At 47.0% G+C, this 57671-nt stretch carries 50 protein-coding genes (2 of these 50 only partly in view); 15 read left to right on the forward strand and 35 right to left on the reverse strand.

The window, feature by feature from the left end:
• The 5 genes from MHH86_RS29750 to MHH86_RS29770 form a co-directional block, all read right to left on the reverse strand.
• Nucleotides 1-433, reverse strand: the 5' portion of a protein-coding gene (locus MHH86_RS29750; RefSeq protein WP_036682051.1) for a TVP38/TMEM64 family protein. Its footprint begins 185 nt before the window's first position; the window shows 433 of its 618 coding nt (coding positions 1-433); it begins with the start codon at nt 431-433; its stop codon lies off the left edge, out of view.
• Between the two features lie 933 nt (nt 434-1366).
• Nucleotides 1367-1618: a hypothetical protein gene (locus MHH86_RS29755; protein WP_051491218.1), complete on the reverse strand. Its 252-nt coding sequence runs from the start codon at nt 1616-1618 to the stop codon at nt 1367-1369.
• Nucleotides 1618-3045 carry a dihydropyrimidinase gene (hydA, locus tag MHH86_RS29760; RefSeq protein WP_076222359.1) on the reverse strand — a complete coding sequence of 476 codons (1428 nt, stop codon included), beginning with the start codon at nt 3043-3045 and terminating at the stop codon, nt 1618-1620. The genes MHH86_RS29755 and hydA overlap by 1 nt, the downstream gene beginning before the upstream one ends.
• A 2-nt stretch (nt 3046-3047) precedes the next feature.
• Nucleotides 3048-4337: an NAD-dependent dihydropyrimidine dehydrogenase subunit PreA gene (preA, locus tag MHH86_RS29765; protein ID WP_076099706.1), complete on the reverse strand. Its 1290-nt coding sequence runs from the start codon at nt 4335-4337 to the stop codon at nt 3048-3050.
• Between the two features lie 45 nt (nt 4338-4382).
• Nucleotides 4383-5774 (reverse strand): NAD(P)-dependent oxidoreductase, encoded by a 1392-nt coding sequence (locus MHH86_RS29770; RefSeq protein ID WP_051491219.1) that lies wholly within the window; start codon nt 5772-5774, stop codon nt 4383-4385.
• A 318-nt stretch (nt 5775-6092) separates the two neighbouring features.
• Here MHH86_RS29770 and MHH86_RS29775 point away from each other — a divergent pair, with 318 nt between their 5' ends.
• Nucleotides 6093-7781, forward strand: coding sequence for a PucR family transcriptional regulator (locus MHH86_RS29775; protein WP_076316143.1), 1689 nt, complete (start codon nt 6093-6095; stop codon nt 7779-7781).
• On the opposite strand, the gene MHH86_RS29780 is transcribed toward MHH86_RS29775, so the two are convergent.
• From MHH86_RS29780 to MHH86_RS29805, 6 genes are all read right to left on the reverse strand, one after another.
• Nucleotides 7756-9114 (reverse strand): aspartate aminotransferase family protein, encoded by a 1359-nt coding sequence (locus tag MHH86_RS29780; protein WP_076105053.1) that lies wholly within the window; start codon nt 9112-9114, stop codon nt 7756-7758. The genes MHH86_RS29775 and MHH86_RS29780 overlap by 26 nt on opposite strands.
• A gap of 31 nt (nt 9115-9145) precedes the next feature.
• Complete coding sequence (locus tag MHH86_RS29785; RefSeq protein ID WP_036682059.1) at nt 9146-10609, reverse strand: CoA-acylating methylmalonate-semialdehyde dehydrogenase; 1464 nt, start codon at nt 10607-10609, stop codon at nt 9146-9148.
• A 105-nt stretch (nt 10610-10714) separates the two neighbouring features.
• Entirely contained in the window at nt 10715-11815 is a 1101-nt protein-coding gene (locus MHH86_RS29790) for an ABC transporter substrate-binding protein (RefSeq protein ID WP_076105055.1), read from the reverse strand.
• Between the two features lie 136 nt (nt 11816-11951).
• Nucleotides 11952-12869: an ABC transporter permease gene (locus MHH86_RS29795; protein ID WP_081384300.1), complete on the reverse strand. Its 918-nt coding sequence runs from the start codon at nt 12867-12869 to the stop codon at nt 11952-11954.
• Nucleotides 12869-13681: an ABC transporter permease gene (locus tag MHH86_RS29800; protein WP_051491222.1), complete on the reverse strand. Its 813-nt coding sequence runs from the start codon at nt 13679-13681 to the stop codon at nt 12869-12871. The genes MHH86_RS29795 and MHH86_RS29800 overlap by 1 nt, the downstream gene beginning before the upstream one ends.
• A gap of 2 nt (nt 13682-13683) precedes the next feature.
• A complete protein-coding gene (locus MHH86_RS29805) occupies nt 13684-14466 on the reverse strand; it encodes an ABC transporter ATP-binding protein (protein ID WP_076099708.1) in 783 nt (260 codons plus the stop codon).
• Between the two features lie 281 nt (nt 14467-14747).
• On the opposite strand from MHH86_RS29805, the gene MHH86_RS29810 reads away from it, so the two are divergent.
• Together MHH86_RS29810 and MHH86_RS29815 are read left to right on the forward strand one after the other, a co-directional pair.
• Nucleotides 14748-16340, forward strand: coding sequence for a histidine kinase N-terminal 7TM domain-containing protein (locus MHH86_RS29810; RefSeq protein ID WP_036682063.1), 1593 nt, complete (start codon nt 14748-14750; stop codon nt 16338-16340).
• Between the two features lie 141 nt (nt 16341-16481).
• Nucleotides 16482-17954, forward strand: coding sequence for an alpha-amylase (locus MHH86_RS29815; RefSeq protein WP_036682065.1), 1473 nt, complete (start codon nt 16482-16484; stop codon nt 17952-17954).
• A 56-nt stretch (nt 17955-18010) separates the two neighbouring features.
• Here the strand turns inward: MHH86_RS29815 and mprF are convergent, their stop codons facing one another.
• The 8 genes from mprF to MHH86_RS29855 form a co-directional block, all read right to left on the reverse strand.
• The gene (gene mprF / locus MHH86_RS29820; RefSeq protein WP_076316142.1) at nt 18011-20677 is read right to left on the reverse strand and encodes a bifunctional lysylphosphatidylglycerol flippase/synthetase MprF; all 2667 of its coding nucleotides are present in this window, start codon (nt 20675-20677) and stop codon (nt 18011-18013) included.
• 367 nt (nt 20678-21044) lie between these two features.
• Nucleotides 21045-21395: a FlxA-like family protein gene (locus MHH86_RS29825; RefSeq protein ID WP_076316141.1), complete on the reverse strand. Its 351-nt coding sequence runs from the start codon at nt 21393-21395 to the stop codon at nt 21045-21047.
• 115 nt (nt 21396-21510) lie between these two features.
• A complete protein-coding gene (locus MHH86_RS29830; protein ID WP_076316182.1) occupies nt 21511-22734 on the reverse strand; it encodes a multidrug effflux MFS transporter in 1224 nt (407 codons plus the stop codon).
• Nucleotides 22735-22898: 164 nt separating this feature from the next.
• Nucleotides 22899-23519: an alpha/beta hydrolase gene (locus tag MHH86_RS29835; protein WP_076124044.1), complete on the reverse strand. Its 621-nt coding sequence runs from the start codon at nt 23517-23519 to the stop codon at nt 22899-22901.
• Nucleotides 23516-24466 carry a ring-cleaving dioxygenase gene (locus MHH86_RS29840; RefSeq protein WP_038573722.1) on the reverse strand — a complete coding sequence of 317 codons (951 nt, stop codon included), beginning with the start codon at nt 24464-24466 and terminating at the stop codon, nt 23516-23518. Before MHH86_RS29840 ends, MHH86_RS29835 begins: the two co-directional genes overlap by 4 nt.
• A gap of 17 nt (nt 24467-24483) precedes the next feature.
• Nucleotides 24484-24885 (reverse strand): DoxX family protein, encoded by a 402-nt coding sequence (locus MHH86_RS29845; RefSeq protein ID WP_036682076.1) that lies wholly within the window; start codon nt 24883-24885, stop codon nt 24484-24486.
• Nucleotides 24886-24999: 114 nt separating this feature from the next.
• Nucleotides 25000-25848: a neutral zinc metallopeptidase gene (locus MHH86_RS29850; protein WP_076316140.1), complete on the reverse strand. Its 849-nt coding sequence runs from the start codon at nt 25846-25848 to the stop codon at nt 25000-25002.
• A gap of 196 nt (nt 25849-26044) precedes the next feature.
• Nucleotides 26045-26518, reverse strand: a complete 474-nt coding sequence (locus tag MHH86_RS29855) for a MarR family transcriptional regulator (RefSeq protein WP_081384299.1) — start codon at nt 26516-26518, stop codon at nt 26045-26047.
• 280 nt (nt 26519-26798) lie between these two features.
• On the opposite strand from MHH86_RS29855, the gene MHH86_RS29860 reads away from it, so the two are divergent.
• From MHH86_RS29860 to MHH86_RS29870, 3 genes are all read left to right on the forward strand, one after another.
• Complete coding sequence (locus MHH86_RS29860) at nt 26799-27494, forward strand: futalosine hydrolase (protein ID WP_081384298.1); 696 nt, start codon at nt 26799-26801, stop codon at nt 27492-27494.
• Entirely contained in the window at nt 27494-28345 is an 852-nt protein-coding gene (locus MHH86_RS29865; protein WP_076132680.1) for a 1,4-dihydroxy-6-naphthoate synthase, read from the forward strand. The genes MHH86_RS29860 and MHH86_RS29865 overlap by 1 nt, the downstream gene beginning before the upstream one ends.
• A 158-nt stretch (nt 28346-28503) precedes the next feature.
• Nucleotides 28504-29325 (forward strand): class I SAM-dependent methyltransferase, encoded by an 822-nt coding sequence (locus MHH86_RS29870; protein ID WP_076316139.1) that lies wholly within the window; start codon nt 28504-28506, stop codon nt 29323-29325.
• A 66-nt stretch (nt 29326-29391) separates the two neighbouring features.
• Here MHH86_RS29870 and MHH86_RS29875 read toward each other — a convergent pair whose 3' ends face one another.
• The 7 genes from MHH86_RS29875 to MHH86_RS29905 form a co-directional block, all read right to left on the reverse strand.
• The gene (locus MHH86_RS29875) at nt 29392-30372 is read right to left on the reverse strand and encodes an alpha/beta hydrolase (RefSeq protein ID WP_076316138.1); all 981 of its coding nucleotides are present in this window, start codon (nt 30370-30372) and stop codon (nt 29392-29394) included.
• A 226-nt stretch (nt 30373-30598) separates the two neighbouring features.
• Entirely contained in the window at nt 30599-31966 is a 1368-nt protein-coding gene (locus MHH86_RS29880) for a HAMP domain-containing sensor histidine kinase (RefSeq protein WP_076316137.1), read from the reverse strand.
• On the reverse strand, nt 31963-32637 hold the full coding sequence (locus MHH86_RS29885; protein WP_076132684.1) for a response regulator transcription factor: 675 nt from the start codon (nt 32635-32637) through the stop codon (nt 31963-31965). Before MHH86_RS29885 ends, MHH86_RS29880 begins: the two co-directional genes overlap by 4 nt.
• A gap of 175 nt (nt 32638-32812) precedes the next feature.
• Nucleotides 32813-33886 carry an ABC transporter substrate-binding protein gene (locus MHH86_RS29890; protein WP_076272935.1) on the reverse strand — a complete coding sequence of 358 codons (1074 nt, stop codon included), beginning with the start codon at nt 33884-33886 and terminating at the stop codon, nt 32813-32815.
• Nucleotides 33883-34716: an ABC transporter permease gene (locus tag MHH86_RS29895; protein ID WP_076316136.1), complete on the reverse strand. Its 834-nt coding sequence runs from the start codon at nt 34714-34716 to the stop codon at nt 33883-33885. Before MHH86_RS29895 ends, MHH86_RS29890 begins: the two co-directional genes overlap by 4 nt.
• A complete protein-coding gene (locus tag MHH86_RS29900; RefSeq protein WP_036682096.1) occupies nt 34706-35518 on the reverse strand; it encodes an ABC transporter permease in 813 nt (270 codons plus the stop codon). The genes MHH86_RS29895 and MHH86_RS29900 overlap by 11 nt, the downstream gene beginning before the upstream one ends.
• A complete protein-coding gene (locus tag MHH86_RS29905; RefSeq protein ID WP_036682445.1) occupies nt 35508-36617 on the reverse strand; it encodes an ABC transporter ATP-binding protein in 1110 nt (369 codons plus the stop codon). The genes MHH86_RS29900 and MHH86_RS29905 overlap by 11 nt, the downstream gene beginning before the upstream one ends.
• Before the next feature lie 309 nt (nt 36618-36926).
• Here MHH86_RS29905 and MHH86_RS29910 point away from each other — a divergent pair, with 309 nt between their 5' ends.
• On the forward strand, nt 36927-38027 hold the full coding sequence (locus MHH86_RS29910; RefSeq protein WP_342479573.1) for an FUSC family protein: 1101 nt from the start codon (nt 36927-36929) through the stop codon (nt 38025-38027).
• 87 nt (nt 38028-38114) lie between these two features.
• Here MHH86_RS29910 and MHH86_RS29915 read toward each other — a convergent pair whose 3' ends face one another.
• A complete protein-coding gene (locus MHH86_RS29915; RefSeq protein ID WP_036682097.1) occupies nt 38115-39005 on the reverse strand; it encodes a DMT family transporter in 891 nt (296 codons plus the stop codon).
• 97 nt (nt 39006-39102) lie between these two features.
• On the opposite strand from MHH86_RS29915, the gene MHH86_RS29920 reads away from it, so the two are divergent.
• The 3 genes from MHH86_RS29920 to MHH86_RS29930 are packed head-to-tail and all read left to right on the forward strand — an operon-like array spanning nt 39103 to nt 42419.
• Nucleotides 39103-39975, forward strand: a complete 873-nt coding sequence (locus MHH86_RS29920; protein WP_036682448.1) for a LysR family transcriptional regulator — start codon at nt 39103-39105, stop codon at nt 39973-39975.
• A 35-nt stretch (nt 39976-40010) separates the two neighbouring features.
• Nucleotides 40011-40985, forward strand: coding sequence for an aldo/keto reductase (locus MHH86_RS29925; protein WP_076316135.1), 975 nt, complete (start codon nt 40011-40013; stop codon nt 40983-40985).
• A gap of 42 nt (nt 40986-41027) precedes the next feature.
• Nucleotides 41028-42419: an aldehyde dehydrogenase gene (locus MHH86_RS29930; RefSeq protein WP_076316134.1), complete on the forward strand. Its 1392-nt coding sequence runs from the start codon at nt 41028-41030 to the stop codon at nt 42417-42419.
• A gap of 51 nt (nt 42420-42470) precedes the next feature.
• On the opposite strand, the gene pgmB is transcribed toward MHH86_RS29930, so the two are convergent.
• From pgmB to MHH86_RS29955, 5 genes are all read right to left on the reverse strand, one after another.
• Complete coding sequence (pgmB, locus tag MHH86_RS29935) at nt 42471-45476, reverse strand: beta-phosphoglucomutase (protein ID WP_081384296.1); 3006 nt, start codon at nt 45474-45476, stop codon at nt 42471-42473.
• 46 nt (nt 45477-45522) lie between these two features.
• On the reverse strand, nt 45523-46614 hold the full coding sequence (locus MHH86_RS29940; RefSeq protein WP_038573741.1) for a carbohydrate ABC transporter permease: 1092 nt from the start codon (nt 46612-46614) through the stop codon (nt 45523-45525).
• On the reverse strand, nt 46614-47702 hold the full coding sequence (locus tag MHH86_RS29945) for a sugar ABC transporter permease (RefSeq protein WP_036682450.1): 1089 nt from the start codon (nt 47700-47702) through the stop codon (nt 46614-46616). Before MHH86_RS29945 ends, MHH86_RS29940 begins: the two co-directional genes overlap by 1 nt.
• A gap of 173 nt (nt 47703-47875) precedes the next feature.
• Complete coding sequence (locus MHH86_RS29950; protein ID WP_038574978.1) at nt 47876-49297, reverse strand: ABC transporter substrate-binding protein; 1422 nt, start codon at nt 49295-49297, stop codon at nt 47876-47878.
• A 335-nt stretch (nt 49298-49632) separates the two neighbouring features.
• Complete coding sequence (locus MHH86_RS29955; protein WP_076316133.1) at nt 49633-50637, reverse strand: LacI family DNA-binding transcriptional regulator; 1005 nt, start codon at nt 50635-50637, stop codon at nt 49633-49635.
• Between the two features lie 258 nt (nt 50638-50895).
• On the opposite strand from MHH86_RS29955, the gene MHH86_RS29960 reads away from it, so the two are divergent.
• The 4 genes from MHH86_RS29960 to pepT all read left to right on the forward strand — a co-directional run bounded on the left by MHH86_RS29960 (nt 50896) and on the right by pepT (nt 55436).
• Entirely contained in the window at nt 50896-51909 is a 1014-nt protein-coding gene (locus MHH86_RS29960; protein WP_080742657.1) for an LLM class flavin-dependent oxidoreductase, read from the forward strand.
• A 477-nt stretch (nt 51910-52386) separates the two neighbouring features.
• The gene (locus MHH86_RS29965; protein WP_038573745.1) at nt 52387-53418 is read left to right on the forward strand and encodes a hypothetical protein; all 1032 of its coding nucleotides are present in this window, start codon (nt 52387-52389) and stop codon (nt 53416-53418) included.
• A 36-nt stretch (nt 53419-53454) separates the two neighbouring features.
• Nucleotides 53455-54108, forward strand: a complete 654-nt coding sequence (locus MHH86_RS29970) for a sortase (protein ID WP_051491225.1) — start codon at nt 53455-53457, stop codon at nt 54106-54108.
• Between the two features lie 95 nt (nt 54109-54203).
• Entirely contained in the window at nt 54204-55436 is a 1233-nt protein-coding gene (pepT, locus tag MHH86_RS29975) for a peptidase T (RefSeq protein WP_076099720.1), read from the forward strand.
• A gap of 94 nt (nt 55437-55530) precedes the next feature.
• Here the strand turns inward: pepT and MHH86_RS29980 are convergent, their stop codons facing one another.
• The 3 genes from MHH86_RS29980 to hxlA form a co-directional block, all read right to left on the reverse strand.
• Complete coding sequence (locus tag MHH86_RS29980; protein ID WP_076212601.1) at nt 55531-55908, reverse strand: helix-turn-helix domain-containing protein; 378 nt, start codon at nt 55906-55908, stop codon at nt 55531-55533.
• A gap of 84 nt (nt 55909-55992) precedes the next feature.
• The gene (hxlB, locus tag MHH86_RS29985) at nt 55993-56550 is read right to left on the reverse strand and encodes a 6-phospho-3-hexuloisomerase (RefSeq protein ID WP_038573747.1); all 558 of its coding nucleotides are present in this window, start codon (nt 56548-56550) and stop codon (nt 55993-55995) included.
• A 7-nt stretch (nt 56551-56557) separates the two neighbouring features.
• A complete protein-coding gene (hxlA, locus tag MHH86_RS29990) occupies nt 56558-57190 on the reverse strand; it encodes a 3-hexulose-6-phosphate synthase (RefSeq protein ID WP_036682127.1) in 633 nt (210 codons plus the stop codon).
• 263 nt (nt 57191-57453) lie between these two features.
• Here hxlA and MHH86_RS29995 point away from each other — a divergent pair, with 263 nt between their 5' ends.
• Nucleotides 57454-57671 carry the beginning of an MATE family efflux transporter gene (locus MHH86_RS29995; RefSeq protein WP_038573751.1) on the forward strand. The gene runs 1174 nt beyond the window's last position, so 218 of the gene's 1392 nt are visible here — the first part of the coding sequence; it begins with the start codon at nt 57454-57456; its stop codon lies beyond the right edge, outside the window.

Below are 57671 nucleotides of genomic sequence, written 5' to 3' on the forward strand. Positions count from 1 at the left end.
GCGCAAGAAGATACGAACGGAACCTCATCCCGGCAAGCCCTGCTGCCATATTAATCACAACAAAAGGTCCTACCGGAAATATACTAAGCAGAAAAACATAGCTGAATCCGCTTTGCCGCACCCATGTCATGCTTTTGGCTACTTTGGGCCGTGCTGCCCATTTTCGCAAATAACGATGGGAGGCTACTTTGCGGATAATCCAAAAGGTAGTCACACAGCCTGCAACCAGACCGATCCAAGAATACAAAAAACCTAACCATAAACCATATACTGCCCCATTTAGCCCTACGATCGCAATAGTTGGTAGCGGTGGTATAAATGATTTCATAAACGTTAACGCAATGCCCGGGAAGGGTCCAAACGAACGATATTGTTCCAGCAGATGCCGCAGATTATCCTCTGTCAGCCAAGACATAATATCAAGAAAATACATAACCAGCTGATCTCCTCATCCGATTGGAATTCTTAACACTTGGTCTCAATTATACACGAAGTTGCGTTCATTCCTACAGTGCATAAGGTTATGATCATTCATTCAGAAACGTTGGATCTATAAACTACCACCGAGCAGGACTTAGCGTTCGTTCTAGCCATTGAACAAAGTGAGCTTAATCGTGCCTATATCGGACAATGGAGTAAAGCGGAGCACTCTACGGCTATCCATGATTCAGATATCCTGCACCTTACAATTTGGGAGAGCTCCGGGAAAAGAGTCGGCTATATCATCGTAACAGGACTTCAAGATACTCATCTTACCGTTCGTATCGAAAGAATCGTGATCCATTCCAAGGGCTTTGGTTATAGCAAACTGTCGCTTCATCTCGTGAGCGACTGGATCTTCCAGCACACGAGACGCATCGGCTATGGTTGGATGTTAGGGATCACAACCACAGGGCTCGCCATGACTATGAAAGCTGCGGCTTTACACTGGAAGGCACTCTACGTGATTGTATAAAGGTTGAGGGACATTTTGAATCTCTGCATATCATGTCCTTATTACGGCATGAGTATATAGAGCGTGAGCAGCAGCAGAAGAAGAAATAGATTAGGGAAATCCTCCCTGATTGTTGGTCTTTCAGGTGCCTATAACTGCAAATCAGGGAAAACTTCCCTAATATTCAGCGAATTTGCGCAAAATCGGCATATTTCAGTGATTTTTAGGGAGGTTTTCCCTAAAACGTCTATTTCGGGGCCCTAATCAGCTACTTTTTAGGGAGGATTTCCCCAAAAAGTGTATACCGCGATGATAATCGGCTATTTTCAGAGAAGTTATCTCCACGCACCCTTTCAGGAGCACAATAAAAAGCCGAGCGGCAAGCTCCCTATCCTACGTGGGCTCACTACTCAGCTTTCAATTCCATTCCCTTCAAACCTCTCCACTGTAACAACCCGCCTGCTCACCTTCCGCCCTCAACCCCGCAACCACAAGGGTTGTCACGTACTTACGGGCATCCGCTGTGAGCAGTAACAGCTCTACCGAGCTTTTAGCCGGCTCCCCTCTGACAAACTTTATTCGGGCACCGTCCAAATCCTCTTGGATGCCGGCAATCGTATACCCTTTAAAAAGCAGCCCATCAATCTCCTGCTGTTCTTTGGCATATTCCGCAAAAGCAGACATTAGACTACACCTCCGCTGATTTCTGCCTTAGAAGGAAGAGGAGCCTCCGCTGCAAAACGTTTGCGTTTCAAATATTTTCCCGAACCTGCTTTGCCGACAAATTGTTTGTCACGAATAACAAATTCACCTCGACTGAGAACAGAAACAGGCTCTCCCTTCACTTCAAAGCCCTCAAACGCATTATAATCTACGTTCATATGGTGCGTGTCCGCAGAAAGGGTTCTTTCTACAGAAGGATCAAAAATGACCAGATCAGCGTCACTACCTACTGCGACCGTGCCTTTTTGCGGATACAAGCCAAACAGCTTGGCGCTAGAGGTAGCAATAATGTCTACGAATTTGTTCAATGAGATCCGGCCTTTCTGCACACCTTCCGAATATAGAATCGTAAACCGGTCCTCGATGGTCGGCCCACCGTTCGGGATTTTGGAGAAATCGCCAAGCCCCAGATCCTTTTGTCCTTTGAAATCAAACGAGCACTGGTCAGAGCCAATCGTCTGCAAGCTGCCGCTCCATAGCGCATCCCACAGAACATCCTGATTCCACTGCTCACGCAGGGGCGGAGACCACACGTATTTGGCACCTTCGAAATTAGGCTTTTCCAGCGCCGTCTGATCCAGCACTAAATACTGTGGACAAGTCTCACCGTATACGCGCAGTCCCTTTTTACGCGCTTCAGCAATCTTCCAAGCGGCTTCCGCACAGGTCACGTGTACAACATACAGCTGAGAATCTGTCAGTTCGGTTAGATAAGCTGCGCGTCCCGTAGCTTCACCCTCCAGCTCCGGCGGGCGGGTCAGCGCATGAAAGATCGGATCAGTGTTGCCTGCGGCCAAGGCCTGCTCAACAAGATATTCAATGACATCTCCATTCTCCGCATGCACCATAACGAGCGCACCTTCTTTTTTCGCGGCTTGAAGGGTCTTAAAAAGTGTGCCGTCATCCGCCTGAAAAGTATTCTTATAAGCCATAAATACTTTGAGCGAGGTAATGCCTTCTTTCTCAATTATCTCCGGAAGCTCACCCAGTACTTTATCGTTTAATTCTGAGACCATCAGGTGGAAGCTGTAATCAATCACCGCTTTATCCTGCGACTTATGATGCCATGTATCTACGGCTTGCTGTAGCGGTTGTCCTTTGGTGGTTAAGCAAAAATCAATGACAGTGGTCGTTCCGCCATATGCAGCTGCAATGGTTCCCGTCTCAAAATCATCAGCTGTAACCGTGCCGCCAAAAGGCATATCCAGATGCGTATGAGGATCAATGCCTCCAGGAAAAACATAACACCCCGAGGCATCTATAATTTCCGCACCAGGGACATCCAAATGAAGGCCAATCTCCGTAATAACCCCGTTTTCAATCATCACATCGCCTGTATAAGTATCTGCTGCGGTAACGATGATGCCATTTTTAATAATCTTTTTCATCCTTACACCACCTCCACTTCCGAATAGGTGCCATTCAAACTCCCGATCACTTTCTGCCGCTGGTTCCAGGTCAGTGGGGCTGCCCCGGTATCGACTGGAACCATATCGATCGCGCCGTCTGCTGGACAGACAATAGAACAAAGATTACAACCTACACAATCTTCCTCGCGGACCTGTAGAATAGCTTTCCCATCTGCATTAGTTAACATATCAATACACTGATGTGAAGCATCTTCGCAGGCAATATGGCATTTATTACAGTTAATGCAGTTGTTCTCATTAATACGGGCAACGACCTTATAGTTGAGATCCAGATCACCCCAGTTGGAGTACCGGGATACCGATTTACCGATTAACTCTGTTACGGAAGCCAAACCTTTGTCATCCAAATAGTTGTTCAGGCCATCGATCATTTCCTCCACAATCCGGAAGCCATGATGCATGACCGCTGTACATACTTGAATGCCCGTTGCACCCATCAACATGAATTCAACAACATCCTGCCAGGTCGAAATCCCTCCAATACCGGAGATAGGAATGCCGACTCCCCGGTCACGGGCACACTCGGCCACCATACTAAGCGCAATTGGTTTCACAGCCGGCCCGCAGTAACCGCCATGCGCACCCTGACCCCCAACATTCGGAATGGTGTTCCAGCTATGAATATCTACACCAGCAAGACTGTTGATCGTGTTGATCATACTAATCGCGTCCGCTCCACCCTTAACCGCATGGCGGGCAACGACGGTGATATCCGTAATATTAGGCGTCAGCTTCACAATCACCGGGGTCGTCGCAACTTCTTTTACCCAGGTGGTCTGTGCCTGCACCAGATCAGGCTGCTGCCCCGAAGCAGCGCCCATTCCACGCTCAGCCATCCCGTGCGGACAGCCAAAGTTAAGCTCCAGACCGTCTACACCCACATCCTCTACCCGCTTAACAATCTCATGCCATTTATGCTGCGTTGGTTCTACCATCAGGGAGGCTATAATCGCATGATTCGGGAATCTTTTTTTCGTTTCATAGATTTCCTTCAGATTAACTTCAAGCGGACGGTCGGTGATCAGTTCAATATTGTTAAAGCCCGCAACCCGTTGCCCATTGAAATTTACTGCCGCAAAACGCGATGAGGTATTAATGATCGGATCGCCGAGCGTCTTCCACACCGCCCCGCCCCAACCTGCTTCAAAGGCCCGCTGCACTTGATAACCTGTATTCGTAGGCGGCGCGGAGGCCAGCCAGAACGGATTCGGTGATTTGATTCCTGCGAGATTAATACTTAAATCTGCCATTGATGTTCCCTCCCTGTCATGTAAAATCCAATATGATTTCTACGCTCAGCCCGCAGATCTAACAACGACCTCCTGCTGGCCTGAGAATTGTTTAACAATCGCATGGGCTGCATCTTTTCCCTGCTGTGCCGCTGATACAACCATGGCCTCGCCTTTACCTGAACCAAATATGATGTCCCCAGCGGCATAAATCTGCGGATCGGAGGTTTGGCAGGTGACCTCATTCACCCTCACAACCCCACGGTCATGCATAAGACCTAAGGAATCTATTAGATCCAGACGACGCTTTTGACCAATAGCTATTACAACTGCATCTACAGGAATCAAGAACTCAGAACCCTCGATCGGCATAGGTATTGGACGCCCATCTTTGCCCAGCTCCTCCGTCAGCTTCATCTGCACACATTCCAGTGCAGTTACATTCCCAAGCCCATCACCCACGATACGTTTCGGTAAGGTAAGCCAGTTGAACTCCACACCTTCCTGCTTCGCAAATTCATATTCAAAGTCATAAGCCGTCATCTCTTCGCGGGTCCGGCGGTAGACCATTTTCACATTGGTGGCTCCCAGCCGCACTGAGCAAGTCGCTGCATCAATAGCCGTATTCCCTGCACCAATGACAGCGACCCGCTGACCCATCAGCTCTAGTAGAGGAATGCCCGTCTTAGTGGATTCTACGAGCGCAATAGCATCATAAACTCCAGCCATTTTTTCACCCTCAATCCCTATTGGAGGCACATAACCCATACCCGCTGCCAAAACGATGGCATCATAATTCGACTTCAGCTCATCTACAGAAACATCTACTCCGACTTTCACACCTGTACGTATTTCCACACCCAGCTTCTCTACCTGCTCTACTTCCCAAAGAGATACAGACTGCGGGAGCCGAAACGATACAATCCCATGTGTATCCAGCCCACCCGCTAACGCCTTCGCTTCGTAGATCACAACAGCAAAACCTTCACGGGCGAGTTCCCTAGCCGCTGACAATCCCGCAGGACCACCGCCGATAACGGCTACCTTTTTCCCATTAGGAATGCCAGCCTTAAATAATTGAACTCCGCTGTTCATCGCCCAATCTGTCGCATAACGCTGCAGCAGTCCGATTTGGATCGGCGCCGAGGCATCATTTAACACACAGGCGCCTTCACACAGCTCATCTGTAGGACAAACACGAGCACAGCTGGCACCCACAGGATTGGAATCCATAATCGTCTGTGCCGAGCCTTTCAGATTGTCAGTGGCGATCCGTTTGATAAAGGAGGGAATATTAATGCTGGTCGGACATGCTTTTATACATGGGGCATCATAGCAATATAGACAGCGATTGGACTCATCCATGGCACCTTTATGGGTCAGAGGCGGCTCAGCCTCGGCGAAATTACGCATGAACATATCAGGTGTAAATGCTGTTAACGGAGAAGAATGCTCCATCACTAGTCCCTCCTTATGGGTAATTTTTCATATTTGTGTTATATAATATAACATTATTTCAAGTTTTGTCTGAATATTTTGCTTACATCTTTTAATTATTGTAGTAATATAAGCTTTAACAGAAATTATCTCTCAACGTTCTCCCTGATTAGGTTATATATACTGACATCCGTTAATCAAACTATAGTCATTTCGAATTTTCGTTGCATTAGACACTTTGTCTAATTTCAAAACTGTATTTTTTACGTGTGAGAATAGGCTGAGAATAACAGGGCATTAACCGAAGGCCAGAGCGCAGAAGATCGAGGGGGAGTAACTATGGACTGGGAGCTTGTATTAACCATTCGTGACGCTTTAAAAAGACCACTATTCGCAGAAGCCGAGGTGATCGGCGGGAAAAGCGGCCTAAGCCGTGCCATTCGCTGGGTGCATGTGCTGGAAAGTGCCAACTTCGAGACTCTGATTCATGGCGAAGAAATGATTTTGACTACGGGGATTGGTGCAAGTGTCGATCTCCCTTCCTCCTTGGAGTTTATGCAGAACCTGATCGACAAAAATGCAGCTTGCCTATGTATTGAGTTAGGTACGTATTTCAGCACCATCCCGCAAGAGATGATCGAATTAGCCGATAGGCATGACTTTCCGCTAATCATCTTCACCCGCACGGTTCGTTTCGTAGATATCACGTTGGATCTTCATTCGATTATCATCAACCGGCATCACCGGATGCTCCAAGAACTTGAAAAAATCTCACGTGAATTCCACCGTCTGACCTTAACTTCACAAGGAACGCTGAAAGTGCTGCAATTATTGTGCAAAAGCACCCGCACACAAATTGTCTATATGCAGCTGCAAGGCAAACCCTTATTTTTCCCGGCCCTTTCGCCGGAAGAGCAGGCTCCATTGCTGAATTTTTTCACCGCCTTCGGCGACGAGCTGGAAGGAATTCAACCTGACGCTGCCCCCTATATCCGGGAATATGGACAGAAGACCATCGCGCTCAAGCCTGTAGGTGCGCTGGATCAGACCTGGGCTTACATTCTGATGGTATGCAATCACAAACCACAGGAATTCGACTGTCTGCTGCTGGATTCCGCCTCTTTGTCCATTGCTCAGGAGCTGCTGCGAACCCGGTATATGGAGGAGCGCAAGCTTTTTTCAGAAAATCTATGGGTCGACGAGCTGATCAATGGCCGCATCGAAGATGATAACCGCTTAAAGGGCCTGATAGGCTCTAATTTCAACGTGGTCAACGAGCTCCCTTACCGTGTATGCCTTATAGAGATCAAGAACCCCAGAGATGTAAAATGGAACAGCTCGGAGAACGAATGGGAGTCCATCACCTTCCACCTTTCGCTCATCCTGCGTTCCATCTTTGAGAAATATTCTTTACGTCCGCTGATCACCCTTAAGAACAATCGCCTCACCGTCATCGCCCTCGACATCCAATCAAAAACGCCTGGCAAAATGCGACTTCAACAAGCACTTGAGGCCCTGCAGAACATCCGCTCCGATGAGAAACTCAAGGATTTGCAGCTCGTCATTGGAGTCAGTAAATCACATAAGCGCCTAAAACGAGCCTATTCCGGTTATCAGGAAGCCCTACAGGCATTGTCGTTATACTCCTGTTACCAGAAGTCACTGCTCTTCTATGAAGAGCTGGGTGTATTCCAGTTGCTGTTGAGCTTAAATGACGGAAAAACGTTGCAGAACTTCATTCGCAGTTATCTCGGCCCGCTAATCGACCACGACCAAACCAAAGGCAGCGAGCTGCTGCTTACCCTTCGTGTTTATCTGGATCATGATGGCTCCAAACAAATTGCCGCTCGAAACTTATTCATTGTCAGACAGTCACTTTATTATCGCCTGGACAAAATAACAGAGCTACTGGGTGAAGACTTCATGCAGCCAGAGAATCGGATCTCCATTCAAGTCGCCCTGCGCGCTTACCAATTTCTATATCCAGACAAAATCACTTTACCTAGCCCCCGTTCAGCACAGATTTAAAGGTATCGATAATAAATTCTATATCTTCATCCGTGGAGGATAACGGCGGGGCGAAGGTAAGCACATTGTTGAACCCAGCTACGGTATCGCCATTTTTGCCGATGATAAGCCCCTTGGACTTACATTCGGCAATAATTCCTTTCACAATATTCAGATCAACCGGCTTCTTACTGACCTTGTCTTCAACCAGCTCAACCCCTGTCACCAAACCAAAGCTGCGGACATCACCTACAAGCTTGTGATCAAGCAGCTCGGTAAATTCTGTATTTATTCTTTTACCTAAAAGATCCGCACGTTCCACCAGCTTCTCCTGCTCGATAATCTCCAGATTACGCAGCGCCAGCGCACAGGAGGCAGGGTTGCCACCAAAAGTATTCACATGGCGAAAATGGCCATAGTCATCGCTATTGTCCTTAAATACCTCATAGATATCCTTACGAACAGCAGTCGCGGATAAAGGAAGATAAGCGCTAGTCAGTCCCTTAGCCATCGTTACGATGTCAGGCTTCACATTAAAGTTGTGATGACCAAACTTACGTCCAGAACGTCCGAATCCACAAATCACCTCATCCATAATGAGCAACACACCGTGCTTACGGCAGATTTCCTGCACCCGATCCAAATAAACCTGATGCGGTACAATGACGCCACCACCCGTAATTACAGGCTCCATAATCACCGCAGCTACCGTCTCCACGCCTTCCCAGATGATCATATCCTCTATGGACTGTGCACACTGGAGGTTGAATTCTTCCACAGTCATCCCGGCCGGGCGGCGATAGCTGTCCGGGGGAGCTACATGCAGAAACCCACCCGCCAGCGGTTCATATTTATATTTGCGCTGGGCCTGGCCTGTTGCAGATAATGCACCAAGCGAACTGCCGTGATATCCACGATAACGGGCAATGAATTTATGGCGATAATGCTGGCCGATTTGCTGCTGGTACTGGCGTGCCATTTTGAAAGCAGCCTCATTGGCTTCCGATCCACTATTGGAAAAGAAGATCACGTAGTCGTCTCCGAGCCATTCATTCAGCTTCTCCGCCAGCGCAATCGCCGGGAGATGACTTTGTGTCAGAGGAAAATAAGGCAGGGTCAGCAACTGATTGTAAGCAGCTTCCGCCAGCTCCTTGCGCCCGTATCCCACATTTACACACCATAAGCCAGACATCCCATCCAAAAATCGATTGCCCTGTATATCCGTAATCCACGACCCACTCGCCGAGGCGGCAATCATAGGCGGATTCTTTTCACTATAAGGCGTAATGTTGTGCCATAAATATTCCTGATCCTTCTTCACCGCAAGCTCGCTATCGTTCCCCAGACTCTGCATAACATTTTCTCCTCTCAGCAGCTCATTTTCTCTAATAACGGGCAGTGATCATCTTTTTACGCGTATAGAACTCCACCCCATCACGCCCATTGGCATGCAGGTCTCCATAGAACGATTTCTTATAACCCGAGAAGGGGAAAAATGCCATGGGCGCAGGCACGCCCAGATTCACACCCAACATCCCTGCATCAATTTCTTCCCGAAATTCACGAACCGCCTTTGCGCTGTCTGTATAAATACAAGCCCCATTCGCGAATGGGGACTGATTCGTTACCCCAATCGCTTCACTCAGACTTTTCACACGAATCACTGACAATACCGGTGCAAAAATCTCATCCTTCCAGATGGTCATTCCCGGCTGTACATGATCAAATATCGTCGGCCCGATAAAATAACCCGCACCACCCGTAGCAGCATCCTTCCGCCCGTCTCTCACAAGCTTGGCTGCCTCAGCTTCACCAGTCTCAATGTAATAAAGCGTCCGCTCCTTATTCGACTGGCGAATTACCGGACCCAAAAACACCCCGTCATCGGCGCCATTACCAATCTTAAGCTCATCCGCAGCCGCAGCCAGACGGTTCACTAGCTCGTCAGCGATATCCTCATGAACCACTACGACCGAGCAAGCCATACACCGCTCACCTGCCGAGCCAAAGGAGGCCGCAATGATATTTTTGACCGCATTGTCCAGCTCCGCATCAGGCAGCACAATCGAGTGATTCTTAGCGCCTGCCAATGCCTGAACCCGCTTCCCTTGCGCCGTCCCTGCCTTATATACATATTCCGCAACCGGCTGCGAACCCACGAACGAAATCGCCTTCACTTCATCATGCTCCAGCAGCCCATTCACAACCTCGTGTGCCCCATGTACCACATTCAGCACGCCAGGCGGGAAACCCGCTTCGGCAAATAGCTCGGCTAACCGATTAACCAGTAACGGCGTACGCTCGGAAGGCTTTAGCACAAAGGTATTTCCACAAGCAATGGCAAGCGGAAACATCCAGCAAGGAACCATCATCGGAAAGTTAAAAGGGGCAATTCCCCCGATAACACCCAATGGATAGCGGTACATCCCGGATTCAATTCCGGTAGCAATGTCCGGGAGCTGGCTGCCCATCATCAACGTGGGGATGCCTGCGGCAAATTCCACACACTCAATTCCACGCTGCACCTCACCTTGCGCCTCTTCCAGACTTTTGCCATTCTCCAGCGTGATCAGCTCGGCCAGCTCATGCCAATGCTTCACCAGCAGCTGTTGATATTGGAAAAAGTAGCGGGCACGACGCGGCACAGCGACCCTTTTCCACACTTGAAATGCCACTGCAGCCGCATCTACCGCCGCACCCAGCTCTTCCCTACTGGAAATAGGCACATAGGCAATCACTTCACCCGTCGCCGGATTATATACCTCTTCATCTCGCCCGGACGACGATTCTACCCAAGCTCCATTCACATAATTCTTAACTCTTTCAGCCTGCGTTACTAGGAGAGACATAGCTCGCACCTCTTTCTCTGTTTCAGATGCACTGATGGACTGCTGATTATAATAGATGACCGCCAGATCAGGCGGCCATCCACTGTAACATTTGAGCTCAACTGGTTATTTTGCCGCCATTTCTACGATTTCGTTCGTGTAAGCCTCATCTACCTTAACCGGTTCTTTAATGACACCAAATTTAAGCGAAATATCAGCAGTTTGCTGGAACGCCGCCGCATCGGTATATCCCATCTTGGCACTGTCAAAGCCTTCAGGCAGAATCAGCTTGGCAACCTCAGTCATCATTGTCAGCTGATGTTCCTTCGTTGTACTGCCGTCTTCCGCTTGTTTCATCACACTGTCCACTGCGGCTGCAGGATCAGCAATTGCATCTTTCCAGCCTTTCAGGGAGGCACGTACAAACTTTGCCGCAGTCTCTTTGTTCTCCGCAAGCCATTCCTTATTGGCGAACAAGTTATCCTCAAGCATCGCAACGCCTTCCGTATTCATGTCGATGACATTCAGATCCTCAGCCTTAATGCCTGACTCCAACACTACTTGGTACTCGTTATAGGTCATCGCTGAGGCCGCATCGATCTGATCGCCCAAGAACTGATCCATCGTGAACCCTTGCTTCGTAAAGCTCAGATCCTTATTCGGATCGAACTTATATTTATCGAATAACGCTAATAGTTCAAACTCGTTGCCGCCCATCCAGTTGCCTACTTTTTTACCCTTAAGATCAGCGGCTGAGTTGATGCCCGCCGATTTTTTGGAAACCAGGACCAATCCGCTCTTTTGATAGATTTGCGCGATCTGCACCAGCGGCATTCCCTCTTCAAGACTCGGCAGCAAGCTGGCTACCCAACCCACACCGATATCTGCAGAGCCGCCTGCCACTTGCTGTTCCGGAACGATATCAGGCCCACCCGGCAGAATTTCTACATCCAAGCCTTCTTCCTTGTAATATCCTTTATCCTGCGCCACAAAATACCCAGCGAATTGTGCCTGCGGCACCCATTTCAGCTGTAGCTTCACTGTAACCGGATCAGCAGCCGGTTCAGTAGCAGCACTTGCGTCAGGAGCTGCTGATGCTTCAGGGGCAGTCGTAGCTTCAGCTGCCGAGTTATTATTGTTGCCACCGCAACCCGCCATTAAAGAAACACTCAACATCATCACGATTGCCAACAAACCACCACGAAATTTGCGTTTTTTCCCGTTCATCAACCGAACTCCCCCTATCGTAATTTAAGTTTGTAACAAGCACAGTATGGACAAGCATCGTGGTGCGTTTATGCATACAGCCGCGGGCGGTTTCTCTTTTCCATTCCCACTATGGCCGGATGTAATGAGGGTGAGATTAAGTACGCTGCGAAGGATGCCACTTAATGAATACTTTCTCCAGCCGCTCAACCACTAAATAGAAGAGCACGCCTGCAATTGCAGCCAGCACAATACAGGACCAGCCCAGTGGCATTTTGGCAACTTTAATGGAATTGGAGAGCAGATATCCAAGCCCCTTTGAGGAGAAAAAGAATTCCCCAACAATGGCGCCAATCATACTGGCAGTAGCATTAATCTTCAGTGCTGTAAATACATAGGGCAGACTGCTCTGAATCCGCAGATAACGGAACACTGCCGGTTTACCTGCCGCATAAGAATGCATCAGATCCAGCGCCAATGGATCAATCGCCGCCATGCCCTTATAGGCGTTGATCGCCATCGCTGCCATTGTAGTTGCTGTTACTATGGCAATTCGTGAGCCTACCCCATCTCCAAACCACAGATTCATGATGGGCGCGAGGGCGACGATGGGCACAGCATTTAGGGCGGCAACCAGCGTCAAGCTTCCACTCCCCCAGCGCGGCCAAGCCGTAGCGACTAAAGCGATCAGGAAGCCGATAGCAGAACCAACCAACATTCCCAGCACAGCTTCAGCAAGCGTGTATCCGGTATAGGACAACAACAAGCTGAAATTATCTCGCATAGTTTCGGCGATGGCTGTAGGCAGCGGGAGTTGATATTTTTTCAGATCAAAGATCTTATGAAAGAATTGAAATTCCCATAGTGCAAGAAATAACAGACCTGCCAGTACAGGCAGCAGCACCCCTGCACTAAATATCCTCTTCAGCATTCGTGAGCCGCCTCGACTCGCCGTAGCTTCCGCAGGTTTCGGAACGGCTACAGCATTCTTTTGTGTAGCCGTTAGCGCCGGCTGAGCCATTTCTTTACCAGTAGAGCCTATAAACGTGGTCTCCCGAACGGAGTTAGTTTCCATTAGCGGCTGCCTCCTTTCGGACGATATTCAGGCTGCCAAGGCGTTACCAGACGTTCTATCAGACTGATTAACCAGTAGCTTACGATCCCCAGCAAGGCACCCACAATCACCGTAGACCAGAACATATAGGTGTGAGAGCTTCCATAATAGAGATTGCGCAGCATAATTACACCAATGCCATGCTGGGCACCCATAAGCTCCACCAGAATAGCTCCAGTCACAGCAAGTGGGGCAGCTATCTTAAGTCCACCGAACAAACCCGGCAAAGCCGCTGGGAATCTGAGCTTCCAATAGACCGCCCAAGGTTTAGCCGCGTAAGAATGCATCAATTCGAGCGCTGATGGATCTACACTCCGCAAGCCGCGCAGCATGTTCAGAGCCACCGGGAAAAAGGTGATATATCCCGAAATAATAATCCGCGAGGTCTGCTCATCGCGCACAATCCCGTAGATGATGGGTGCCAACCCCAGAATCGGAATCATCTGCGAGGCAATAGCATAAGGAAAAGTTAATTGCTCTATTGTCTTCGACAAGCTCATCAGCACCGCCAATGAGGCACCTGCTACCGCTCCAATCAGGAAGCCAACGCCAGCATTACCGAAGGTCGCAGCCCCCTCCTTCAAGAGCGTGCCTCCATACTGCCATAAGGTAGCTAACACCTCATGAACATATGGCAGCTTGGACTGTGCTAACGGCGTCTCCACCACATGGAGCAACATCCAGGAAGTCCCTTCCCAGACTAGCAGCAGGCCAAAAATCCAGACGAACAACGGCAGCAGACGACCTCGCACAAAGATACTGCCCCCTTTCATCACTACACCCCTTCGAAGCTGTCGCGAATACGTGCGATCAGTTCGAAAAACTCTGGGTTATTTCTCATTTCCGCCGTTCGCGGACGTGGCAGAGGAATTTCGACCACAGCGGACAAGCGACCTGGATGCGGGGAAAGAACAAACACCCGGTCAGAGAGGAATATAGATTCAGGAATACTATGAGTTACAAAAACAATTGTGTTCTGCACTTTACTCCAGACAGACAATAGCTCTTCATTCAATCGCTCACGCGTAAATTCATCCAGCGCTGAGAACGGCTCATCCATGAGCAGAATTTCCGGCTCCATCGATAGCGCTCTGGCAATCGCTACACGCTGCTGCATCCCGCCGCTGAGCTGCCACGGATATTTATCCGCAAAGCTCTGCAACCCCACCAGATCAAGAAGCTCCATCGCCTTTTCCTCACGGATTGACTTCTTTACCCCCATCAGCTCCAGCGGCAATGTGATGTTATGCTTCACTTTCCGCCAGTCGTATAACACTGGACTTTGAAAAACAATGCCATATTTTTGCGCCAGCCTGGCTTCTCTGGCACTTTTCCCAGCTACCACAATGTTCCCGCCTGTTGGTGCTATGAGATCGGCCATCAGTCTAAGCAGCGTCGTTTTTCCACATCCGGAAGGTCCGAGCAGGGAGACGAACTCCCCTTTAGCAATATCAAGACTCACCTGATGCAGGGCAAGCACTTCCGCAGCTTCTGTCCGATAACGCATTTCAACATTCTCCAGCTGAATCTCAGGAATATTTGTCGCTAGTGATGACATCCTCAGCCCCCCTTTTCAAAATAAGTCATGTTTATAATGTTATATAAACTGACGTGATATAGATAAGATCAAGAAAACTTCTACCGCATGTAGTATTAACTAACATGTTACACGCTGCTCACTGGACTCTCACTAGACAATTAGTAAAATAGCTCCTGTTAAATTGCGTCATTTTGTCTAGGAGACATTTTTTTGACTACAAACCCGAAGTATTTTTTTTATATCCGTAGATATGTGGTAATATTTATCCATATCTTTCCTCGGCAGGTGACAATAGACCCATGGGATCTATAATCTCGAACTATATTGTAATTGTTGCTATATCAGGTGTGCTGAGCGTCTTATTAGCCCTTTTCGCCTATTATAAAAAAACTGATTTCTTAGGAATCAGGGCTTTTGTTATAAGCTCCTTTACCTCTGCTATTTACACCTTCGGCTTCGCATTAGAGTTATCGGGGAAAACCCTGGAGGAAATCAGCTTCTGGATTAAGTTAGAATATCTGGGGATGCCCTTCATTGCGCCAGCTAGTCTAATCATGGTGATCCATTTCGTTGGGCTGGAGACGCTGTTTAAAAAAGGCATACGGGCGGCGTTATTTATCATTCCGTTCATTACAACGCTGCTGGTTTGGACCAATGATTACCATCATCTCTTCTATAAATCCATTTATTTACGGGAAAATACGCCCACCCCACTCGTTGATGTTGTGATGGGACCTTGGTATATCGTTCACGGCAGCTTTACTTTTGGCTGTCTGCTGGCAGCCATTTGCCTCATGATATGGCAGTGGAACCGGATGAAGCGGGTATACCGCAGGCAGATCATCACAATAATAATCGGGTTAAGTCTTCCAACACTTGGCTCTTTTTTGTATCTGATGGGCTTGACTCCTTACGGAATGGATCCCGTCCCGATCATTATGAGCCTGACCTCCTCCCTATATATTTGGGCTATTTTATCCCGGGGCATGTTAACGGCTGCGCCTATTGCTCGTGAGAATCTCTTCGAGAGCATGCGGGAGGGAGTGCTTGTCACCGACCGCTCGGACATGCTCGTCGATTACAATCGTGCAGCCGCGGATATGATAGAGGGGCTCAACTCCTCATCGATTGGCAAACCGCTAGCGCAATTGTTTCTTAACGCAGGCAAAGACGCCTTGTCCTATGTGATGGACGCCGAGCCGCTGTTGCGCGAAGAACGGGAAGTGGCTTGGAACAAAGCAGAGGAGGTCTGCTATTATCAAATCCGTTCCTCTCCGGTACAAAAACAAGAGGGGCACATAGCAGGACAGATGATCATGCTGATTGACGTGACTGAACGAATACTGCTTCAGGAGAAGCTGCGCCAATTGGCTACGATGGACAGCCTAACCGGTATCTATAACCGCTCCTATTTTTTGGAGCTGAGTCGAGCTCTCCTTGCCCGGTCCGCCAGCCTGCGAAGTTCATTATCTATGATTTTGCTGGATGTGGACTTCTTCAAGAGCATTAATGACCGCTATGGACATCAATACGGAGATCAAGCTCTCCAGCATATTGTCCAAGTGTGCAGCAGACATCTGCGGGAGGGAGATCTCTTTGGCCGTTATGGTGGCGAGGAATTTGTGATCTGTCTGCCAGAGACGTCGCTGAAGCAAGCTGCATTGCTCTGCGAAACTATCCGCGCGGATATTGAACAAAGCACCTTATATACCGTCATCGGGCCCATTAATGTGACCGCCAGCTTTGGAGTTGTGGAGGCCCTAAATCCAGAGGCCACTCTAGAAGAGCTGCTATCTGAAGCCGACCATGCTCTGTATAGCTCTAAACGGAATGGACGCAACGCTGTGCATCTCTCCCAAAGGTCAGAAATCATTCTTTTCAAACCTGTTTAATGACAATCATGTCCCTTCCTGCGCATTCAACAACTGGCCTTATTTTTCATAGTCTGTTTTTAAGTTTAATAAGAGTTATCTGAAAAACTAATCAGAGTGTTGAGAGTAAAATTTGCTTGATGGGATATGGAGGCGTAAGAAATAATGAGGAACCATACAATGATGCAGTTTTTTGAATGGCATGTTGCTGCGGACGGGAAACACTGGGATCGCTTAAAAGAAACTGCACCCGCGCTAAAAGCCGTAGGCATTGATTCTGTTTGGGTACCTCCTGTGACAAAGGCCGTCTCCGCAGAAGATACAGGCTATGGCGTGTATGATCTATATGATCTGGGCGAATATGACCAAAAAGGTACGGTACGCACCAAATATGGCACCAAACAAGCACTGATCAACGCAATTTCGGAATGCCAAAAGAATGGCATCGCCGTTTACGTTGATTTGGTCATGAATCATAAGGCAGGCGCGGATGAAAAGGAAGTATTCCAAGTCATCGAGGTCGACCCCAATGATCGGATGAAAGAAATTTCGAAACCTTTCGAGATTGAGGGCTGGACAAAATTCACCTTCCCTGGCCGCGGAAATGAACACTCTGCCTTTAAGTGGAATCACAATCATTTTAACGGCACTGACTTTGACGCCAAAGAAGAGCGAACCGGCGTATTCCGTATAGTAGGCGAGAATAAAGCGTGGAATCAGAATGTTGACGACGAGTTCGGAAACTATGATTATCTAATGTTCGCTAATATTGATTACAGCCATCCCGAAGTCAAAAAAGAAATGATCCAATGGGGAAAATGGCTGGTGGACACCCTCCACTGCAGCGGCTTCCGCTTGGACGCCATCAAACATATCAACCATGAGTTTGTTAAAGAATTCGCGGTAGAGATGTTTAATAAATGCGAGAAGGACTTCTATATCGTCGGTGAATTCTGGAATTCCGACTTAGAGTCCTGCCGACAATTTCTGAATACCGTCGATTATAAAATTGACCTCTTCGATGTATCCCTTCACTACAAGCTGCATTCAGCTTCTTTGGAGGGCAGAAACTATGATCTGACTAAAATTCTTGATGACACACTGGTGCAGACCCATCCCACCAATGCTGTAACCTTCGTTGACAATCATGATTCTCAGCCTCACGAAGCCCTGGAATCCTGGGTAGATGATTGGTTCAAGCAAAGTGCTTACGCGCTTATCCTGCTGCGACGGGATGGATATCCTGTGGTCTTTTACGGGGATTATTATGGGATCGAAGGACCAACACCTGTAGCAGGTAAAAAAGATGCGATTGACCCTCTGCTGTATACCCGCTATCACAAAGCTTATGGTGAACAGAAGGATTATTTCGATCATCCTAACACGATTGGCTGGACACGGCTCGGCGTGGAGGATATTGAACACTCCGGTTGTGCGGTGGTGATCAGTAATGGTGAGAATGGCCAGAAGAGAATGTTCGTAGGAGAACATCGCGCCGGTGAAGCATGGGTGGATTTCACCCATAACCATAAAGCCACCATAACCATTGAAAAAGATGGTTGGGCGACCTTCCCGGTCAATGGCGGCAGCGTCTCCGTCTGGGCTCTGCCGGATGCAGAAGCTGACAAGAAGTAAATCACTTGTACCTGATTAAAAAGGTGCCCAACGCCGTTTGGCGTTGGGCACCTTTTTTAGTTATTCGCTTTATGCTCCGGATGTCGGGATACAAGCCTCACCAGATCCAGCGTTAAGACGGGTAATGTTAGGGACGCTGGATAAGCCAAGTAACGCGGCTCCCACTCTGGATTGAACTTTTCCTTGTAACGACGCAATCTGGCAAAACCGTAACCATGCCCATGCCCACCTCTATTAAACACTTGATGAGCCAGCTTCTCCTCCTTCAGAGCTCCGGGGTCCTGCCCCCCACTGGATGATAGAGGAGTGTTGCCTAGATTAAATCGCCGATACCCCTTGGACTTCGCCCATTCCAACATACAAACCAATAAATAATCTACCGTCCCGTTTGGGACATTCTTCCGCTGGCGCAACAAATCTACAGACAGAGTCAATCCTTGATCATACCCCGGGGCAATAGAAGCAAATGCCAGTATTGTACCTTTGGCGTTCCGCAGCACCGCAATGGGAGCCAGTTGCAGATAGTCGACCTTAAACCAGCCTAACGAATAACCCTTTTCCGCTCGGCCATTCAACCACTCGTCCGAAATCGCTCGCAGTTCTCTCAGCAAACTATCAGCAAGCGGCGCTTCTGTAATTTCAACAAACATGCCTTCCCGTTCAAAACGATCGCTTACACTTTGCAGATCACCTTTCTTCAGACCACTGAGTGCAATGTTATCAAGGCTTATCACTGCCTCTTCACCCAGCTTAAAAAAGCGATAGCCCTGCTCCTGATAGACCGATAAAAAAGCAGGTGAAGCTTGATAGAAAACTACAACCAGACCATACTGATCTGCAGCTTGTCTAAATTCACTGATGGCTTCATTTATTAAGCTTCTCTCTCCCAGCGGATCACCCAGCACAACGAGCTTATCCCTAACTCTGGCGAAAGCGAGCAGCACTTTATCGTTCTGAGCCCAGAAGAAGCCCTTATCACCCAAAAATAACGTATGCGTTAAGGTATTGCCTTGAACTCCATCTAGAAAATGTTTCAGCTTAGCTACATCCAAGGTCCCGAACAGCTCGTTCTCCTTATGATGGGGCCTGAGGTTTACCCACATTATGAGCAGTACCCAAGACAAGACCAATCCCCCCACTGCCGTAAATGCAACATGACTATACCGCTGCAACCATTCAGGCTGCACACCCGGAGGCAGATGCTTCAGAAATCCACGATGTACATAACAGCCCATCAGATAGTAGCTTAGTGCAATCACTGAAGTGAGGACAAACCACCGGATCGCGCTCTGCCTGCTGATTGGCGCACTAATCCGATAAAACCGCGATCTGGATATCCAAAGAATAAGCGCTACTATAAGTAGCAACAGTGCCTCTTCATAATCAAAACCCTTAGTGACTGCAAACAACGATCCAATAAACAGAAGTATGCTAGTCCATACATATGCACTATGAACCCGCAATGTAATGCCCCGCGACAATAAAATCAGCATAAAACCAATAAGGACAGACAGATGATGAGATAGCTGCATTACCGGAAACGGCAATATTTCCTCCGTAATCTTCAACCTATACAGCAATCCGGGTACTGCTGCAGATAGTAAGAGAATAAGCCCGCTAGCTAGTACCAGCTTGCCAAGAGCCCACATTCCAAGATCGCTCAGAAAGGTATACTGACCCGGCCAGCCCCAGATCTTCTGCCATTTGTTAAGAGAGGGTTCGAACCCTGGAACTGAACGATCTTGATCCTTTTTTCCTTGCAGACCAATTTCCAGTGCAGCCAGCACCAATCCGATCAACCAAGGAATGACATAATAAAACAATCGAAAGATGACAAGCACCGCCATCGCCTTATCGGTCTGGTAGCCAAGCTGTGTCAGCCCGAGCAAGGCAATAAGGTCAAATGCACCGATACCGCCGGGTGCCATACTCAAGATGCCGGCAATGGCAGCAATCGTAAATATACCAAAGATAGCTATAAAATGGACCTCATCCAAGAGATGGCTGCTGATGGTCCAAAACGTCACGCCAGCAAAGCTCCATTCCAGAAAGGAAGCACCGACGGAATTAACGACTGTAAGCCATGGTGTTCTACCTTTTCCCCGGTTAATCCATTTCGCATAAAGCGATGAGCGCTGTACAAACACAAAAACCGGCAAATAAAGCGCCATTCCCCATACTGCAAACACCAGCCAGCGATGCTCTTCCATCAAAGCCGTTGCCGGGAGTAAACCAAAGATATTCGCCCACGAAAGTAACGATAACCCGGTAATCATAAGCGGCGACAGAAATACAATGGCGGGTGTTAGCACGGAGGTCGGCACCCCGCTTTTTTTATACAGCAGCGTCCTTAAACCAACTCCAGCCAGACCCGCAAACCCAATCAAGTTATTAAATGTATTAGCAATCCATGCATACCGAAAGGTACTCCACAGCCCTACTTTTAAACGAAAATGTGCCCGAATCAAATAATCATAAGCACTCATCACAGCTACGGAAAGAAGTGCAAAACCAATCATTTGTAAAATAGCAGACGTAGGTACTCGCCTTAGTTCACGCATTATAAGTCCTAAATGAACCTGCTTCAGCTCATGTTGCCCCTCCCAGTATACGAACGCTATGATAGCCACTGGAAAAAGAGCTCTGACCGCCCGGATCCGATAGATAGATAAGATCAGTCTTACAATTTTGAATCTTTCTAGTGTCTGTTGCTTTGAATACATGAGCCCACCTGCCTTTACCGCTGACACACGTTGTGCTAGACAATTTTTACAACTAGTCCATTATAACAATTCTTGGAATAGAAGACCCGTGATAATCAACACCTACTCTATTAGACTGCCAGCAAATCCCTAACCCCTGCAACAGTTAAAGATTTTATGGAAAATGAGGATAAGCATAGTTAATATATTACGAAGCTGGACTGATCAATATGACGGAACTTTATTTTAGCGGTATCTTTCTAGTATTGGCCAACAATGTGATAAAAGAACATTTAAATTGTAGTCTAAACTTAAAAATACATAACAAAAAGGACATCCCTCACGGCAAAGGATGCCCTTTTTGTTATGTAATACGATTTAGTATGGTTTATACACGGATATCAAATCTGCCTTGGCTATTCGTTGTTGCGGTAGCGATCTCTTGCGGGCTTGCCGCAGCAAGCGCGTTGTTTACAGGTTTGGCAGGTGCTTCTGCACTACTGCTTGCTGCGGAAGCGCTGCTCTGCGACTTCTGGGAAATCTGTGCCTCGATCTGCTTGATCTGCTGCTCAATCTGTTTCGTTTTCGTTTCTTTGGTCTTCGCGTCATCCGAGCTGGCATCAATCTTGTCCAATTCGGCTTCCAGCTTCGCTTTTTGTTTCTCGAGCGCGCTGGTATCTGTAGTACTAGACGTCGAGGTAGTATACGATGTAGAACCTGAGACTGCGGATATACTCATAATCATCCCTCCCTTCCTTACCTCCAATATAATCCTTTTGCAGATAAGGAACGTTAAAACCCGCTGAAAGTTTGCTGAAAGTATTGCTCTCTTTCAAGGTTATAAGGATAAACTGTTAGGAATTGGAATTTCGCCGTCTGACCAACAGAAAATAAGACAGAATAGAGAGAACACCCGTACAGGCAATCACAATTGCCATCGGAAGGGCTGAGTCTACGCCCCCAAGACCCACAAGCGGTGCTACACAGCTACCAAGCAGCAACGGTAACAGTCCGATTAAAGCCGAAGCACTGCCTGCGGCTTCTCCTTGGTCCTGCATTGCAAGTGAGAAGCTGGTCGCTCCGACAATCCCCACACTGGAGACAACGGCGAACAGACAGATTAGAATAGGGATCAGCCCTCCCCCTACCAAGATCGTAAGCAGCAGCAAGACGCCCCCCGTTGTACAGAGCAGCAACCCGCTAAGCAGCAGCTTCGTTTCACTCACCTTGCCAGCTAGTCTGCCGGCAATTTGACCTGTAATAATAATCCCAATCCCGTTCACAGCAAAGATCAAACTGTATACCTGCGGAGTAACTGCAAAAATATTTTGCAAAACAAAAGATGACCCTGAGATATAAGCGAACATAGACGCTGTAACAAAACCTTGGGACAAGGCATAACCCATAAACTTGCGGTTGCCAAGTAACACCTTAAAAGTAAGCAGAGTACCCTTCAACCCACTCTTGGAGCGCCGCTCCTTCGGCAATGTCTCAGGCAAGCGCAGGAGAATCGTCAAGCAGAAGATAATTCCGGCAGCAAATAATACGAGGAATATCCCCTGCCATGTAGTCACTCTTAAGAGCTGTCCTCCAATGACTGGAGCCAAAATCGGACCCAGACCATTAACAATCATCAATAAAGAGAAAAATTTCGTTAGTTCAGAGCCACTGTACAGATCACGCACAGCCGCCCTAGAGACAACTACACCCACTGAACCAGCAAGACCTTGAATAAACCGCAAAACAATTAAAAGTCCAATCGAAGGGCTAAAAGCACATAGCACTGAGGAAACGGCATAGATGAACATCCCTATAAGCAGTGGACGGCGACGTCCATATACATCACTCAGTGGTCCAGCTACTAACTGACCTGAGGCCAGTCCCAATAAAAAGAAGGTGAGACTTAGCTGCACCAAAGCAGCCGTCGTACCGAAATCGTCGACAAGTGTAGGCAGCGCCGGCAAATACATGTCAATCGACAACGGCCCAATGGTTGTAATGGAGCCCAGAATAACAGCAAGTTGCAATCTCTGCTTCCTTGAGGGTCCATCTGCAGCAAGTTTATTAGCATTTTGCATTCCAATCATGATCCTTACGTCAACCTTTCTAAAGCAACCCGGGGGCCTTTTTTTGTATTCTTCATACTAACGTAAAGGAACTCAAATGATCAATCCTTTTATAAGGCCTCATTCGGGGCTAATAACTTAAAAATAACCGCCAAAAGGCGGTTATCCTAATTGTTTTATGCATTTTGAGATGTGCTAAATCCCTGCAGCCAATCTTTGGCGGCTTCGGCTTCCGCCATACTCAAGCGGTGACCTTGGTTGCCCCAATGGGTTGTAACCTCGGCGCCTGCTTTCTGCAGAATCCCCTCTAGCTCCTGAGTTTCCGTAGATGTTATTAGCGGATCATTCGTACCTGCCCCAATAAAGATAGACACCCCTTCAAGAGAAGGAAGCTCCACATTGCGTAATGGCACCATCGGATGCAACAGCACTGCCGCGCGGAAAATGTCCTTATAATGAAACAGAAGGCTACCAGCAATGTTTGCACCGTTAGAGTAGCCAACCGCTACCAGATTGTTGGCATCAAACCCGTATTTCTCTGCCGCTTCATCCAGAAACTGCTTAATCTCATGGGTACGGAAAACTAAGTCCGCTTCATCGAACACTCCTTCTGCCAGCCGACGGAAGAATCGTGGCATGCCATTCTCCAGCACATTACCCCGTATACCTAGCACCGATGAATCTGGGGATAACATCTCAGCCAGCGGCAGCAAATCCTGCTCATTACCACCTGTACCATGAAACAACACTAACGTAGGTTTAGTTATATCTTTACCTTTACGGAATACATGAATCATCCCTGCTTCACCTCAATTTCTCTTACTTGAATAGGCGTTAAGTTTTCTTCGATGGCCGCGCGATGCGGCTCAAACCAGGACGGCAGCATCAACTTTTCACCCAACGCATCTGGGGCTTCATCACGGGCAAAACCTGGAGGATCTGTAGCGATCTCGAACAGGATTCCTCCTCTTTCACGGAAATAGATCGCATTAAAATACTGACGGTCTTGAACGGGTGTAGGTCTATGCCCATGACTCTGTACATGGCGCGACCATTCCAGTTGCTCTGCATCATCCTTTGCCCGCCACGCGATGTGATGAACTGTCCCTGCACCTCCCGCTCCGAGCGGAACGGGTGATGTCTTCAAATCAATAATATTACCTAGCTCCCCATTGGTTCTATAGCGAGTATATCCATCTCCGTCAGCAATATGTTCCATACCCAGCGTATGAACAAGTGTCTCAGCTGTTTGCAACGGATTGCTGCTATACAGCACAGCCCCGCCAAAACCTTTGATCGCGTATTTAGTAGGAATCCCACCAAAGGACCACTTACTGAGCGGGCCTTCCTCACGTTCCACCAGTTCAATCCGCAGACCGTCGTAATCGGCAAAAGCTAAATAGGGTTCCGAGATCCGACTTCCTTTTGTAACCGAAATTCCGTATTCAGCAAGGCGTTGTTCCCAGAATTGCAGAGCACCAACCGGCACTGCGTAGATCGTTACGCCAACTTGACCACTGCCGATTCTGCCTCTACGCCCTACAGGTGAAGGGAAAAATGTAATAATCGTTCCCGGAGCACCCTGCTCATTCCCAAAGTATAAATGATAGACCTCTGGAGCATCAAAATTAATCGTTTTTTTCACGAGCCGTAGGCCCAGAATCCCGGCGTAGAAATCAACATTGCGCTGAGCGTCTCCGACAAAAGCTGTAATATGGTGTATTCCTGCAGTTTGAAGTGTCATTATTATAAACTCCCTTCTTAGTTAAAAAACAATGCATCTAAAGAAATCGAACCTGGTCCCGTAAGCGCCACACCTACCGCAAATACCAGAACCGTGAGCGGAAACTCAATCCCGTTCGAAGTGGACCAGAAACCATTTGGAGCATGAACCTTAACGATTGCCCCCAGCATCGTGGCAGCGATCAACACCGCTGCAACAGGCGTTAACAGTCCTGCCGCGAACATAAATCCGCCCACCAGCTCCATAATCCCTGCTAAAATCGCCATAGTCACACCCGGTTTGATTCCGATGGACTCCATCCAGCCTCCCGTACCCTTCGGACCGTAACCTCCGAACCATCCAAATAGCTTTTGTGCACCATGTCCTATAAACGCAAGTCCAATCACCAATCTCATTAATAACAGTCCTACACTTATCATTTTTACATTCCCCTATTCCTTTGATTTAATTATCTTAACATTAAGATATTGGATAAAAAAGAGCGCCCGGCGAACCGGAATAACCTATGGGCTGCTCTCTCTTCCCTCTTCTACCTACAGCTCGGTGGCGTTAAACGTATCGCCACCCTTAATCGTACCCGAGTTAAAACCTTTGTAGAACCAGCGTTTTCTCTGCTCTGAGGTACCGTGAGTGAAACTATCCGGCACTGCATAGCCCTGAGCCTGCTTCTGAATCGTATCATCGCCGACGGCGCTTGCAGCTGCCAGAGCTTCCTCTAAGTCGCCTTCCTCCAACAGATTCATGCCTTGAGCATGATTGGCCCAGACGCCGGCGAGATAATCAGCCTGCAGCTCAAAACGAACCTGATATTTGTTGTACTCCTTCTCACTCAACGTCTGACGAAGGGAATCGAGCTGTTTCGAGGTGCCTAGTAATGTCTGTACATGATGTCCAACCTCATGGGCAATAACATAAGCCATGGCGAAGTCGCCCGGCGCATGGAAGCGTTGCTGCAACTCATCATAAAAGCTCAGATCAATATATAGTTTGGTGTCACCCGGACAGTAGAACGGACCGACTGCCGAGGTCGCTGTTCCGCAAGCAGAGTCTACACTCCCACTGTATAGCACTAAGGTGGGGTCCGTATAGGTCATTCCCTGCTGCTGAAAAATCTCACCCCAAACCTCCTCTGTGTCGGCAAGAACTACCGATACAAACTCCGCAAGCTCTTGCTCCTCTGCGGTCTGTTCATAAGGGGCCGTTGAACTGGAGCCTGTGGAAGTCAAACTTCCCAGGATATCCCCGGCATTGCCTCCACTGAGTAAGGTGATGACCAGGACAAGGATAATTCCTCCGATCCCGCCACCAATCATCTTGCCGCCGCCGCTCATGCCTCTGCGGTCCTCCACGTTCGAACTCCCTCTTCTTCCCTGCCATTTCATGGCCAAGCCCCCAGTCGAAATATCAGGTAATCTTAAGTAAATGGCTACCTGGCTTCGTTAAGTTAAATATCTTATAAGTGATATACCCAAAAAAGCAGGGTTTCACTTATACTTACTGGAGTTGGGAGAATGAGGATAGAGCCGAACTACTTCCAACCTTATAGAGGCGCCTAGTTATTCGTCATGTTCGCAGCGCCTATACACCTTTGCCAAGCTTTTTCATTAATTCGATAGCCTGGACTTTCTCTTCCTTATCTAATCCACCCATCAAATCATGAATTGAGGCTACATGACGAGGGAAAATCTCATCAAACAGTTCACGGCCTGCATCCGTAATCTCCGCATAAGTAACGCGGCGATCCTCGCTACAGGGTACACGTTTCAGCAGTCCCTTTTTCTCCAACTTGTCGATATTATAGGTAATGCTTCCGCTCGTAACGAGAATTTTCTCCCCGATCTGTTGCAGCGGAATCCGCGTTCTATGGTAAAGTACTTCAAGCACCATGAATTCAGCCGAAGCCAAGCCATAACTCTTCATATCCTTCACCGCATGATCCATTAGGCTCTTATAAGCCTTAGATAAGACTACGAACAATTTCAGTGAGGCGGCTTGTTCTTCGTCAGGTGCTGCACTCTCTGTATTACGCAGATTTACTTGTTTATCACTCATCAATTCCACCTCCACTTCAATCAAACTTGTATTCAATCCATTTATTTGTCTTTACATTAAATATCTTTAAGTTAAGATAACTATACGACTTCCCATCCTCCTTGTCAACCTCATCGCTAAAAAAGTCACTTCCGTCTAGAGACCGGTAAGTTTCCTTTGACACTTTACAGGGAGTGATAAAAATCACCCCAAGTTTGACCTGACCTATAAAAGGGCGTATTCTTGTCTTTACGAATGACTCTTTAGTAAGCGATTTCAATACCCTAAAGGAGGCGACCTGATGAGTTCGTTCAATCCAACCCCTACCGAAGACGCTATGGAAGGGCAGGCTGGAGCACGACGCGTGCTGATCGTGACAGCCGTAGACGCGGAGCGTGACGCGGTCCTGCGCGGCCTGCAAGGCAGCGACAGGTTCCATGTTATCGCTGCCGGCGCAGGGCCGGCAGCGGCGGCGGCGGGAACCGCCGCGGCACTCGCAGCCGGTTCTTACGGCTGCGTATTGAGCGTCGGGATCGGCGGCGGATTCCCGGGGCTGGCACCTTTAGGCTCGCTGGTTGTAGCCAGCGAGATGATTGCCGCCGACCTCGGGGCCGAGACGCCGGAGGGCTTCCGCAGCGCTGCCGAGCTCGGCTTCGGCAGTGTGTCCGTGCCGGCTGACCGCGGCACGGTGCAAGCGGTTTCGGCCGCGCTGACAGCGGCCGGGTTACCCGTAAGCACGGGCACCGTGCTTACGGTCTCGACGGCGACCGGCACCGCGGAGACGGCCGCCGCCCATCTCGCGCGGCATCCCCATGCCGTCGCGGAAGCGATGGAAGGCCACGGAGTCGCCGTGGCCGCCCAGGCGCTGGGGCTCCCGGTACTGGAGCTCCGCGCCATCTCGAACCCGGTCGGTCCCCGCGACCGGGCCGCATGGAAGATCGGTGATGCAATGGAAGCATTAACGGCGGCAGCCGCTATATTACTGGAGGTGCTGTAATGACAACTGAGCTTAATATCGCTTTTTCCCCTTGCCCTAACGATACCTTTGTATTTCATGCCTGGGCGCACGGGCTTGTCCCGAATGCACCTAAGCTGAATGTAACCTATGCCGACATTGATATTACCAATACGCTGGCCGCTGACGGAGAAGGACCAGAAGTCCTCAAAATCTCCTACGCTGCTCTGCCTTGGGTTCTGGAGCGGTACAAACTGCTGCCATGCGGCGGCGCTTTAGGTCGCGGCTGCGGCCCGCTGCTGCTTACAGCAAGTGGACCCCATGCGATCAAACGCCCAGAAAAGCTAGCCGGACGCCGGATTGCTGTGCCTAGCGAACGCTCTACGGCTTATTTGCTTTTCCGATTATGGGCAGCACAAAATGTAACTGGAGGCATCGGCGAAATAGTCGTAATGCCTTTCGATGAGATTATGCCTGCCGTACGGGATGGCCATATCGATGCAGGGCTGGTAATTCACGAAGCCCGCTTCACTTACGCCTCGTATGGTCTTAATATGCTGACTGATTTAGGCAGCTGGTGGGAAAGCGATACCGGACTGCCCATTCCTCTCGGCGCTATCATTGCCCGCCGTGATTTAGATGCCGATGCTATCACCGGCTGGATTCGCAGCTCTCTTCAGTATGCGTGGGATCATCCAACGGATTCCAGAGACTATGTGCTTAGCCATGCTCAAGAGTTGGCTCCTGAAGTGGCTAAATCCCACATCGATCTCTACGTGAATGACTTCTCGATGAATCTGGGTGATGACGGCTATGCCGCAATCTCTGCCCTGCTTGATCGTGCTGCGGCAGAAGGACTTGTGCCTGCAATTGATCCAGCACTGCTTCGTTAACATTTACTAGATAGTTTAACAATCCCCGGCTACACCTAAAAGGTGTTCTCCGGGGATTTTATTTATTCTACGTAACATTCCCAGCCAGCCATTATTTGGCTTATCGAACCAGTGATTATACAATAGACCTATAAACATGATCTATGAGGGAGGATCACATGATACCTGAAAAAAACAGCAAACAAAACATCGACCGCTTTCTGGGGTTTCAAGATGAATATGACCGCTACCGCCCCGAAGCCCCTGTGATGATTATCAAATTGCTAACAGATTACTTGGGTACCACCCCTTCACTCGTCGCAGATATAGGCTGCGGTACGGGTTTGTCTACTTTTCTCTGGAACGATGCCGCAGACCGCGTAATCGGTATCGAACCCAATCCAGATATGTTGGGAAAAGCAATCGATAAACTTAGCAGATTAGAAGCACCCCAATCAATTACTTTTGTACAAGGCTACTCTAACCAGCTTCCGCTTGCATCAGATAGTGTAGACATAGTTACCTGCTCACAATCATTCCACTGGATGGACCCTGAGAGTACACTGCAAGAAATCTCCCGGGTCTTAAAAAAAGGCGGTGTCTTTGCCGCCTACGATTGCGATTGGCCTTTATCTCTTCAGCAAAATGTAGAAGAACGATACAACCAGCTAATCTCCAAAACAGAAGAATTACTGGCCTCGCTCTTACCTAATGAGGAGAGAGCACATAAATGGGACAAAGAAGGCCATTTGTCACGGATCAAAGCTAGTGGGGCCTTCTCTTTTGCCAGAGAAATCGTATTCCACAACCTAGAGTCCTGCGATGCCCAGCGATATATCGGTTTAACCCTAAGTCAAGGGGGAGTGCAAACCGTAATGAAACTAGATGCCACCTTGCTTGAGCAAGATATCGCCGATTACACCGCCGCAGTTGAACAGCATTTTAAAGGCAGAACATTAGAGGTTCTGATCAGCTACCGAATGAGAATCGGCATCAAATAATCTTCGATCGCAACCAAAAAAACGCCCCGCCCCCTCATATGAGGAGTTCGGAGCGTTTTCTTCTTTTTATTTAACTTCTTCCATGAATACCCTTAGGTTCTCCACGATTTCTTTGGATTTTGAATGATGTAAGTAATGTCCGCCTTCAAATGTCATTACTTTTCCATGCACAGAATCCTTGACTTGCCCTTCATGCAGAGGGATCCAGTCTTTCACAGTAGTATTATTTGCTTGTATAAAGAAGATAATGGGAAGATTCTTGTCGAATATTAAGCCTCTGGAGGCAACAAAGTTAGGATAAATATGTTCCATTTCATTTAAGGTAGTGGAATTGTTCATATTTTTAAGCGAAATCAATTTCATTTGTTTTTTGGTTTCATCATCAAATGGCAGTCCATCATAAGGGTCACCGCTTAATTGCAAGCCCAATCTTATAATCCCTGAATCTTTAAGAAGCTTTAATTTTTTAATTGGGAATTTAACATCCATACCGCCTTGCTCCGGAACACTACTATCAATACCCACAAAAGCACTCACTTCGTTTGGATATTTCTTCGCATATTCCAATCCATAAATACCTCCAATCGAGTGGCCCATTAGAATGTATTGGTCAATGTTAAGATTCTGAACGGCTTCATGAATTTCACTAACGATATTCTCTGTGGTTCGTTCTTTTTTCGTTTCATCACTGAGTCCATACCCAAACGGTTCAACCGCCACCACTTTGTAGAATGGTGATAACTCATCAATCAACGGCTTAAAATCAAGTGCTGGTGCTCCTGTTCCAAAGCCTGGTATGAGCACGATCGTCTGTTTACCTTCTCCTTGAATCAAAACATTCATATTTTTCCCGTCAACAGGGACTAACTGACCATAGTGCTGTATTTTTTTCTGATCTGTTTTGTTGCTGATCACATTAACTGTATAGACAACGGCTAGAAAAAGTACGACCACGATCACTATTGCTCCTAATATTTTGAGTAACAGGTTACGCAGTTTATGTTTTTTCTGTCCATTCCCCGTTTTTTTGTCCGCTTGTTGTGTCACCCTCATCTTCTCCTGTCTTTAATCTGTTTATTAAGCTCCCTTAACGTTTTGCTAATGAGATCATAACTAACAAAGATGCACCCCTCATGACGACAATATGAACTGAAAATGAACAGGTAAAAAAAATGCTACGGCAGCACAAGACAAGAAGACTTGCCTGTACTGCTGTAGCAATGAAAAATGCGGGATGCATTCAAGCCCTCGCAAGGCACCGCTTGGAAGCTAATTACTCTGTCGGCACTATAATTGGCAGGGTGACAACGATGGTCGTTCCTTGACCGGGTTCGCTTTCCACGCGGATATCCCCTTTATGAAGCGTTACGATCTGTTTAACAATGGCAAGTCCCATCCCGCTGCCACCATATTTACGACTGTGGGATCGATCAGCCTTAAAGAACCGTTCAAATATACGTTGCTGATCCTCAAGTGAAATCCCGATGCCAGTGTCTGTTATCCGAACGGTCACGTTGTTGATATCTTGTTTGAGGCTGACGTTAATTACACTGTTATCCTTAGAGAACTTAATGCTGTTGCCAAGGAGATTAGTCCATACCTGACTTAACAGGTCATAATCAGCCAGTAGGATAATAGGCTTCAGATCAAGGTCGAAGCTGATGTTACGAGCTGACCATTGCGGCTGAATTGCTACGATTACTCTTCTTATCTGTTCGTCCAGGTTGAATGTAATTAGCCGTAGCTGTTGTGACTGCGATTCTAATAAACTCAGCTTCAGCAGGCTGTCACTCATTTTAGACATCCGCTCTGCTTCAGCGATAATAATATCGAGGTAACGATTTCGCTCTTGTTCTGCAAGATCTACTCGCTTGAGCGCAATCGCATACCCAGATATTGAAGTGAGCGGAGACTGGACCTCATGCGACACATTGGATACAAACTCTTTACGCATCTGCTCAAGCTGCTGCAGATCGTGCATCATTTCTTCAAAGCTGCGAGCCAAGGTACCTAGCTCACCGGTTTGCTTAATATTCAGCTCGACGTTAAAATCACCAGCTGCTATCCGTCTAGTCGCTTTGGTTAGCTTCTTAATAGGTCTGACTAAGAACATCGCGGCTACCAGAATCAAGAGGCTTCCAGCTATCAATGAATAGAGTAAGAAATTTAATACCAAATTCCTTCTGGCAGTGATGGAAGGGGGATTAAGCGTCTCCACAAACATCGCTTTGGTGCCGTCTTCCGTTCTCAGCTGTAAGCCTAGGAGAAGCGCAGAAATATTCCTGTTATGAGGTTGATATACTTCTCCTGCGAGAACTTTTTTTATTTCTTCCATAGTTACAGGGACCGGCTTGTGCCCATTAAGCGTTCCGTAAGATTGGAATTTACCCGCTTCATCGAAAATTCGGATGTGGTAGGAATCAAGCTGCTTCATTCCACTTACGAAAGAGTTGGCTCCACGAAATGGGAAGGTCTCGTAAACCCTGACAATATCCTGTCCAAAATGCAATAAGGGAATTCGCGTGTTCTCGTTCAGTTTATCTTCGAATACCCAAGTTGCCACAAACAAAGCAATGATTGTGCCCCCGATTACGGAGGCTAGGAAGGTCAGTACAACGCGTGTATATATCGATCTAATCATTCGTACACCTCAAGCCTGTAGCCAAGTCCACGCACCGTCTCAATACGAAAATCAGGGGTAGTCGCAAACCGTTCACGCAGGCGTTTAATATGCACGTCAATCGTCCGATCATCTCCAGCATAATCAATTCCCCAAATTTGATCGATCAACTGCTCGCGCGTATAGACTTGTCCGGGTGTCCCAGCAAGCTTGTACAGCAATTCGAACTCCTTGAGGGGTAAGGCAAATGACTCCGTGCCTCTCATCACCTTATAGGTCTGCCGATCAAGGATGACGTTACCAATTTGGATCATCTGCGTGGAGCCGATCCGATATCGTTTCAGCAATGACCTAACACGGACCGTCAGCTCCAACGGATCGAAGGGTTTAGTTAAATAATCATCCGTACCTAATTCGAAGCCCTTCACTTTCTCCCAGGTTTCGCCTCTGGCAGTCAATATAAGTAATGGAAGATCGGGATTAGCTCGGCGGAGCTCCTTACAAAGCATCCAACCATCCATATTTGGCATCATTATATCCAACACGACAAGATCGACATTTGTTCCAGCATATACGGCGAGCGCCTCCTTGCCATCCACAGCTTCAACTGTTTCGAATCCGTCATTGCGGAGAAATAAACAGACAAGCTCGCGAATGTTCGCATCGTCGTCAGCAACCAGTATAGTAGGCATTCGTTTCCTCTTTTCCTGTTGTCCATTCTTACTATTATACTATATTATACTTTCGGCTAAACTGTCGTTTGTCTTGAGGCTACACAATGATCAAACCGAAAAAGAGCGTCTAACACGGTTACCCGTATGTAGACGCTCTTAATGTCGTTTCGCTTTAGCTCTAGCTTTAGTCAGCTTACTTCTTATTCATCTTAAACATTAGGAACAGCTCATTATAATGAGCAAGCATCCGTTTGCCAAGGTTGTCGTATACTTCAAGCCGGTCCGTAATTTCAGCAGGTGGATAGAAACGGGTATCCTCAGAAGTTTCCTCAGGAAGCAGCTCGAGCGCAGGAATGTTAGGCGTGGAATAACCTACATATTCTGCATTCTTAGCAGCAACGTCTGGGCGGAGCATGAAGTTGATGAACTGATGCGCTCCATCCACGTTTTTCGCTGTCCGAGGGATAACCATGTTATCAAACCACTTATTCGAACCTTCTTCCGGTACTACATAATCCAGCTTATCATTCTCGTCCATGATCTCGGAAGCATCGCCGGACCAGACAATCCCAACCGCAGCTTCTTCATTTGCCAGCAGCATCTTGATCTCATCACCGACAATCGCCTTCACGTTAGGAGACAACTTGTTGAGCTTGGTCAGTGCTTCTTGCAGATGTGCCTCATCCTTGTCATTAACAGAATAATGCAGGCTGTTCAAAGCCATGCCCATCACTTCACGGGCTCCGTCCACCAGGAAGATGCTATTATGCAGTCTGCTGTCCCAGAGAGAATCCCAGCTGGTGAAGTCCATGCCCTTGGTCATTTCCGGATTGAAAATAATCCCGACGGTCCCCCAGAAATAAGGCACGGAATATTTGTTGTCTGGATCAAACGAAAGGTCCATAAACCGTGAATCAATATTCTTTAGATTCGAAATCTTGCTATGATCCAGCGGGATGAGCAGATCTTCTTCTTTCATCTTGGCAATGGCATAATCCGAAGGGATTACAACATCAAAGGTAGTTCCGCCCTGCTCAACCTTGGTCAACATAGCTTCATTGGAATCGAAGGTTTGATAAATGACTGTTAAGCCGGTCTCTTTTTCAAATTCCTTCAATAGATCCGGATCAACATAGTCGCCCCAGTTATAGATAGTCAGTGTGTTTCCACCTGAATAACCCTCTCTCGAATTCATCCAAGAGCCCAAGTACATGAGCGCAAATGCCGTGATAAGGATCGCCAGAAAAGCATTTATCAGCTGTTTCATCTAGGCACCCCCGCTTCTGCAACAGGCTCCGCCACAGCTTCTGCTGTGTTATGACGATTTTTCTTAAGGGTCAGGAAGTAATAACCAACCACAAGCAGAATGGTGAACAGGAAGATCAGTGTCGACAGCGCATTAATCGATAGCGATACCCCTTGTCGAGCTCTAGAGTATATCTCAACCGATAACGTCGAATAACCGTTGCCTGTTACGAAGAATGTAACTGCAAAGTCATCCAGTGAATAAGTAAGCGCCATAAAAAATCCGCTGAAGATCCCTGGTTTAATAATCGGCAAAATAACTTTAGTCAGCACATCCTTACGGCTTGCCCCAAGATCACGGGCTGCATCCGTCAACGTAGGGCTCATTTCCTGTAGATGCGGCAAAATCATCAATACGGCAATCGGCACACTGAATGCAACGTGTGAAAGCAGAACAGACACGAAGCCCAGCTTGATGCCAGCAATGGTGAACAGGATGAGGAATGAAGCACCAATAATGACATCTGGACTGACGATCAGCACGTTATTCAGTGACAGCAAGGTGTTCTTAGCGCGGCGATTCTGCACACTTTTAATGGCCAGCGCACCAATAATAGCGATAAGGGTCGCAATAGCCGAGGATAGCAGCGCGATCACAAGCGTATTGATTACGATAATAATCAGGCGCTTGTCTTGGACCACCTCACGGTAGTAATCCAGCGTAAAGCCCTCGAACTTATGCATCGTCCCCCCACTGTTGAACGAATAGTACATTAAATAGAAGATAGGTGCATACAGAACAATGAACACCAGAACTAGGTAGAGGTTAGAGAATCCATTTTTATTTCTCATTCCGCGCCCCTTTCCGCGATCCGCCTGTGATAATCATAAACAGCGCCATGATGGCAATCAGAAACACTGCAACTGTAGAACCCATGCCCCAGTCCTGAGTGACCAGGAAATGCTGCTCAATTGCGGTGCCCAGCGTAATGACCCTGTTGCCTGCAATCAGACGGGTAATCATAAATAGGGACAGCGCCGGTATGAATACTGCCATACAGCCTGAGCGTACTCCCGAAATGGTCAGCGGAAAAATAACACGTCTGAACGTGGTCCAGCCCGAAGCCCCCAAATCACGTGCCGCATCCAGCAAGGATAAATTCAAATCCTCCAAAGCGCTGTATATCGGCAGGATCATAAACGGGATAAAAATATAGACAGATACAAATACAAAGCTGAAGCCCGTAAACAAAATTTGCTGTTCTCCGATTCCAAGCAGATCAAAGAAATTATTGATCGGACCAAATGTACCAAATATCCCTATAAAAGCGTAGGTTTTTAGCAGCAAATTAATCCATGTCGGCAAAATAATCAGCAATAACCACAGCTGCTTATGTTTGGTTCTTGTCAGTAGATAAGCCGCCGGATAAGCAACCAGCAAAGAGAATGCTGTAATCAGAAACGCGTACCAGAACGAGGTCAGCGTCATTTTCAAATATACAGGGGTGAAGAAACTGACGTAATTATCCAGAGTAATATGGCCATCCAAATCAAATAACGAATAGTAGATGACAAGCACTACCGGTGCAATTACAAACAATGCGATCCAGAGGTAATAAGGGATGAGATAGTACGATTTGCCCTTATTCTTCATGACTCTCCACCTCGCCATAAGCTTCCAGACGTCTGTCGAATTCTTCCTCCGTTTCACCGAAACGCATAACATGGATCGCTTCCGGATCAAAATAAAGGCCAATTTCACTGCCTACAGTCGCCTTGCGTGTAGAATGCACAAGCCATTCATGCCCGGATTCATCATAACAGCTGATTTCATAATGCACGCCCCGGAACAGCTGGGAATCAACCCGCACACGTAGTTTACCCTGTTCCAGCGTAGAAATTTCCAAATCCTCAGGACGAATAACAATCTCTACGGATTCATTCGGTTTCAGCCCGGCATCGAAACATTCGAAGCGGCGGCCGTTAAACTCCACCAGATAATCCTCGATCATAACTCCCGGCACAATGTTCGATTCGCCAATAAAATCCGCCACAAAACGGTTAATCGGCTCATCGTAAATATCATTAGGAGTGCCGCTTTGCTCGATTTTTCCTTTATTCATGACAAAAATCCAGTCGGACATCGCGAGTGCCTCTTCCTGGTCATGGGTTACAAAAATAAAGGTAATCCCTAGCCGCTGCTGCATTTCCCGCAGTATGTACTGCATCTCCGTGCGCAGCTTGAGGTCTAGCGCCGATAGAGGCTCGTCCAGCAATAGAACCTGTGGCTCATTCACAATCGCCCGGGCAATGGCGACCCGCTGGCGCTGACCGCCGGACATTTCGTTAATCGCACGCTGCTCATAACCCACAAGGTTAACGAAGCTTAGCGCTTCCTGTACCTTCTTCGTGATTACGTCCTTCTTAAGCTTCTTAATACGCAGTCCGAAAGCCACATTCTCGAATACGTTCAGGTGCGGAAACAATGCGTAATCCTGAAATACCGTATTGACCTGCCGCTCATTGGCGGGAATGTGGTTAATTACTTTTCCATTTAAATAGATAGAACCGCTCGTTGGCTCAGCGAACCCGGCGATCAATCGAAGAATAGTTGTTTTACCACAGCCAGATGGACCAAGTAGTGTATAGAATTTGCCGCGCTCTATCTCAAAGCTGACTCCTTTTAACACCGGATCTTCGTCGTCATATTGCTTAGTAACTTCTTCAAATGAAATGATGGTACCTTCCTGAATAGCTATAGCTAACAACCTCCCTTACCTTAGTAATACAATACTATTTTACCCGCATCTTGCGGAGAACAATCGAAATGGGTATGCTCAGCGCTAATAAGCGACAATTTCCCCTCTCCTTCGACGCTCCAATAGATATAGCATATTAGATTGTACCATTATATGCGATAGCTTACATTGTTAAATGCTAAGCATAAACTTAACAAGTTTGTAAAAAGTCCAGTCTTCCATGCCCTTTTTGAGGTGCTATAATGAAAACGAACTGAAAAGCCAGTGTGGTTTTCTTATTTTTGCGAAAGAAGATGAATGATAATGAACGAGGGGTTACTAGACCGCCTTGAAAAATATGGATTCTCACTTTACATGATACGAATTACGCTTGCCGCATCACTATCCTGGGTAGCCGTACACAGTTTATATGGTGACCAATATCTATACTTTGCACCGCTTGCAGCCATTCTCATTACTCAAGCCAGTGTGAAGGCATCACTCGAAAAAGGAATCTACCGCCTGATCGGCATTATTATCGGTGGAATTGTCAGCCTGATTGTAGGCCAATTCTTCGATGTAGGTGCATTTTCCATTCTGCTAATTCTGCTCATCGGGATCGGAATTGCCACAGCCTGTCGGATGAATATCCAAGCGGTTTCGCAGGTCGGGGTGACCTCGGTTCTGGCCCTTACCTTTTATCACAATGATTACGTGCTGTGGAGAGTCGCCGAAACCTTTATTGGTGTGCTCATTGCCTTGATCATCAATATGATTATCGTTCCACCAAACAGGTTCGTCAAGGTAAAAGCATTGGCACTCGATGGAAGCCTTCTACTTTCGGATGCATTAAAAGGCCTCGTAGGCATAAGACGAGACTCTTCAAAGGATAATAATATGCTGGAGCAAGCAGGTAAACTGCTGTCTGCCAGCAATCAACAACAGAAGGAAATGTTCTACACCATTGCTCATTATCAGTGTCGTGGTGATCTAAAGGGGCTTATACAAGCCACAGCACATCTAAAGACCATTCATTCCTATGTTAAAGAAATTTCCGACGATATTTGCTTGCTGCCAGCACATCATGCCAATTCTGACTGGATGCTGGAAGTGCTGGAGGCAACAGCCGATTGTATAGCTGTTTATGGTACGAAGACCTTATCCAAGGTTGAATGCCAACGTTCACTTACAGATTGTCTGCATCGTGCCCGCGACTTGCAGGCGGCCAGCTTCTCTGAACTGCAAGGACGGTGCTCGCTGTCATCTGTTCGTGATCTAGGAGCGCTCTTCAGTCACTCAAACCGGGTACTCGAAGAAGTGGAACGTGCTAGTTCTGCTACTTACGTAGTTGCAGCTCGGCCTTCAACAGCTGAAATCACACGCGCTATACGCTTAATTAAAAAAGGACTCTCCCAGAAGCTCTAAGCTTGGGAGTGTCCTTTTTTTTATGTTCAATCCCTATTAGACATAATGCCCTTTAGCACGATTGGTTACTACAACCATCCAACAAATTTAACTGACTGATTGTTTGGCAGCACGCCCTATCTTCACATTTACCAGTACAATACTGCTGACAATCAGCAATAATCCGATCACAAGGTTTATGGTAATCTGCTCTTTCAAAAAAACTACGCTGGTAGCTATCGAGATCAGGGGGATTAAGAAGGTGAATGAACCTACTTTTCCTGCTTCTCCTTCGTTAATCAGCTTGAAATAGATTAGCCAGCCCAGAGCAATAACAAAAATTGCGATAAACAAGGTATCCACAATAAAGGTTCCACTCCAGGTGATATCCGACCATTTCTCCGTAGCTGATCCCGAAAGTAGCAGAATGATGCCACCAATCGTGATTTGCATAGCCGTCATCCACAGCATATCCACTCGTACAGCATTCCGTTTCATATATATTGTTCCTAATGCCCAGCTTAAGGCACTGGCTAGAGCCAGCACAATTCCCCATATGGAGATACTCCCATTAATTCCACCGATACTAAGAGAGGCTACCCCGAGAAAACCAAGCAGCAAACCAGCCATTTTAAGCCCGTACATGCTCTCACCTAACCACAGCCAAGAAAAAATACCTAACAATACAGGCTGCAAAAATACAATCGATGAGAACAATCCCGCCGGAACATACTGCAAGCCAATCGTCTGAAATCCATAATAAAACACAATACTAAGGACCGCCGAGATCAGATAGATCGGCCAGAGCTGCTTGAAGCGAAGCTCCTTCACCTTGGGCAGTGCAATTAGAATCAGAATAATACCGCCTACGACGGTTCGAATACCTGCAAATAATAGAGGTGGAGCGTAGTCTAAGGCGATTTTGGATATAGGCCAATTAATGCCCCATACAATCACCAAAAAAATAAGAAGGATCATACTTTTCTTCTGCTGATTCATTTGTTCACTTCCTTGGTGTAGATTCATCACAAATGATACAATAAACAAGAGCATAAATGAAATGAATAATAATCATAAGGGGCATATCATATTTGTTATGAACAATACTCAAATTCGTTTATTCGTCAAAATCGCCGAAAGCGGCAGCTTTACTAAAGCTGGTGTAGAACTAAATATGACACAGCCTGCGGTCAGCCGGGCGATCTCGTCCCTCGAAGCCGAATTAGACGTGAAGCTCTTGCTTCGAGACCGGCGTAATGGCCTGATGCTTACGGATATCGGCAAACGTATTCTTGTTATTTTCCGTGAAATTCTAATGGGCTTTGATAAGGTCAATCAGGAGATTTACGCGGAGAGAGGTCTTGAAAAAGGAAGTATCCGCATTGGGGCTTTTCCTGTGGCATCGGCTCATTTTCTACCGAAGATTATTAGCTCTATCACTAGAAGATATCCAAACATTACGATTAGCCTACAGGAGGGCTCTATCGCTGAAGTCAGAGAATGGCTGGATTCAAAAGAAATTGATGTTGGCTTATTGCTCGCTCCCAGTGCAGAATTCGAAACCATTCCATTATATAGAGAGAAATTGTTTGCCGTTTTTAGAGATGACCATCCCCTGCAAAAGCGATCCATTGTATGTGTGCAGGAATTAGCGAACGAGCCCATGTTGATTTGCAAAGCAGGATATGAACCGCCTGTTGTAGAGCTATTCCGCAGAAGTAATAGCCATCTGAATGTAAAATATGTGGTTAATAACTTTGCAACAGCTCTTAATATGGTTCAGGAGGGACTGGCGATCGGCGTGATGTCTGAGCTGTCCTTGTTATCTCTGCCTCCAAATGTGGTTACCCGTGAGCTGCAGCCGGATGCTTATAGAGATATCCAAATTGCGGTCAGCTCGCTTGCCGACACTTCAATTGCTGTAAAGCTCTTCATTGAGACAGCGCTGGATCTTTTCACTCAAAAATAAATGGATTAATGAATAGATGATAAGGAGTGCTGAGGATGAACTTTAAAAGACTAGGAAATAGCGGATTACAGGTATCCGCATTAGGACTGGGAACGAACGCTTTCGGCAAACGTGCGGATCAAGAGACCTCCATTCAGATTGTACATGCTGCGCTTGATCATGGAATTAATTTCATAGACACTGCTAATATTTACGCTGGCTCAGAATCCGAGCGAATCATCGGTCTGGCCTTGGAAGGTAGGAGACAGGAGGCTGTTCTCGCAACTAAAGCAGGTTTAGTTAAAAATGAGGGTCCCAACGGCAGCGGCTCCTCCCGTCGCCATTTGCTGCAGGAGCTTGAAGATAGCCTTCGCCGCCTAAAGACGGACTATATCGATCTGTACCAGATTCATACCTTTGATCCCTATACGCCGCTTGAAGAAACCTTACGAACCTTGGACGATATGGTATCCTCGGGCAAAATCCGTTATATCGGGGCCTCCAACTATACAGCATGGCAATTAATGAAGGCGATTGGGATTAGTGAAGCACGCAACTTCACCAAGTACATTTCAATTCAGTGCAGCTACTCCTTAGCAGACCGGACACCGGAGAATGAGCTTCTTTCGCTCTGCCTGGATCAAGGTGTAGGGATCATTCCTTACTTTCCACTAGCTGGTGGAATTCTCACAGGCAAATATAATACAAGCGATTCAGCCCCATCAGGGTCCAGAGCAGATACCGATCCTAATTTCAAAAGATTCCTTGATGATGACCGGATCAAGCTCGGAAGCCAAGTGAGCCAAATTGCTGAGAAAATGGAAACCTCATCTACTGCGCTCTCCTTAGCTTGGCTTATGAATCGGCCTGCCGTCTCGACGGTTATTGTCGGGGCTACACGTGTGGAACAGCTGGAACAAAACTTGCTTAGTACCTCACTTCTACTTAATGAAGAAACTTTGGCCAAGCTGGATGAAGCCAGCGATTCCTTCCGGTATGGCGAGCCGTTCGCCTTTTACCGACTCCCATAGAGTCTCGTGCTCTAACTTCTTACAAGGATGGAGGAAAGATTAATGACAACCTATACAGCTGACAGCATTCAAGGAATGCTTGAAGAGCATAAGGATTTTTTTAATAGCGGCGTAACTAAGGAGGTTTCTTTTCGTCTCCAGCAGCTGCTCAAGCTTAAGAATATTATTAAACAATACGAAGGACGAATCATCACCGCACTACAACAGGATTTAGGAAAAGGTGAGTTCGAAGCCTATGCCACAGAAATCGGCTTTACGCTGGACAGTATCGGCTACATGATGAAACATCTTAAGCGTTGGGCGAAGCCTAAAAAGGTTCGATCCCCGCTGCACTTATTTCCTGCAAAAAGTTATATTTTAAGTGAGCCTTACGGCACAACGCTCATTATTGGCCCGTTTAATTATCCATTTCAGTTGCTAATTGAGCCCCTGATCGGCGCCATTGCCGCTGGTAACTGCGCTGTCCTCAAGCCATCTGAGAGTACACCTGCCATCTCGTCCGTGGTTGAGCAGCTTATTCAGGAGACCTTCGAGCCGCAGTATGTCCGCGTAATGCAGGGGGAAAAAGAGACCACTAATTTGCTGATCCACGCCAAGTTTGATTATATTTTCTTTACGGGCAGTGTGCCTGTCGGCAAAATCGTAATGGAGGCGGCGGCGAAAAATCTAGTGCCTGTAACCTTGGAGCTTGGCGGGAAAAGTCCGGTTATTGTTGATAAGACCGCTAATCTTGATGTTGCAGCGAAACGGATTGTCTGGGGCAAGCTGCTGAACGCGGGCCAAACTTGTATCGCACCAGATTATCTATTGGTCCACAAGGATATTGCCAAAGAATTGATCACCAAAATCAAACATCACATCACTGAGTTCTACGGTCAGGATGCACAGCCTAATACAGATTACGGCCGGATCGTGAATGATCGCCAGCTGCAAAGACTTGCCGACCTCATTGCGCGTGATCAGAGCAAGGTGATTATGGGCGGCACCATCGTGCCAGAAGAACGTTATATTGAGCCTACTTTAATCTATCCTGCCACTTGGACGGATGCTGCAATGGAAGATGAGATCTTCGGTCCGATCCTCCCAATATTGGAATATCATCAATTGGATGAGGCCATTCAGAGCATTAATGAACATCCAAAGCCACTGGCACTATACCTATTTACGGACGATAAGAGTGTAGAACAAGAGGTGCTGTCCCGGGTCTCATTCGGGGGAGGGTGTATCAATGATACGATCTCACATGTGGCGAGCACTTATCTTCCGTTTGGTGGAGTAGGAAACTCCGGAATCGGGGGTTATCACGGGAAATATAGCTTTGAGGTCTTCTCCCATCGTAAAAGCATCGTCAAGCGAGGCACACGGATCGACCTCGGAATCGTGTATCCTCCTTATGGCAATAAAGTGAAGCTGGTTCGAAAAGTAATGAAATAAACAAAGCAGCAAACCTCCCATGATCGGGAGGTTTGCTGCTTATCAGGGTAACTACGCAAACAGCTCTAACAATTTCTCTACGCTTATCTCTGCGGTGGAAGCCAGACATAGATCCGCGGTCTCGGTCACGAGCGCCACTCCGGCTCCCACCGACCTCATACCAGCAGCATTAATTGCGGCTATTCCCTCCTCGGTATCCTCAATCGCCACGCAGCAGTCTGGGGATATGCCCAGCATCTCTGCAACCTGCAAGTGAATCTCTGGATCTGGCTTGCTTCTACGCAAGTTGCCAGGGTCAGCCACCGCCTGAAACCAATGCCCGATCTGCAAGCGTTCGAGAATCAGCAGCGCATTCTCATTAACTGAGGCCAGTCCGATAGCGATCCCTCTTTGCTGTAAATCGGACAACACGCTGTGGATACCCGGATACAGCTCAGCAGGCGTCATTTGCTGAACAAGCTGTCTGTACTTCTCGTTCTTTTTGTTGCAGAGCATTCCCTTTACCGGTTGCGGCAAATTCAGTCCACTACTCTCCAGAATGACTTCTAAAGATTCCATTCGACTTAGGCCCTTGAGACTCTTATGTTTCTCTCGATCAAAAGAAAGTGCAAGCTCATCCGCCAGATCCTTCCAAGCCTCATAATGATACTCTCCAGTGTCAGTAATTATCCCGTCCAGCTCGAAAATAACAGCCTCAAGCTGCTTCACATTTGAAAGCCTCAGCGGCTTCTGTGCAGACAACTGTATAAGGTTTCCCTTATGCATAATCTCAAGCTCTTCGCCCTCCAGCAGCGTATAGATCACTTCTGTATCACTCACAAAAATATCCAATAGCTGTCCAGCACTTGTTATTTTAAACCGATAGCTCTCCCACTGCGCTGGCACACTAGGATTAAATGATAACATCCCGCCGCATAAGCGCATGCCACCAAAACCATTCACAATCGACAGCCAGGAGCCTGCCATAGCAGCAGTATGCAGCCCATCCTTGACGTTGCGGTTGATGTCATCCAAGTCCATCCGTACCGTGCGGTCAAAATAGGAATAGGCTCCCGTCAAATCACCAATCTCAGCAGATATTATACTGTGAATGCACGGTGACAATGAAGAATCATGCGTCGTCAGCGGCTCATAATAATTATAATTCCGGATCTTATCCGCCAAGCTGAATTGGTCACCCAGCAGAAACATCGCCATTACCAAGTCCGCCTGTTTCAACACCTGATGCCGGTAAATTACCAGCGGATGGTAGTTGAGCAGCAGCGGATATTTATCGGCTGGTGTATGCTCGAAATCCCACTTTTTCTTGGAGAGAAACGTGTCGTCTTGAGCATAAATGCCAAGCCCCTCATCAAAGGGGATAAACATTTTGTCCGCCGCTTCCAGCCACACTAATGTCTCATGCTCAGTCAGACCGATTTTTTGCTTCAGGCGTTCAAAATGCTCAGGATACTGCTTAGACAATATCCCTGCTATCTCGTGTGCATAATAAAGCTGATCCTGTACCATAAAGTTGGTGTATGCATTATTGTTGACGATAGCTGTATATTCATCAGGGCCGGTTACTGCATCAATACAAAAGGCACCACCCCTAGCCGGATTAAAGTACCCCAAGTCCAACCAAAAGCGGGAAGTTTCGAATAAAATTTCCGCTCCCTTCGTAACCAAAAAATCATAATCTCCGGTAGCCAGTACATACTGCTTGATGGCATACGCAATATCCGCATTAATATGCATTTGCGCCGTGCCTGCCGGGAAATACGCAGAGTTCTCTGCCCCGTCTATAGTCCGCCAAGGGAACAAGGCTCCCTTCTGCGACATTACCGCTGCACGATCCCGTGCTTTATCTAACGTGGCATAACGAAATTCGAGCAGCTTTCGGCTAATCTCCGGCTGTGTGAACGTAAAGAAGGGCAGCATATACATCTCGGTATCCCAGAAATAGTGCCCTTCGTATCCTTCACCCGTTAATCCCTTGGCTCCAATATTCGTAACCCCATCACGGCCTACGGATTGAAGCAGTTGAAAAGCATTAAAGCGAATGCCCTGCTGAAGCGCAAGATCACCATGAATCTCCACATCCGTATGTGCCCAGTATCGATCCAGATAAGCCTGCTGTTCCTGGGCAAGTGCTTCAAACCCGCTATGGTCTGCTAAGTGTAATATTTCAGTACTTCTACTGAGTAGTTCGTCTTCTGGATAATCTTTAGAGGTATGGTAAGAGATATATTTGGTTAATGAGACGCTTTCCCCACGCTCCACCGGGACGACAAACTGCATGGATAATTTCTGCCCCTCATGCTGCACGGTCCTTTTATCCTCAGATCTTGAATCGAGCTTATGACTTACCCCTGTTAATAAGGCAAACTGGGTATGCCGCGTCCGCTGCTTCATCCATAAGAAGGACTGTCCCGGTTCATGACCAGTATCCTCCAGGAGCAGACTGGGCTCCTTGCCTCCCGAGCCCAATCTGGGATCATCCGTTACCTTAGGTTTTTGGATCTTGCCGTCGATGGATGAAGTGAAGGTAAGCACTCCGCTGAAATTCAGCGCTTTAACCTCATAATCTATCGCCGCCAGATGTTTGTGCTGCAAAGTCACCATCCGCCGGATATGAAGCTGTACCCGGTGACCAGCTGGAGATTCCCAATCTACCTGCCGATGCAGAACCCCGCTTCGCATATCCAGCTTTCGTTCATAATGGTGCACTTGCCCACTGTTTAACTGAAAGGTCTGCCCTTCAATACTCAGTTCAATAATCTTGGCATCTGTCACGTTCAGCATCGCTTGATTGCGGGATGGATATCCGTAGGCTCCCTCTGGATATACAATGGGCTCCGAATCAAAAAAACCATTCAAATAATTGCCTGTTACAGACGAGCCTGAGCTGCTGTGGTAACCTTCTTCGAAATTACCGCGCATGCCAATATATCCATTGCCAAGAGCAAAAATACTCTCGCTTCTTTGATTGTTCTCTTCACTATAAGCTTCCTCATCAAGACTCCACTCCCGGTAAGGATATACCGCCGCCGGATGTACGTATGGTTTCATCTTCATCTCTCTAAGCTCCCCCTGATCACAGTTTCATTCGGGTTCTAAATCATTAACCTTTCACCGACCCACCCATAAGCCCTCTGACGAAATACTTTTGCAGCAGGAAAAAAATAGCGAGCGGCATCAGCATGGAGATAAATGCAGCCGAAGTAAGTAAATGCCAATCGTTGCCTCGTGAGCCTACTAAATCGGCAATTTTCATCGACATAACTTGCACAGACGGTTGATTGCCGATAAAAATCAATGAGACTAAATAGTCATTCCACACCCATAGGAATTGGAAGATCCCGATAGAAGCCAGTGCTGGCACTGATAGAGGCAGAATTAGCCTACTGAATATAGTGAAATGACTTGCCCCATCCATGAAAGCCGATTCGAACAAATCCTTAGGCAATTGACTGATAAAGTTGTACATAAAGTACGTAACCAGCGGTAATCCAAAAGCCGTATGCGCCAGCCAAATTCCCAGATAACTTCCGTTTAGCCCAAGTGCGGTATAATCCTTAAGCACTGGAATAAGCGCAACCTGTATCGGAATGACGAGCATTGCAATAATGATGACAAAAAGAATTTTGCGCCCAGGAAACCGCAGCCAGGCAAAAGCATATGCAGCAAAAGAAGCGATCAACACCGGAATAACTGTTGCTGGAACAGCGATCGTTAGCGTATTCCAGAAGGCCTGTGACAATCCGGAGCCTTTTTGCACCGTTTCACTGCCATCAGCCTGTTTCAGCTTGTATTCCTTACCGGAAAGCACATTATTATAGTTATCCAGTGTGAGATCCGGTGTCATCTTCCAACCTTGTATCTGTTCATTTACGGTACGTGCTCTACGATTCTCCCACATAAGCCGGCTGCCATCAGCCTTAACGCCAGCCTTCAGCTCATCATCTGTATAAGTTTTACCGTTCACCTCAATTGGCTCCCGAAGATCCACGTCCTTGGATAGCTGAATCGTCTCTCCAGCCTTCCACTCCTGGTGGGGAAAAGCTTTCCACCATCCAGTCTGCAGAATGTCAGCAGCCGGACGGAAGGAGGAAATAAATAGCCCAAGAGTCGGAAGCAGCCAAATAAAACAGATCACACCCAGCACGATATTTACAATCGTTTTGCTGCCTTTTCTCTTCTTTTTGCCAGCCATTAGAATCCCCCCTGCTTACGGAACTGACGTAGATTGATTATGATTACAGGCAGCACCGCGATCAGTAGAACAATAGCCAGCGTGGAGCCGTAGCCGAAATTACGGTACATAAAGAATTGCCGGTAGAACTGTGTAGCAACAACCTCTGTATCGTATTGACCTCCTGTCATCACCATGACGACGTCAAATATTTTCAACGTAAAGACGATAATGGTCGTTGTCACTGTCAGAATGGTTGATGAAATATATGGAATCATGATTCCAAAGAAAATCTTCACCTCATTTGCTCCATCCACTCGTGCAGCTTCCAAAATGTCGTCAGGAACCCCTTTGATTGCCGCCGAGAAAATCACCATTGCAAATCCAGTCTGCATCCAGATCAAAATGATAATGAGGAAAAAGTTATTCCATGGCTGAAGCATACTCGTCCAGGCTTGGGGTTCTCCCCCAAAATAAGTAACGATTGCGTTCAACAGCCCGATTTGTTCGTCACCCGGTTGATAGTAATATACGAATTTCCAAATGACCCCTGCCGCTACAAAGGAAATCGCCATCGGCATAAAGATGATCGATTTGGCAATTTTCTCATAGCTGCTGCGATCGGCAAGAATAGCAATTAAGAGCCCGAATGCTACACAGGCCAGCGTACCGACGAATACCCAAAGTAAATTGTTACGCAATGCCGTTGCCATCAGATGATCGCTAAAGATCGCTGCATAATTGCTCAGGCCCACAAATTTTTCTGAAGAAGCATTAAAAAAGCTCAAATATAATGTTCGCAGCGCAGGCAGGACCAGTAACCAGCCCAGAATAATCACTGCCGGACCAATAAAGATATAAGGCAGCACCTTTCGCCGGATATGATCAGGGTACTGCTCAACCGCCCAAGTCAGTGTATAGTAAATCAGATAAACACCTAGAACTCCCCAGAGGACAGCCAGAACCGCTGTTAGCAGCGGATTTAATGTGGAATCCCGGAAGAATAAAAAGATTGCGCCGTTAACAACAATATTCGCTAACAACACTACTAGGGACAGCATTACCGCCTTCAGGCTGACGGTTGGCCTAGCTTGTGGTTGTGTTGGCATTTGTGGCTGTGGCTGTGATTGTGCACCCATATTAGCTCCAGCTCCTCCTATAAGTTTTGCGGAGCAAAACTCTTATCATAAGCATCGAACTCACTAGTTAGAAAACAAAAAGAGGGGCAGACATTCCTCTTTTCCCACTGCCCCTCTTTTTACTGTGCGCTTTAAATATTAGGTTAGTTGTTCCAGCCGGACTGGATTTGTTCCAAGGCTTGATCCAGTGTCGCTGTACCGCTCACATAGTCGGTCATCCCTTTCCAGAAGGTGCCTGCACCCACTTTACCCGGCATCAGGTCAGAGCCATCAAAACGCAGTGTGGAAGCATCTTGAACCAACTTCGCCATCCGGCGATCGGATTCAGAGGTATACCAATCAAGGGAAGCATCATTCATAGGAGCAATTACGCCGCCAGATTGTACCCAGCTCTTAATCGACTCTCCAGTGGTGAAGAACTCCATGACTGCACGAACCTCTGGACGATCGTTGAACATAGCGTAAATATCACCTGCAACCAGCACTGGTTTACCATATTGCGCATCAATTGGTGGCAAATAGAACCAATCATAATCCTGATCAACCTTTGCCGTTTCAGGGAAGAAGCTTGTAATAAAGTTACCAAGCATATTAAACCAGGCTTTAGGCGGATCAGTGAACATTGGCGCTGGGGCATCCCCGAAGGATGTCGTCACGATGGACTTAGCGCCACCGTAAACATAATCCTTGTTGAGCCAAATTTTAGACATGATTTCAACAGCATTTTTTACTTCTGGTGAAGTAAATGGCAGTTCACCTTTTACCCATTTATCGTAGTTCTCAGGCGTAGTCGTACGAAGCATTATATTTTCGACCCAGTCTGTTGCTGGCCAACCCGTTGCAGCACCGCTCTCAATGCCAATAGCCCAGGCAGGATCGCCATCCTTAGCAATTTGTTCCGTCAGCGCCATCAGCTCATCCCAAGTTTCAGGAACCTTGTAGCCTGCATCATCAAATTGTTTCTTTGGATACCATACCAAGCTTTTTACATTACTGCGGTTCCAAATCCCCGCCATGATCTTCCCGTCTTTTCCGTCCATCGTAGACATATCGAGCCAGCTCTTGTTGTAATTAGCCGTCAATTTGTCTTGATCCAGCACGCTGGTCAAATCGATAACCTTGCCCGTCTTAGCAATCGACGCCAGCAGTCCCGGCTGCGGGAAGTCAGCGATATCAGGAGCATTACCGCCGTCCACACGAATATTTATTGTAGCTTCGAACTCCTTGGAGCCCTCGTATTGAATATCGATCCCTGTCTTCTCTTCAAATTCTTTAATGCTGCTCTCAAATTTCACTTGGTCAGCATCTACGAAGGGGCCAAACATTGTTACTTTAGTCCCTTTATATTCACCTTTCATCGCTAAATCTAACGGGGAACCCGAAGGTTCTGCACTAGGTGCGTTTGTCGCTTTCTCGGTGTTATCTGCTGTTGGGCTGACTGTTGCCGCCGGTGGATCTGTAGGCGCCGCATTATTGTTGCCTCCGCCGCATGCGCTCAGCGTCATTGTGAAGGATAAACACAGTACTAATGCCAACGACTTTTTACGTCCTGAGATCTTCTTCATCTTTTGTACATCCCCTTTAATGGTTATAGAGATAACATCATATTCAATCATCCGGGCACCCTGGCATGTATTAGCAGCTTGTAGCAGATCACCTCCTTGCAAAGCTTTTCAGAAGACAGGTAAATATCCTAAAATCAAACTCCATCACAAATGTAATTTAATAATAGCGCTTACATTTTTTATATTATCATAATCAGTAACCGTTTCCAATCGGAAAATGAGATGTTTTTCATAAGAATTCATACTATTTTCTATCCTAACATTTAAATTTTAATTAAGACCGATACATAGCTCTGAAAAGCTTTTCAGAAGAAGGTCACAAAAATAAAGGGCCTTTATTTTTCCCGCGTGGATTCCCGCACAATCAGCTTATGCTCCATCTTTTCATTCAATACCTGGACACCACCTGTTGTGAGCAATTCATGCAGCATCTCCGCCGCCCGATAACCTAACTCATAAATCGGCTGTGCAATTGTGGTCAGCTTTGGAATGAACATACTCGACATCCGCAAATTATCAAATCCAATCACAGATACCTGCCCCGGAACTAGAATATTACGATCCTTCAGATAAGAAATCGTCCCCATTGCAAATTCGTCAGCAACACAGAAAACGGCAGTCAGCTCGGGATAATCAGTAAACAACTCATGCGCCGCTTGATAGGCGTGTTCGAACCGGTGATTGGCATATTTGCTCTTCACAATATTCTGCTGTAGTCCAAACTCTGTTAGTGCTCTTACAAAACCCTCATAACGAGGCGGGCCGGATACGGAGTTTTCATGGTTAAAACCAATCATGCCAATGTCCTTATGCCCTAAATCAATCAGAAACTTTACCGCATCGTAAGCCGCCTGTTCATCATCCACCTCCACAGATGGAATGTCGTACTCATCAGAATGCGAGGATACCAACACAAAAGGAATTCTACAACCGACTAATTTGTCATGTGTCTCAGGATAAAGGACATCACTGGCGAACACGATCCCATCCACCTGCTTCTCATGGAAGTTATCAATGTAAGACAACATCCGTTCTTTGTCGCGGTCCGTATTGCAGATCATTAAACTGTATCCAAGCTTGATGCATGCATCCTGCATTCCCCGAATAACCCCTGCGAAATACAGGTTCTCAATATCCGGAATCAGCAGGCCCAGTGTAAAAGACTTCTTGTAGATCAGGCCCCGTGCAAACGCATTTGGTTGATATTGCAAACGTTCTACAGCCTCCATCACTCGATTCCGTTTGCTCTCTACGACCGTATTCGGTGCATTCATAACACGCGATACGGTGCTGATCGACACCTCCGCCATTCTGGCAACATCTCTTATGGTTGGCTTCATAACGATAACTTCCTTTTTTTCAGGTAACTTTTCGATGTGATTATAGCAAGCCCGTTAAGAAATAACAACAAATTTTTTAAAGCGCTTACATTTTATTTAAAAGACATACTTATTCCTTATCTAATCATTACAAAGTGCGTATAACTTACTTAAAGTGTGTATATAGTTTTATTACATGGTATACTAGGCGAGTAGCATTATTCGCAGCTACAAATACTGCTCTAGACTATCTGAGCGTTTATTATAGGAGGGATTACATTGAAGCAACAGCGCGATATTCGATTCTCCGTACTGGACTTAGCCTCTATTGTGGAGGGTGGCACAGCGGCAGACTCTTTTCATAACTCTTTAGCTTTAGCTCAACATGCTGAGGAATGGGGCTATCACCGGTATTGGTTTGCTGAGCATCACAACATGATTGGTGTTGCCAGTTCTGCTACCTCACTCTTAATTGGCCACATTGCTGGCGGCACAAAAAGCATACGCGTAGGCTCTGGAGGCATCATGTTGTCCAACCACGCACCACTTGTCATTGCTGAACAATTCGGGACCCTCGAATCCCTATATCCAGGACGGATTGATTTAGGACTGGGCAGAGCCCCGGGATCGGATCAACCGGCTTCCCGTGCGCTACGCCGTGGTCTCGGAAGCGACGGCAGTGACTTCCCCGAGCAGTTAAGTGAGCTCAGAGCCTACTTCGATCCTGCAGGTGCAGGATCACGACCGGCCGGAGTTCGTGCGGTTCCCGGTGAAGGCTTGAATATCCCCATCTGGCTGCTGGGCTCCAGCGGTTTTAGTGCTCAGCTGGCAGGAAAACTAGGTTTACCTTTTGCTTTCGCCAGCCATTTCGCACCAGAGTATTTACTACAGGCCTTACACATCTATCATAGCAATTTCCGTCCTTCAGCAGCACTAGACAAGCCTTATGTGATGGTCGGAGTTGGCATTACAGCGGCCGATACTGTGAATGAGGCAAGACGACTGGCTACCTCGCAGCAGCAGCAATTCCTTAATATCATCCGCGGACGTACGGGGAAGTTACAACCACCGGTTGATAGTATGGAGGGGCTATGGACGATGCAAGAAAAAGCAGCCATGCTTGAGAAGCAGCGTTACTCTTTCGCTGGTGATAAAGCAGCAATTAAAGAACGGCTTCAAGAAATTCTGCAAGAGACACAGGCCGATGAATTGATTGTTTCTGGTGGAATTTATGATCATAACGCTCGTCTACGCTCTTATGAGATTGTAGCCGAAGCTATGAAGGAAATCTAATTTATCATCATAATTAAGGCAAGACGATAGGTCTGGTATCGGGGTTTGAGCCCTATTCCAGATGTATGTCTTGCCTTTTTATTTTGCATTCATAATCGTTCTCAATAAAACACAATTAAAACAATGAATTATATAAAAATAAAGAGTTAAATAGAGAAAACTGCTGTAAATCCATTAATATAACTGATATTTGATCAAATATGATGAATTTTCTTCTAATATCCCATTTTTGTTTAGATATTATTTTGATTATACTTTAGTTATTCGCTATAACGAACGAATTGACGGTAGATCTCTATCCTCTCCTTCCGCTTTCACGGAGATTCCTGCATGCGCACAAAAAAGTGGTTCTGTGAGATACTACTTATTTCGACAATGTTTGATGGAAAATACGATTAGAAAAGAAGAATTTGCCGGAAACCCGCAAATGATGTCTACAAAATTTAATATGGGGTTCAGGAGAAAGGAGCGAGTAAAGTGAAGAAGAAATATCGCTCGGCTTTCATAGCTGCTTATATCCTGACTATTCTAGCAGGAGTCATCTGGCATGCTGGCGGAGTTAGTGCGCAAGATACCATTAAGCTTACGGTGAATTCGCATACGACGAGCACAACCACCATGAACAATATGCAGCCTGGTGATGAAACGAACTCAGAATACACAATTATTAATGCAGGTAGTGAGGGCTTTAATTACTATGTGGACTTCAAATTCATCTCTGGAGACGCAGAATTATACGATATTCTCCAAATGACACTCGAAAAAGAGGGAGTAATCATCTATTCAGGGGTGATGAGCGAGGCTGCCGGAAGAGTTACCATCGGTTCACTTGCCGGGGGAGAACAAAGTGTAATCCAAATGGATGTAATTTTCCCGTGGGAAGCAGGGAACGAATATCAAGGTAAAACCACAACTGTAGCCTTTGAGTTCTCCGCTTCTGGAGGACCGGAGCCATCCGCTGAACCTAGTCCTTCACCGACAGCAACGGCCACAGCTCAGCCTACACCTGAGCCAACACCGACAGCGACTACTACGCCTACAATAGAGCCAACTTCGACACCTACTGCCACGGCTACAGCTACACCTGAAGCTTCGCCGACAGCAACAGCATCACCAACCACGACACCGACAGATTCACCGACAACTACCGCTTCACCAACTGCAACGGCAGTCGCCACACCAGGGCAATCAACGACACCAACACCATCGCCAACACCTACAGCTTCAACAGTAGTAGATGAAATTAGTGTTACTGAAGCACCGATCCCACTGGGTGGAGGCGATAATGAGCCAACAGCATCACCAAGTGCTGGCAGCCAAACTACCAGCGCAACACCGCAGCCAAGCAATGAAATCGCCTTGCCTGATGATGAGCTTCCACTGGGGGCACCAGAGGTTGGCAACAAGCTTCCGAATACCGCTGAGCCTTGGTATAACTTGATTCTTGCCAGCTTAGCCATTGCGGTACTCAGCGTGATTATCATGCGCAGATTGAAATCGAAGAAATAACCACATTTTGCAGCATAAGTCTGGAGGTGAGAGAGTATGAAGGAGCGTAATGGTGTCTTGCTAGCCGTGAAGCTAATCTTCATACTCTCTTTAGTTGTGTTGATTTACTCGGTTGTACAGGTGGTCAAAGCACCGATCGAAGCTAAACAGGCTTTAAATGATTGGGCAAAAAAGAGGGAGGAAACAGTCGCCCACTCCCGTTCTGCCGAAGAAACCCCTCTTCCCTTGGGAATGGTCAGTTCAGCCAAGGAACAGCCGCCCCCCGCTCATTCCTATACAGAAGGTGAAATCATAGGAGAGATTCGTTTCCCCAAATTAAACAAAAAGATCGCAGTGCTAGAAGGCACGGAAAGCCCCGAGCTAAAAAAGGGAGCCGGACATTATAAAGGCAGCGCAGCTATCGGTGCCACCGGCAATAGTGTGCTCGCAGGCCACCGCGATACAGTGTTCCGTAATCTGGGAGAACTCGTGGCTGGAGATCTTATCGAGCTGGAAAGTACGGACGGGACTTTTACCTATGAAGTAACAGGCAGCACAATTGTTGACGGGGACGAACGTGGTGCTATAAAGCCAAGTGATAAGGCCATCCTCACGTTGATTACCTGTTATCCCTTTTCATATGTGGGATCTGCACCGGACCGTTATTTACTTTCAGCGAAGTTAGTGAAACAAGAAATATTACCGCATTAAACCTAAATATTACCTCAATCTTCTTCCTCAGGGATGAGACCTTATATGGAAAGTGATACTATATATATACAATAGTAAAGAGGAGATGACCCAAGGTGAAGAAAGAGGTTGTAGAACGGTTTATTTCGTATGCACAAATGGATACCCAATCGAATGAAGATAATGAGACTTGCCCATCCACTCCGGGACAGATGGTTCTGGCCCACAAGCTGGTTGAAGAGCTTAAGGAAATCGGTATGGAGGAAGTCCAGGTGGACGAGCATGGCTATGTTATGGCGACACTCCCTGCGAATACGGACAAGGATGTTCCGACCATTGGTTTTTTAGCCCATTTGGATACGGCGACTGATTTTACCGGAACGAATGTGAAGCCACAGATTATCGAGAACTATGATGGTCAAGATATTCTTTTGAATAAAGAGCTGAATGTTGTATTGTCCACAGCGAGCTTTCCGGAGCTGGCGGAATACAAAGGCCACACCTTAATTACAACTGATGGCACGACCCTGCTTGGCGCAGATAATAAAGCCGGTATTGCTGAGATTATGACCGCCATGCATTACCTCATTCAACATCCAGAAATCAAACACGGCAAGATTAGAGTTGCCTTCACACCAGACGAAGAAATCGGCCGCGGGCCTCATAAATTTGACGTAGCCGCTTTTAATGCTTCCTATGCTTACACTGTAGACGGAGGTCCACTCGGAGAATTAGAGTATGAAAGCTTTAATGCTGCGTCTGCTAAAATCTCAGTCTACGGCGTTAATGTTCACCCTGGTACTGCAAAAGGAAAGATGATTCATTCCGCCAAAATCGCCATGGCACTTCATCTCAGACTCCCTGCTGAGGAAGCGCCCGAATATACAGACGGTTATGATGGCTTTTATCACCTAAGCTCTATAGAAGGCACACCTGAATTCAGCAAGCTGCAATATATCATCCGCGACTTTGACCGTGAGAAATTCGAGGCACGTAAAGCTTATCTCTCAGCTGTCGTAGAAGAATTCAAAAGCATCCATGGCGAAGAGAACATCGTGCTTGAAATGAAGGACCAATATTACAATATGCGCGAAAAAATCGAGCCTGTGCGTCATATCGTCGATATTGCCCATGAGGCGATGGAGAACCTTAACATCACACCGATCATCCGCCCGATTCGCGGAGGTACAGATGGCTCGCAGCTTTCCTACATGGGCTTGCCGACACCTAATATTTTCACCGGAGGCGAGAATTTCCATGGCAAATTCGAATATGCGTCTGCGGACAATATGGTAAAAGCGGTAAATGTTATCGTGGAGATTGCTAAGCTATTCGAACAGAAAGCCTAAAGCATTATCCGCATCACTCCTTTAAAACACCAAAAATCCCTGTAGAGGCCGATCCAGACCTCTCAGGGATTATTAATGTTCTTAGACTATTCGATTAGCATCTTTCTTCCGGCGGCGCGTCCTTCCAGATCACGTTTTCTCCGTAATTCTTACCCCAATCGTACATCAATCGAAGGACGGGAAGCAGACTTTGGCCGTATGAAGTCAGGGAATACTCTACTTTTGGTGGAACCTCAGCGTACACTTTTCTTAGAACCAACTGGTCTTCTTCAAGCTCGCGAAGCTGATTGGTCAACATTTTTTGCGTGATATGAGGAATTAGCTTTTTCAGCTCGCTGAACCGCTTTGTCCCTTCAAGCCCAAGATGCCAGAGGATAATCAGCTTCCATTTCCCTCCGATCACCGCAAGCGTTAATTCCTTCTCACAGTTAATTTCCTTCAAGTTTATGCGATCTTTAATCTCGGTTGCCATTCCTAAAGTGCCTCCTCTCTCCTGTTATCATACTAACACAAAAACGAATAACCTCCTTATAGGAAGGCATTCGTTTCTGTACGTTCACTCTAAATTAGCATGCTTGCCGAACATTTGCTGATTCGTCTGCCCCGTCTTCTCCATCATTCGCAGAATAATAGCATCATAAAAGACCAACATCGTCTGTTCGAATAAAGAAGCCATCGGCTGGATCGTGCTGTAGCTTCCACTGGCCGGATCTTTTGGAGATCCCGGCAGCTTCACTGTGTAGCCCGCTAAACGTCCAACCGTCGAATCCGGCGCAATGGTAACGGCAACAACTTCTGCACCCACCCCTTTGGCTTTCTCAGCCATAGAGATCAACCCTTTCGTCTCACCGGAACCGGAACCGAGGACTAACACATCCCCCTGTTCAATCCCCGGAGTCACCGTTTCGCCTACAACATAAGCCTCTTTACCAACATGCATTAACCGCATAGCAAAGGCCCGTCCCATCAATCCAGATCTGCCCGCTCCAGCCACGAAGATCTTGTTGGACTGAAGCAGCAGCTCAGCCATTCGCTCAGTCTCTTCTTCATCAAGCTGAGATATGGAGCGCTGGAGCTCCTCTATAATGCGCTGTGCGTATTTCATTGTATCCATTGTAATCTTAAGCCTGACTAACTAGACGTTTCATTTCTGCTGCGGCAGCCTTTTGATCCGCTTCACCTGTGATGCCTCCACCAACGATGACAAGATCAGGGTTCGCGGCGATCACTTCTGGAAGTGTGCTTAGCTTGATCCCTCCAGCGATAGCTGTTTTTGCCTGCTTAACCACACTCTTAATCGCATTTAAATCTGCAAAAGAATTTTTACCTTCCGCTTGATGGTCATATCCAGAGTGCACACAGATATAGTCTACGCCAAGTGCGTCTACTTCAGCCGCTCTTGTTTGGATATCCTTCACATTGATCAGATCAACTAGAATCTCTTTATTGGTTTTCTTCGCTTCCTCCACTGCACCTCTAATGGTAGAATCATCAGAAACACCAAGTACAGTAACGATATCCGCGCCCGCTTCCACGGCCTTCATCACTTCATATCCACCTGCGTCCATGATTTTCAAATCTGCCAACACAGTCAAAGCAGGAAAAGCCTCTTTAATTGCTTTCACTGCATGCAAACCTTCATTTATAACGATAGGTGTTCCAATTTCAACGATATCTATAAATTCGGCAACTTTTGAGACAACCTCTTTCGCTCCCGCAATGTCCACTAAATCCAACGCTAATTGTAATTTCATATTTATTTGCACTCCTCATTAATATATTTTAGTAAGTCATGTACAAATTGTAGTTCCTTACATCCCTCTAGGGAAGTAGGCACTTTATTGTGATGTAGTTACCTGGAGGATACTAATGCGCGGTTAAAGGGCTCTTTTCGACCTAAATTAAAAACGTTTTGTCATTTTTCTGTAAAAATACTGCATTTCCATGAAAGCTGTGCTAATATTACAGTTTGTTTATGAAATTTTAGGAAGTACATCATAATATAAGAAGGTGCACAATGAAGCAAAATAATCACCAGGAATTCAACCTGGTCAAACTGACCTGGCCGATTTTCCTCGAGCTATTCCTCTTTATGCTCATGGGTAGTGTGGATACTTTTATGATCAGTTCAGTGTCCGACGATGCCGTGTCTGGTGTCGGCGCAGCGAATCAGATCATTGCGATAGCAATTTTAGTCCTCAGTGTAATTGGTAACGGTGCAGCTATTGTGGTCTC

This window comes from Paenibacillus sp. FSL F4-0097, assembly GCF_038593125.1.
Classification (GTDB): Bacteria; Bacillota; Bacilli; order Paenibacillales; family Paenibacillaceae; genus Paenibacillus_AQ; species Paenibacillus_AQ odorifer.

Excerpts from the sequence above, each read along its gene's own strand:
- pgmB (WP_081384296.1), bottom strand. The coding sequence starts at position 45,476 with ATGAAGATGAAACCATACGTACATCCGGCGGCGGTATATCCTTACCGG.
- MHH86_RS29900 (WP_036682096.1), bottom strand. The coding sequence starts at position 35,518 with ATGAAGAATAAGGGCAAATCGTACTATCTCATCCCTTATTACCTCTGG.
- MHH86_RS29840 (WP_038573722.1), bottom strand. The coding sequence starts at position 24,466 with ATGACACTTCAAACTGCAGGAATACACCATATTACAGCTTTTGTCGGA.
- MHH86_RS29920 (WP_036682448.1), top strand. The coding sequence starts at position 39,103 with ATGAACAATACTCAAATTCGTTTATTCGTCAAAATCGCCGAAAGCGGC.
- MHH86_RS29805 (WP_076099708.1), bottom strand. The coding sequence starts at position 14,466 with ATGTCATCACTAGCGACAAATATTCCTGAGATTCAGCTGGAGAATGTT.
- MHH86_RS29925 (WP_076316135.1), top strand. The coding sequence starts at position 40,011 with ATGAACTTTAAAAGACTAGGAAATAGCGGATTACAGGTATCCGCATTA.
- mprF (WP_076316142.1), bottom strand. The coding sequence starts at position 20,677 with ATGTATTCAAAGCAACAGACACTAGAAAGATTCAAAATTGTAAGACTG.
- MHH86_RS29860 (WP_081384298.1), top strand. The coding sequence starts at position 26,799 with ATGAGTTCGTTCAATCCAACCCCTACCGAAGACGCTATGGAAGGGCAG.
- MHH86_RS29855 (WP_081384299.1), bottom strand. The coding sequence starts at position 26,518 with ATGAGTGATAAACAAGTAAATCTGCGTAATACAGAGAGTGCAGCACCT.
- MHH86_RS29940 (WP_038573741.1), bottom strand. The coding sequence starts at position 46,614 with ATGGCTGGCAAAAAGAAGAGAAAAGGCAGCAAAACGATTGTAAATATC.
- MHH86_RS29885 (WP_076132684.1), bottom strand. The coding sequence starts at position 32,637 with ATGCCTACTATACTGGTTGCTGACGACGATGCGAACATTCGCGAGCTT.
- MHH86_RS29775 (WP_076316143.1), top strand. The coding sequence starts at position 6,093 with ATGGACTGGGAGCTTGTATTAACCATTCGTGACGCTTTAAAAAGACCA.
- hydA (WP_076222359.1), bottom strand. The coding sequence starts at position 3,045 with ATGAAAAAGATTATTAAAAATGGCATCATCGTTACCGCAGCAGATACT.
- MHH86_RS29895 (WP_076316136.1), bottom strand. The coding sequence starts at position 34,716 with ATGAGAAATAAAAATGGATTCTCTAACCTCTACCTAGTTCTGGTGTTC.
- MHH86_RS29780 (WP_076105053.1), bottom strand. The coding sequence starts at position 9,114 with ATGCAGAGTCTGGGGAACGATAGCGAGCTTGCGGTGAAGAAGGATCAG.
- MHH86_RS29955 (WP_076316133.1), bottom strand. The coding sequence starts at position 50,637 with ATGAAGCCAACCATAAGAGATGTTGCCAGAATGGCGGAGGTGTCGATC.
- MHH86_RS29950 (WP_038574978.1), bottom strand. The coding sequence starts at position 49,297 with ATGAAGAAGATCTCAGGACGTAAAAAGTCGTTGGCATTAGTACTGTGT.
- MHH86_RS29755 (WP_051491218.1), bottom strand. The coding sequence starts at position 1,618 with ATGTCTGCTTTTGCGGAATATGCCAAAGAACAGCAGGAGATTGATGGG.
- MHH86_RS29910 (WP_342479573.1), top strand. The coding sequence starts at position 36,927 with ATGAACGAGGGGTTACTAGACCGCCTTGAAAAATATGGATTCTCACTT.
- MHH86_RS29890 (WP_076272935.1), bottom strand. The coding sequence starts at position 33,886 with ATGAAACAGCTGATAAATGCTTTTCTGGCGATCCTTATCACGGCATTT.
- MHH86_RS29930 (WP_076316134.1), top strand. The coding sequence starts at position 41,028 with ATGACAACCTATACAGCTGACAGCATTCAAGGAATGCTTGAAGAGCAT.
- MHH86_RS29830 (WP_076316182.1), bottom strand. The coding sequence starts at position 22,734 with ATGCAAAATGCTAATAAACTTGCTGCAGATGGACCCTCAAGGAAGCAG.
- MHH86_RS29850 (WP_076316140.1), bottom strand. The coding sequence starts at position 25,848 with ATGAAATGGCAGGGAAGAAGAGGGAGTTCGAACGTGGAGGACCGCAGA.
- MHH86_RS29970 (WP_051491225.1), top strand. The coding sequence starts at position 53,455 with ATGAAGGAGCGTAATGGTGTCTTGCTAGCCGTGAAGCTAATCTTCATA.
- MHH86_RS29785 (WP_036682059.1), bottom strand. The coding sequence starts at position 10,609 with ATGTCTCTCCTAGTAACGCAGGCTGAAAGAGTTAAGAATTATGTGAAT.
- MHH86_RS29845 (WP_036682076.1), bottom strand. The coding sequence starts at position 24,885 with ATGATAAGTGTAGGACTGTTATTAATGAGATTGGTGATTGGACTTGCG.
- MHH86_RS29865 (WP_076132680.1), top strand. The coding sequence starts at position 27,494 with ATGACAACTGAGCTTAATATCGCTTTTTCCCCTTGCCCTAACGATACC.
- MHH86_RS29790 (WP_076105055.1), bottom strand. The coding sequence starts at position 11,815 with ATGAACGGGAAAAAACGCAAATTTCGTGGTGGTTTGTTGGCAATCGTG.
- MHH86_RS29945 (WP_036682450.1), bottom strand. The coding sequence starts at position 47,702 with ATGCCAACACAACCACAAGCTAGGCCAACCGTCAGCCTGAAGGCGGTA.
- MHH86_RS29810 (WP_036682063.1), top strand. The coding sequence starts at position 14,748 with ATGGGATCTATAATCTCGAACTATATTGTAATTGTTGCTATATCAGGT.
- MHH86_RS29825 (WP_076316141.1), bottom strand. The coding sequence starts at position 21,395 with ATGAGTATATCCGCAGTCTCAGGTTCTACATCGTATACTACCTCGACG.
- MHH86_RS29915 (WP_036682097.1), bottom strand. The coding sequence starts at position 39,005 with ATGAATCAGCAGAAGAAAAGTATGATCCTTCTTATTTTTTTGGTGATT.
- hxlA (WP_036682127.1), bottom strand. The coding sequence starts at position 57,190 with ATGAAATTACAATTAGCGTTGGATTTAGTGGACATTGCGGGAGCGAAA.
- MHH86_RS29870 (WP_076316139.1), top strand. The coding sequence starts at position 28,504 with ATGATACCTGAAAAAAACAGCAAACAAAACATCGACCGCTTTCTGGGG.
- hxlB (WP_038573747.1), bottom strand. The coding sequence starts at position 56,550 with ATGGATACAATGAAATACGCACAGCGCATTATAGAGGAGCTCCAGCGC.
- preA (WP_076099706.1), bottom strand. The coding sequence starts at position 4,337 with ATGGCAGATTTAAGTATTAATCTCGCAGGAATCAAATCACCGAATCCG.
- MHH86_RS29770 (WP_051491219.1), bottom strand. The coding sequence starts at position 5,774 with ATGGAGCATTCTTCTCCGTTAACAGCATTTACACCTGATATGTTCATG.
- MHH86_RS29980 (WP_076212601.1), bottom strand. The coding sequence starts at position 55,908 with ATGGCAACCGAGATTAAAGATCGCATAAACTTGAAGGAAATTAACTGT.
- MHH86_RS29795 (WP_081384300.1), bottom strand. The coding sequence starts at position 12,869 with ATGGAAACTAACTCCGTTCGGGAGACCACGTTTATAGGCTCTACTGGT.
- MHH86_RS29880 (WP_076316137.1), bottom strand. The coding sequence starts at position 31,966 with ATGATTAGATCGATATATACACGCGTTGTACTGACCTTCCTAGCCTCC.
- MHH86_RS29800 (WP_051491222.1), bottom strand. The coding sequence starts at position 13,681 with ATGAAAGGGGGCAGTATCTTTGTGCGAGGTCGTCTGCTGCCGTTGTTC.
- MHH86_RS29835 (WP_076124044.1), bottom strand. The coding sequence starts at position 23,519 with ATGATTCATGTATTCCGTAAAGGTAAAGATATAACTAAACCTACGTTA.